Origin of the sequence: Pedobacter panaciterrae, from assembly GCF_013204795.1 — a bacterium.
Taxonomy (GTDB): domain Bacteria; phylum Bacteroidota; class Bacteroidia; order Sphingobacteriales; family Sphingobacteriaceae; genus Pedobacter; species Pedobacter panaciterrae.
In genome coordinates, this window is the sequence record NZ_JABMKW010000017.1 from 115,343 (window position 1) to 173,013 (window position 57,671).

At 37.4% G+C, this 57,671-nt stretch carries 51 protein-coding genes (2 of these 51 running past the window's edge); 22 read left to right on the forward strand and 29 right to left on the reverse strand.

Going from position 1 to position 57,671, the window contains the following annotated elements:
* The 3 genes from HQN86_RS11705 to HQN86_RS11715 all read left to right on the forward strand — a co-directional run.
* On the forward strand, nucleotides 1-943 hold the 3' portion of the coding sequence (locus HQN86_RS11705; protein WP_216854390.1) for an efflux RND transporter periplasmic adaptor subunit. Its footprint begins 92 nt before the window's first position; only the last 943 of its 1,035 coding nucleotides appear in the window; its start codon lies beyond the left edge, outside the window; its stop codon occupies nucleotides 941-943.
* Between the two features lie 16 nt (nucleotides 944-959).
* Nucleotides 960-4,019: an efflux RND transporter permease subunit gene (locus HQN86_RS11710; RefSeq protein WP_172661172.1), complete on the forward strand. Its 3,060-nt coding sequence runs from the start codon at nucleotides 960-962 to the stop codon at nucleotides 4,017-4,019.
* Between the two features lie 101 nt (nucleotides 4,020-4,120).
* Nucleotides 4,121-4,792, forward strand: a complete 672-nt coding sequence (locus HQN86_RS11715) for a hypothetical protein (RefSeq protein WP_172661173.1) — start codon at nucleotides 4,121-4,123, stop codon at nucleotides 4,790-4,792.
* A gap of 78 nt (nucleotides 4,793-4,870) precedes the next feature.
* Here the strand turns inward: HQN86_RS11715 and HQN86_RS11720 are convergent, their stop codons facing one another.
* The gene (locus HQN86_RS11720) at nucleotides 4,871-6,322 is read right to left on the reverse strand and encodes an APC family permease (RefSeq protein WP_172661174.1); all 1,452 of its coding nucleotides are present in this window, start codon (nucleotides 6,320-6,322) and stop codon (nucleotides 4,871-4,873) included.
* Between the two features lie 465 nt (nucleotides 6,323-6,787).
* Here HQN86_RS11720 and HQN86_RS11725 point away from each other — a divergent pair, with 465 nt between their 5' ends.
* From HQN86_RS11725 to HQN86_RS11735, 3 genes are all read left to right on the forward strand, one after another.
* Nucleotides 6,788-9,154, forward strand: coding sequence for a sodium-translocating pyrophosphatase (locus HQN86_RS11725; RefSeq protein ID WP_172661175.1), 2,367 nt, complete (start codon nucleotides 6,788-6,790; stop codon nucleotides 9,152-9,154).
* 132 nt (nucleotides 9,155-9,286) lie between these two features.
* Nucleotides 9,287-10,984: an amino acid permease gene (locus HQN86_RS11730; protein WP_172661176.1), complete on the forward strand. Its 1,698-nt coding sequence runs from the start codon at nucleotides 9,287-9,289 to the stop codon at nucleotides 10,982-10,984.
* An 89-nt stretch (nucleotides 10,985-11,073) separates the two neighbouring features.
* Complete coding sequence (locus HQN86_RS11735; RefSeq protein ID WP_048907221.1) at nucleotides 11,074-11,643, forward strand: MarC family protein; 570 nt, start codon at nucleotides 11,074-11,076, stop codon at nucleotides 11,641-11,643.
* A 159-nt stretch (nucleotides 11,644-11,802) separates the two neighbouring features.
* On the opposite strand, the gene HQN86_RS11740 is transcribed toward HQN86_RS11735, so the two are convergent.
* The 5 genes from HQN86_RS11740 to HQN86_RS11760 form a co-directional block, all read right to left on the reverse strand.
* Nucleotides 11,803-12,966: an RsmB/NOP family class I SAM-dependent RNA methyltransferase gene (locus tag HQN86_RS11740; RefSeq protein ID WP_172661177.1), complete on the reverse strand. Its 1,164-nt coding sequence runs from the start codon at nucleotides 12,964-12,966 to the stop codon at nucleotides 11,803-11,805.
* Nucleotides 12,963-14,195: an ABC transporter substrate-binding protein gene (locus HQN86_RS11745; RefSeq protein WP_172661178.1), complete on the reverse strand. Its 1,233-nt coding sequence runs from the start codon at nucleotides 14,193-14,195 to the stop codon at nucleotides 12,963-12,965. Before HQN86_RS11745 ends, HQN86_RS11740 begins: the two co-directional genes overlap by 4 nt.
* On the reverse strand, nucleotides 14,152-15,681 hold the full coding sequence (gene guaA / locus HQN86_RS11750; RefSeq protein WP_172661179.1) for a glutamine-hydrolyzing GMP synthase: 1,530 nt from the start codon (nucleotides 15,679-15,681) through the stop codon (nucleotides 14,152-14,154). Before guaA ends, HQN86_RS11745 begins: the two co-directional genes overlap by 44 nt.
* An 8-nt stretch (nucleotides 15,682-15,689) precedes the next feature.
* Nucleotides 15,690-16,139 (reverse strand): deoxycytidylate deaminase, encoded by a 450-nt coding sequence (locus HQN86_RS11755; RefSeq protein WP_246269571.1) that lies wholly within the window; start codon nucleotides 16,137-16,139, stop codon nucleotides 15,690-15,692.
* A gap of 98 nt (nucleotides 16,140-16,237) precedes the next feature.
* The gene (locus HQN86_RS11760; protein ID WP_172661180.1) at nucleotides 16,238-17,671 is read right to left on the reverse strand and encodes an MFS transporter; all 1,434 of its coding nucleotides are present in this window, start codon (nucleotides 17,669-17,671) and stop codon (nucleotides 16,238-16,240) included.
* A 167-nt stretch (nucleotides 17,672-17,838) separates the two neighbouring features.
* Between HQN86_RS11760 and HQN86_RS11765 the strand changes: the two genes are divergently transcribed.
* Nucleotides 17,839-18,465, forward strand: a complete 627-nt coding sequence (locus HQN86_RS11765) for a LysE family translocator (protein WP_048907226.1) — start codon at nucleotides 17,839-17,841, stop codon at nucleotides 18,463-18,465.
* A 66-nt stretch (nucleotides 18,466-18,531) separates the two neighbouring features.
* On the opposite strand, the gene HQN86_RS11770 is transcribed toward HQN86_RS11765, so the two are convergent.
* The 14 genes from HQN86_RS11770 to ubiE form a co-directional block, all read right to left on the reverse strand.
* Complete coding sequence (locus HQN86_RS11770) at nucleotides 18,532-20,433, reverse strand: amidophosphoribosyltransferase (protein ID WP_172661181.1); 1,902 nt, start codon at nucleotides 20,431-20,433, stop codon at nucleotides 18,532-18,534.
* A 75-nt stretch (nucleotides 20,434-20,508) separates the two neighbouring features.
* Nucleotides 20,509-21,348 (reverse strand): glutamate racemase, encoded by an 840-nt coding sequence (gene murI, locus HQN86_RS11775; protein ID WP_172661182.1) that lies wholly within the window; start codon nucleotides 21,346-21,348, stop codon nucleotides 20,509-20,511.
* Nucleotides 21,349-21,455: 107 nt separating this feature from the next.
* The gene (locus tag HQN86_RS11780; RefSeq protein ID WP_172661183.1) at nucleotides 21,456-22,019 is read right to left on the reverse strand and encodes an OmpH family outer membrane protein; all 564 of its coding nucleotides are present in this window, start codon (nucleotides 22,017-22,019) and stop codon (nucleotides 21,456-21,458) included.
* A gap of 45 nt (nucleotides 22,020-22,064) precedes the next feature.
* Complete coding sequence (locus tag HQN86_RS11785; protein ID WP_172661184.1) at nucleotides 22,065-22,595, reverse strand: OmpH family outer membrane protein; 531 nt, start codon at nucleotides 22,593-22,595, stop codon at nucleotides 22,065-22,067.
* Between the two features lie 19 nt (nucleotides 22,596-22,614).
* Nucleotides 22,615-25,155 carry an outer membrane protein assembly factor BamA gene (gene bamA, locus HQN86_RS11790; protein ID WP_048907230.1) on the reverse strand — a complete coding sequence of 847 codons (2,541 nt, stop codon included), beginning with the start codon at nucleotides 25,153-25,155 and terminating at the stop codon, nucleotides 22,615-22,617.
* A 63-nt stretch (nucleotides 25,156-25,218) separates the two neighbouring features.
* Nucleotides 25,219-25,959: an isoprenyl transferase gene (locus tag HQN86_RS11795; protein WP_172661185.1), complete on the reverse strand. Its 741-nt coding sequence runs from the start codon at nucleotides 25,957-25,959 to the stop codon at nucleotides 25,219-25,221.
* Nucleotides 25,960-25,978: 19 nt separating this feature from the next.
* Nucleotides 25,979-26,794, reverse strand: coding sequence for a type IX secretion system protein PorG (gene porG / locus HQN86_RS11800; RefSeq protein WP_172661186.1), 816 nt, complete (start codon nucleotides 26,792-26,794; stop codon nucleotides 25,979-25,981).
* A gap of 1 nt (nucleotide 26,795) precedes the next feature.
* Complete coding sequence (locus HQN86_RS11805; RefSeq protein ID WP_172661187.1) at nucleotides 26,796-27,677, reverse strand: NAD kinase; 882 nt, start codon at nucleotides 27,675-27,677, stop codon at nucleotides 26,796-26,798.
* 45 nt (nucleotides 27,678-27,722) lie between these two features.
* A complete protein-coding gene (locus tag HQN86_RS11810; RefSeq protein WP_172661188.1) occupies nucleotides 27,723-28,385 on the reverse strand; it encodes a CBS domain-containing protein in 663 nt (220 codons plus the stop codon).
* Nucleotides 28,385-29,149, reverse strand: coding sequence for an alpha/beta fold hydrolase (locus tag HQN86_RS11815; RefSeq protein ID WP_172661189.1), 765 nt, complete (start codon nucleotides 29,147-29,149; stop codon nucleotides 28,385-28,387). Before HQN86_RS11815 ends, HQN86_RS11810 begins: the two co-directional genes overlap by 1 nt.
* A gap of 110 nt (nucleotides 29,150-29,259) precedes the next feature.
* The gene (locus tag HQN86_RS11820) at nucleotides 29,260-29,706 is read right to left on the reverse strand and encodes a GatB/YqeY domain-containing protein (RefSeq protein WP_172661190.1); all 447 of its coding nucleotides are present in this window, start codon (nucleotides 29,704-29,706) and stop codon (nucleotides 29,260-29,262) included.
* A gap of 19 nt (nucleotides 29,707-29,725) precedes the next feature.
* Nucleotides 29,726-30,484: an SDR family NAD(P)-dependent oxidoreductase gene (locus tag HQN86_RS11825; RefSeq protein WP_172661191.1), complete on the reverse strand. Its 759-nt coding sequence runs from the start codon at nucleotides 30,482-30,484 to the stop codon at nucleotides 29,726-29,728.
* 51 nt (nucleotides 30,485-30,535) lie between these two features.
* The gene (gene porT / locus HQN86_RS11830) at nucleotides 30,536-31,264 is read right to left on the reverse strand and encodes a type IX secretion/gliding motility protein PorT/SprT (RefSeq protein ID WP_172661192.1); all 729 of its coding nucleotides are present in this window, start codon (nucleotides 31,262-31,264) and stop codon (nucleotides 30,536-30,538) included.
* A complete protein-coding gene (ubiE, locus tag HQN86_RS11835; protein ID WP_172661193.1) occupies nucleotides 31,261-31,992 on the reverse strand; it encodes a bifunctional demethylmenaquinone methyltransferase/2-methoxy-6-polyprenyl-1,4-benzoquinol methylase UbiE in 732 nt (243 codons plus the stop codon). The genes porT and ubiE overlap by 4 nt, the downstream gene beginning before the upstream one ends.
* 52 nt (nucleotides 31,993-32,044) lie before the next feature.
* Between ubiE and yihA the strand changes: the two genes are divergently transcribed.
* Genes yihA through HQN86_RS11855 form a run of 4 tightly spaced genes read left to right on the forward strand, consistent with a single transcriptional unit; the run spans nucleotide 32,045 to nucleotide 37,279 of the window.
* Nucleotides 32,045-32,674 carry a ribosome biogenesis GTP-binding protein YihA/YsxC gene (yihA, locus tag HQN86_RS11840; RefSeq protein ID WP_048907239.1) on the forward strand — a complete coding sequence of 210 codons (630 nt, stop codon included), beginning with the start codon at nucleotides 32,045-32,047 and terminating at the stop codon, nucleotides 32,672-32,674.
* Nucleotides 32,675-32,683: 9 nt separating this feature from the next.
* Nucleotides 32,684-33,550 carry a UbiA-like polyprenyltransferase gene (locus tag HQN86_RS11845; RefSeq protein WP_172661194.1) on the forward strand — a complete coding sequence of 289 codons (867 nt, stop codon included), beginning with the start codon at nucleotides 32,684-32,686 and terminating at the stop codon, nucleotides 33,548-33,550.
* 2 nt (nucleotides 33,551-33,552) lie between these two features.
* Nucleotides 33,553-35,268, forward strand: coding sequence for a M3 family oligoendopeptidase (locus HQN86_RS11850; RefSeq protein ID WP_172661195.1), 1,716 nt, complete (start codon nucleotides 33,553-33,555; stop codon nucleotides 35,266-35,268).
* Between the two features lie 55 nt (nucleotides 35,269-35,323).
* Entirely contained in the window at nucleotides 35,324-37,279 is a 1,956-nt protein-coding gene (locus HQN86_RS11855) for an amino acid permease (protein WP_172661196.1), read from the forward strand.
* A 272-nt stretch (nucleotides 37,280-37,551) separates the two neighbouring features.
* On the opposite strand, the gene HQN86_RS11860 is transcribed toward HQN86_RS11855, so the two are convergent.
* The gene (locus tag HQN86_RS11860) at nucleotides 37,552-39,504 is read right to left on the reverse strand and encodes a KUP/HAK/KT family potassium transporter (RefSeq protein ID WP_172661197.1); all 1,953 of its coding nucleotides are present in this window, start codon (nucleotides 39,502-39,504) and stop codon (nucleotides 37,552-37,554) included.
* A gap of 211 nt (nucleotides 39,505-39,715) precedes the next feature.
* Between HQN86_RS11860 and HQN86_RS11865 the strand changes: the two genes are divergently transcribed.
* The 4 genes from HQN86_RS11865 (at nucleotide 39,716) to bcp (ending at nucleotide 43,128) form a co-directional block, all read left to right on the forward strand.
* Entirely contained in the window at nucleotides 39,716-40,237 is a 522-nt protein-coding gene (locus HQN86_RS11865; protein ID WP_246269574.1) for a T9SS type A sorting domain-containing protein, read from the forward strand.
* A gap of 89 nt (nucleotides 40,238-40,326) precedes the next feature.
* Nucleotides 40,327-40,938, forward strand: a complete 612-nt coding sequence (locus HQN86_RS11870; protein WP_172661198.1) for a fumarylacetoacetate hydrolase family protein — start codon at nucleotides 40,327-40,329, stop codon at nucleotides 40,936-40,938.
* A 5-nt stretch (nucleotides 40,939-40,943) separates the two neighbouring features.
* Entirely contained in the window at nucleotides 40,944-42,665 is a 1,722-nt protein-coding gene (locus HQN86_RS11875) for a M23 family metallopeptidase (protein WP_172661199.1), read from the forward strand.
* Nucleotides 42,666-42,669: 4 nt separating this feature from the next.
* Entirely contained in the window at nucleotides 42,670-43,128 is a 459-nt protein-coding gene (gene bcp, locus HQN86_RS11880; protein ID WP_172661200.1) for a thioredoxin-dependent thiol peroxidase, read from the forward strand.
* On the opposite strand, the gene HQN86_RS11885 is transcribed toward bcp, so the two are convergent.
* The 4 genes from HQN86_RS11885 to HQN86_RS11900 all read right to left on the reverse strand — a co-directional run bounded on the left by HQN86_RS11885 (nucleotide 43,120) and on the right by HQN86_RS11900 (nucleotide 49,613).
* The gene (locus HQN86_RS11885) at nucleotides 43,120-45,204 is read right to left on the reverse strand and encodes a response regulator (protein ID WP_172661201.1); all 2,085 of its coding nucleotides are present in this window, start codon (nucleotides 45,202-45,204) and stop codon (nucleotides 43,120-43,122) included. The genes bcp and HQN86_RS11885 overlap by 9 nt on opposite strands.
* A gap of 197 nt (nucleotides 45,205-45,401) precedes the next feature.
* Nucleotides 45,402-46,679, reverse strand: a complete 1,278-nt coding sequence (locus HQN86_RS11890; RefSeq protein WP_172661202.1) for a sugar MFS transporter — start codon at nucleotides 46,677-46,679, stop codon at nucleotides 45,402-45,404.
* Between the two features lie 250 nt (nucleotides 46,680-46,929).
* The gene (locus HQN86_RS11895) at nucleotides 46,930-47,709 is read right to left on the reverse strand and encodes a FecR domain-containing protein (RefSeq protein ID WP_172661203.1); all 780 of its coding nucleotides are present in this window, start codon (nucleotides 47,707-47,709) and stop codon (nucleotides 46,930-46,932) included.
* Between the two features lie 62 nt (nucleotides 47,710-47,771).
* Entirely contained in the window at nucleotides 47,772-49,613 is a 1,842-nt protein-coding gene (locus HQN86_RS11900) for an ABC transporter ATP-binding protein (RefSeq protein ID WP_172661204.1), read from the reverse strand.
* A gap of 290 nt (nucleotides 49,614-49,903) precedes the next feature.
* Here HQN86_RS11900 and HQN86_RS26975 point away from each other — a divergent pair, with 290 nt between their 5' ends.
* Entirely contained in the window at nucleotides 49,904-50,086 is a 183-nt protein-coding gene (locus tag HQN86_RS26975; RefSeq protein ID WP_262889297.1) for a pirin family protein, read from the forward strand.
* A gap of 11 nt (nucleotides 50,087-50,097) precedes the next feature.
* Here the strand turns inward: HQN86_RS26975 and HQN86_RS11910 are convergent, their stop codons facing one another.
* Nucleotides 50,098-50,649: an RNA polymerase sigma factor gene (locus tag HQN86_RS11910; RefSeq protein WP_172661206.1), complete on the reverse strand. Its 552-nt coding sequence runs from the start codon at nucleotides 50,647-50,649 to the stop codon at nucleotides 50,098-50,100.
* A gap of 297 nt (nucleotides 50,650-50,946) precedes the next feature.
* On the opposite strand from HQN86_RS11910, the gene HQN86_RS11915 reads away from it, so the two are divergent.
* The 6 genes from HQN86_RS11915 (at nucleotide 50,947) to HQN86_RS11940 (ending at nucleotide 55,725) form a co-directional block, all read left to right on the forward strand.
* Nucleotides 50,947-51,813, forward strand: a complete 867-nt coding sequence (locus tag HQN86_RS11915) for a transketolase (RefSeq protein ID WP_317171712.1) — start codon at nucleotides 50,947-50,949, stop codon at nucleotides 51,811-51,813.
* Nucleotides 51,814-51,927: 114 nt separating this feature from the next.
* Entirely contained in the window at nucleotides 51,928-52,887 is a 960-nt protein-coding gene (locus HQN86_RS11920) for a transketolase family protein (RefSeq protein ID WP_048903308.1), read from the forward strand.
* 27 nt (nucleotides 52,888-52,914) lie between these two features.
* Nucleotides 52,915-53,475: an RNA polymerase sigma factor gene (locus HQN86_RS11925; protein WP_172661208.1), complete on the forward strand. Its 561-nt coding sequence runs from the start codon at nucleotides 52,915-52,917 to the stop codon at nucleotides 53,473-53,475.
* Nucleotides 53,476-53,509: 34 nt separating this feature from the next.
* Entirely contained in the window at nucleotides 53,510-54,037 is a 528-nt protein-coding gene (locus HQN86_RS11930) for a hypothetical protein (RefSeq protein WP_172661209.1), read from the forward strand.
* Between the two features lie 12 nt (nucleotides 54,038-54,049).
* Nucleotides 54,050-54,496, forward strand: a complete 447-nt coding sequence (locus HQN86_RS11935; RefSeq protein WP_172661210.1) for a hypothetical protein — start codon at nucleotides 54,050-54,052, stop codon at nucleotides 54,494-54,496.
* Between the two features lie 35 nt (nucleotides 54,497-54,531).
* Nucleotides 54,532-55,725: an aspartate aminotransferase family protein gene (locus HQN86_RS11940; RefSeq protein WP_172661211.1), complete on the forward strand. Its 1,194-nt coding sequence runs from the start codon at nucleotides 54,532-54,534 to the stop codon at nucleotides 55,723-55,725.
* On the opposite strand, the gene HQN86_RS11945 is transcribed toward HQN86_RS11940, so the two are convergent.
* The 3 genes from HQN86_RS11945 to dnaE form a co-directional block, all read right to left on the reverse strand.
* Complete coding sequence (locus HQN86_RS11945) at nucleotides 55,722-56,642, reverse strand: DUF58 domain-containing protein (RefSeq protein ID WP_172661212.1); 921 nt, start codon at nucleotides 56,640-56,642, stop codon at nucleotides 55,722-55,724. The genes HQN86_RS11940 and HQN86_RS11945 overlap by 4 nt on opposite strands.
* A gap of 62 nt (nucleotides 56,643-56,704) precedes the next feature.
* Nucleotides 56,705-57,025, reverse strand: coding sequence for a thioredoxin (gene trxA / locus HQN86_RS11950; RefSeq protein ID WP_048907690.1), 321 nt, complete (start codon nucleotides 57,023-57,025; stop codon nucleotides 56,705-56,707).
* A 150-nt stretch (nucleotides 57,026-57,175) separates the two neighbouring features.
* Nucleotides 57,176-57,671 carry the 3' portion of a DNA polymerase III subunit alpha gene (gene dnaE / locus HQN86_RS11955; RefSeq protein ID WP_172661213.1) on the reverse strand. The gene runs 3,932 nt beyond the window's last position, so only the last 496 of its 4,428 coding nucleotides appear in the window; its start codon lies off the right edge, out of view; its stop codon occupies nucleotides 57,176-57,178.

Sequence of the window (57,671 nt, forward strand, 5' to 3'; positions counted from 1 at the left end):
CTCAATTCCGGTAAAGGTAATTTCCTCAAATGCCCTTAATGAAAATGAACCGGTGGAAACTTCTGGTTTACTATCGTCAGAACAACAGAGTAATCTTTCTTTTAAAACCAGTGGAATCATAAACCGCATCCTTGTTAAGGAAGGTGATCATGTAAGCAATGGGCAAGTACTTGCCTCGCTAAACATGACAGAGGTAAATGCTCAGCTTAACCAGGCCGAAGAGGGATTTAATAAAGCAAAGCGGGATGCCCAAAGGACTGCCAATTTATTTAAGGACAGTGTTAGTACCAGGGAGCAATTGGAAAATACGCAAACGGCTTTGGCAATTGCCAAAAAAAGTTTGGACATAGCGCGGTTCAACGCTGTTCAATCGACCATAAGGGCAAATACAACTGGCGTTGTTCTTAAAAAACTCGCAAATGAAGGAGAACAGGTAGCCGGAGGAACCCCCATACTTTACATAGGTGGCGTTTCAAATAAAGATTGGATAGTTAAATGTGGTATTACCGATAAAGACAGATCAAGAATTAACGGAAAGGAGAAAGTTGAGTTAAACTTTGATGTCTTTCCTCAAACATTAACAGGAGTAGTAAAGTCCCTTGCCCAGGGCAGTGATGAAAGTTCCGGTTTATATCAGGCCGAAATAAGGCTCAATCCTACCGATGCCAAATTGATCTCAGGACTCTTTGCCAAAGTAAAGATCTATCCTTTTGGCAAAACAGACCTTTTGTCTGTTCCGGTAGATGCTTTAGTGGAAGGCAAAAACGACAGTGCTTACGTATTTACTTCTGTGAACAACAGAGCTGTAAAGAAAGCGGTGAAGGTTGCCTACTTAAAAGGCGACAAGGCATTTATCTCCTCTGGTTTATTAGCCACTGATCAGATAATAAGAGAAGGATCAGCCTATCTTACTAATGGTTCTTCAATTAAAATAATCAGATAGCCTAAATTATTTCAAAATGAAATTACCTGAATTTGCAGTAAAAAATTATCAGTTCACACTGATTGTTTTCGTGGCGGTGCTAGCTCTGGGAATATATTCCTTGTTCACCATGCCAAGAAGTGAAGATCCTGAAACCCATCCTCCGCAATTTACGGTAGTTGTAGTATATCCGGGAACTAATCCTAAGGATATGGAGCAACTGGTTGTTGACCCAATGGAAAAAAAGATCCACGAACTTGACGATATAAAACACATAACCACAGATATAAGCGATGGTCTTGCAGTTATGCAAATAATATATAAATATAGCTCTAACCCCGATGATAAGTATCAGGAGGTGGTGAGAGAAATTAACAGCTTAAGAAGTGAGCTACCTTCTGATATAGCAGATATACGGATCAACAAACAGATTCCATCGGATGTTAGTGTGTATCAGTTTGCTTTAGTGAGTGAAAACACCTCCAATGCCACGCTTAAAAAATATTCAAAAGAGCTAAAGGAACGACTCGAAAAAATACAGGCATTAAAAAGAGTTACCTACGCCGGCGTTCCTGAACATCAGGTAAATGTAAGGCTTAACATTCAAAAAATAGCTCAGGAAAAACTTACCCAGAATAATGTTATTGCTGCATTACAAAGTGAGAATGTTAACATTCCAGGTGGTAACATCAGTATGGGAAACAGAAAGCTTAATATTAAAACCAGCGGTAATTTTTCGAGCATAGATGAGGTTAAGAATACGGTAATCTTTAGTGCCCAGGGAAAAGTAGTTTACCTGAAAGACATAGCCGATGTTTCATTAGGCTATGAAGATGAAACACATATTACCCGCTTGAACGGCTACAGAAGCAGTTTTATAAATGCCAGCTTAAAAGATGGAGAGAACATTATATCTGTGCAGGAAAAAGTTGTCCCCTTATTAGCAGCATTTAAAAAGGATTTACCACCGGGTATTGACCTTGTAAAGGTTTTTGATCAGGCTAAAAGCGTAGATGTAAGGCTTTCGCATTTTACCAGAGATTTTGGTATCGCAATTTTATTGGTGTTGGTTACCTTACTGCCTCTGGGTACAAGGGCATCGGTTGTTGTGATGATCTCGATCCCGTTATCTCTTGCCATCGGGCTTACCCTGATGAATGCATTGGGTTATAACATCAATCAGCTAAGCATTGTAGGTATGATTGTAGCGCTGGGTATTCTGGTTGATGATAGTATTGTAGTGGTTGAAAATATTGAACGGTATCTGCGTATGGGCTACAGCAGAATAGAGGCTTCTATAAAGGCTACTTCTCAAATCGGCATTGCCGTTGTTGGCTGTACCATACTGCTTATATTTGCCTTTTTACCAATCGTTTTCTTACCCGAAGGAGCCGGGGATTTTATTAGAAGTTTACCGCTTTCTGTAATCACTACAATTTTTGCTTCTATGTTGGTATCGCTAACAGTAGTCCCTTTTTTAGCAAGCATCATTTTGAAACCGCACATGAGTGAGGAGGGAAATTTTCTGCTCAGGGCAATGAAAAAAGGAATTCATACAACTTATGGAGCGGTACTTAACAAAGCGCTGAAGAGACCATTAGTTACACTTATCATTATCGGAGGGATCTTTATTGCCTCACTTGGATTAGTTCCGGTTATAGGAAGCAGCCTGTTTCCAAAATCTGAGAAACCTATGTTTCTGGTGGATATAGAAACCCCGGAGGGAACCAATATAAATACCACAAATAAAGTAACAAGGTATGTGGAATCTGTATTGAAAAAAGTACCTGAAATAAGTTCATTTTCCAGTAATGTTGGTAAAGGAAATCCAAGAATCTATTACAATGTGATCCCACATAATGAAAGCGAAAATTATGCACAGATCTTTGTCCAGGTAGAGGGACTGGAAACCCGCGAAAAAGTTGCGGTAATTGAAAGGGTAAGAAAAGAGCTGAATGGTTACCCTGGTGCAAACATTAAGGTTAAAGATTTTGAACAGGGACCACCAGTTGATGCCCCCCTTGCCTACCGCATTTATGCCGATGATCTTAACGGCCTGCGCAAAACAGCATTCGATATTGCCTCGCTGATCAGTAAAGTAGATGGCACTATTTACGTAAACAATCCTTTACTGGTAAAACCTACAGACCTTAAGGTTACAATAAATAAAGAAAAGGCGGCTTTGCTGGGTGTTGCTTCTGCGGATATTGACCGTACAGTTCGATTGGGATCTGCCGGACTGAATGTAGCAACGTACAGGGAAGACTCGGGAAAAGCAGACAATTATAATGTGAATGTTTCTATTCCAAGAAATAACGATATTCAGGATATCAGTATGTTCGACAGGCTATATGTTCCGTCTTCCTCTGGGGTAAATATCCCTCTGAAAAACGTGGCATCTATTGGTTTCGAGAGTTCGCCAAACCAGATCAGACATTATGATAAAGACAGATATGTAACCATTTCTGCATTTGTAAAACCAGGCTATAACGTGCAGCGCCTGGATGAGGAGATCACTGAAAAACTGAACAAATTTAAATTCCCTGAAGGCTTCTCTTTTAAAGTTGCAGGCGAGAAAGAGAGTAAAGAAGAAAGCTTTGGTAATCTTGGTCTTATCCTTATTGTTACTGTTTTTGGTTTTCTGGGGGTGTTGATACTTGAGTTCAAAACCTTTAAAAGTATACTGATTGTATTGTCGGTTATTCCACTTGGAATAGTTGGAGGATTGATCATGCTGTTCTTTGCAGGTGAAACGCTTTCCTTTACAGCCACAATAGGTTTTATTGCATTAGTAGGTATAGAAGTGAAAAACTCTCTGTTGGTTGTAGATTTTACAAATCAATTAAGGGCGCAGGGAAAAAGCATTGAGGAAGCGATTATTGAAGCCGGGGAAATTAGATTTGTACCCATACTTTTGACCTCGTTAACAGCCATTGGCGGATTGCTGCCACTTGTAATTGAATATAGTGAATTGTATTCTCCACTTGCTTTGGTGCTTATTGGTGGTTTAATTAGCTCGACATTATTATCAAGACTAGTAACACCGGTGATGTATAAACTTTTACCACCAAAAATTGCAGTTGACCAAACAATATAAGAAACAGTAAACCCTTAAAAAAATACCCATTAATGGGTATTTTTTTAAGGGTTTTATAGGGTTTAATTTGTGGCGGATAATCTTCACAAATTAACTTTATTATGAAATTAAAATCTTTATTAACAGCCTCACTGTTTTTAATTGCACCTTTTGCAATTAAAGCTCAAACCGTCCAAATCTCAGCTTCAGAAGCTGATGCAAAAATTGTTGTAGACGGACAAATTTTAGGTACAGGTAATGCAAAGATCAAAGTCCCAAAAAACTCTTGCGTAAATGTAAAAGTTCAGAAAGCCGGGTTCTTAAAGTATGAGCAAACTTTCTGCAATAAGAAGGGAATGGCCGAGCCACCAAAGAAGCAGTTTTTTGACATGAAGAAGGATGATGCCGAGGAAGCTTCAATAAAAACGGACCAGGCCAACATCGATTTCTCTATTGAAATCAATAAAAAACAAGATGTGGCAGAGGTGTGGAAACGCGCAAATCAAATTGTGACTGATTACTTTGATGCAATTGAAGTTGCCGACAAAGAAACATCTTATTTAAGAACTTCATGGAGCATTCAAAGTTTCCAGCAAAACACTATCAGAACGCGTTTAATTATTAAGCTATCTAAAAGCGAACCGCTTACTTATAAGGTTAAACTTGTAAGTGAATTTTCTGGTGCTCCTTTAACAAGCGTAAAAGCCGATGAACAGTTTCATGATTGGGATCGGGTATTGAGAAAATACCAAAATGTTATTTCTGACTTCACCACACGTTTAGGAAACCAGTAGTTTAATACGCTCGGTAACGCTATCGTTTGCCTCGTCATCTCCTTTGGTTAATCAAAGGAGATGACGATTACCTTTTTATTACTCGGTTGCTTCAACTTTTTTAGTCAGATAATAAACTGGTATCCCTATCAGCATAATTAACACACCCCATCCGCAAGTGTCTGTCTTGTAGATTAAAAGTGCAACACTAAGTGCTGATGCTACTATGATGTATAACATTGGCAGAACCGGATAACCAAAAGCCCGGTATGGACGCTCTGCATCAGGCATTTTTCTTCTTAAAATGAATATCCCATAGATAGTAAGGATATAGAATATCAAAACAATAATCACTACAAAATCCAGAAGAGCACCATATCTACCCGTTAAACACAACGCAGAAGCCCATGCTCCTTGTACCCATAAAGCCCAGCCCGGTACATCTGCTTTATTTAAAGTGGCCGCCTTTTTAAAGAACAACCCATCCTTTGCCATTGTGTAGTATACCCTGGCCCCCGCCATAATCAAACCATTATTACAGGCAAACGTAGAGATCATAATCATTACAGCAATAATTATGGTACCCGCTTGTCCAAAAATATACTGTGCCGCAACTACTGCTACCCTATCAGATTTTGCAGTGGTAATCTGGTCGAGAGGCAATACTGCAACATACATCAGATTAGCAAGAATATAAATTATGCTTACAATTAGCGTTCCCAGGAACAAGCTTAGACCAACATTGCGCTGAGGATTTTTAATCTCTCCGGCAATGAAGGTAACCCCTGCCCATGCATCACTTGAAAACAATGAACCAACCATTGCTGCCGAAATTCCCGATAGTAATAAGCTTCCACTAATAGGCGCCCAGGTCATTGTTTCTAAACTAAAAGAACGTGTTTCCCAGGCATTGGCCCAGTTTGCATCCCAGACCTCAGCTTTCGCTGCAAGGGTAAATCCGAAAATGATTAAACCAAAAAGTGATAGGATTTTTATAATCGTTAAAACAGTTTGCAGAATTTTACTATCCTTAACACCACGGCTATTTACAAAGGTCAGAAAAACGATGGTGACAATAGAAACCAACTGAGCCGCGCTGATTGCGTAATGCTCCGGAATACCTTTGTCGCTAACTCCTGTTTGAATTTGCCATAGGATATTATTTTCACTAAAAGGTTCATAAAGGTAGGCGGCAAACTTAGAAAACGCGACCCCTACGGCCGCAATAGTCCCTGTTTGTATTACGGCAAACAGACTCCAGCCATATAAAAATGCAATCAGTTTATTATAAGCCTCTTTTAAATAAACGTATTGTCCTCCTGCTTTTGGGAACATTGCGCTCAACTCACCGTAACTAACTGCGGCAATAATGGTAATTATTGCGGTAACCACCCAAATGAGAATAAGCCAACCGGCAGAACCGACTTGTCGGGCTATATCAGCACTTACAATGAATATCCCCGACCCAATCATTGAGCCGACTACGAGCATGGTACCATCTAACAGTCCTAGTTCTCTTTTAAAAGAACCGTCTTGATTTTCTTTATCCATATGGTTTGTTTGGTTGGTTTTAGCATAAATCCAATACAAGAGCTTTATAAGTTATGTATCAACTGCCCTGCTAATATATTAAAAATACAGAACGTTCGTACATTCTTCACACCTCGTTCACACCAAACCCACAAACAGGTACTTTTTTGTGAAGAATGTATGTAGAATGTGCGAATTATGTGAGGACTTCGTCTTTCTGACTAATAAACCCGATTAAAAGCAACCAATGGCATAAATTCCCGGTTCATAAAAAAGGTTAGTAATCAATTCATTAAAAATTTGGTAATTTCAGAAACACGCTTATTTTTGTAAAGCCCGGTCTTGCCAATTAAATGACTTAAGTGCTTTAAGGTAATGGCGAAAAAGGGCAGTCTGCCAGCTACAAACAATTGGCTTTGGCCTTTTTTGGAGGCAGCTAAAGTCGACAACTAACAACCAAAAATAAACTAAACAAGAGATCAAAGTATGGAGTTTTTACAGAACAATTTAATCTATTTTATTCCCGCATTGGGTTTAATTGGCATCATTGTGATGGCTATTAAAAGTGCATGGGTAAACAAACAGGATGCAGGGGATAAAAACATGCAGGAACTGGCCGGCTATATTGCTGATGGTGCAATGGCCTTTTTAAAAGCTGAATGGAAAGTACTTAGCATTTTTGTTGTGTTTACGGCTGCATTACTTGCCTATTCAGGAACGGTACATGAAGTTAACGGCGTACAATTACACTCCAGCTGGATCATATCTATTGCCTTTATTATTGGAGCTGTGTTTTCTGCTACCGCAGGATACATTGGAATGAAAGCAGCAACAAAAGCGAATGTTCGTACTACTCAGGCTGCAAGAACAAGTTTAAAACAAGCGCTAAAGGTTTCTTTTACCGGCGGTACGGTAATGGGATTGGGTGTAGCAGGTTTAGCTATTTTAGGTTTAGGCGGTTTATTTATTGTTTTCCTAAACGTTTTTAATGTTGTTCAACCAAACAGCGCAGAAATGAAAACAGCGATAGAGGTACTAACCGGATTTTCATTAGGAGCCGAATCTATTGCGCTTTTTGCGCGTGTGGGAGGTGGTATTTACACCAAAGCTGCCGATGTAGGCGCCGACTTAGTTGGTAAAGTTGAAGCTGGAATTCCTGAAGATGATGTGCGTAACCCGGCAACCATTGCAGATAACGTTGGCGACAATGTTGGTGATGTGGCCGGTATGGGAGCGGATTTATTTGGTTCTTATGTGGCAACTATTCTTGCTACAATGGTATTAGGACAGGAAATTGTTGCGACAGATAATTTTGGAGGTATGTCTCCGATACTATTACCTATGGTGATCTGCGGATTGGGTATCTTGTTTTCGATAATAGGCACCTGGTTTGTGCGCATCAAAGGTGAAGATTCTAATGTACAAACAGCGTTAAACCTGGGCAACTGGGGATCAATTGTAATTACTGCCATTGCATCTTATTTCATTGTGATGTGGATGCTGCCTTCAAACCTGCATTTGCGCGGCGTTGATTTTACCAGTATTGACGTATTTTTTGCGATCATAGTAGGATTGGTTGTAGGTACCTTAATGAGTATTATAACTGAATATTATACGGCAATGGGGAAAGGCCCTGTTAATTCAATTATCCAGCAATCTGGCACAGGTCATGCTACAAACATTATTGGGGGGTTATCGGTAGGTATGAAATCTACTGTTGCTCCTATCCTGGTTTTAGCAGGAGGCATCATTTTCTCTTATGCTTTTGCAGGATTATACGGTGTAGCAATTGCCGCTGCAGGTATGATGGCTACTACAGCAATGCAGTTGGCAATTGATGCATTCGGCCCTATTGCTGATAATGCTGGTGGTATTGCTGAAATGAGTCAATTACCTCCTGAAGTACGTGAACGTACTGACAATCTGGACGCCGTTGGGAACACAACTGCAGCTACCGGTAAAGGATTTGCAATTGCTTCGGCAGCATTAACCTCACTTGCTTTATTTGCGGCATTTGTTGGTGTAGCGGGTATATCTGCTATCGACATCTATAAAGCTCCTGTTTTGGCCGGGCTATTTGTAGGTGCGATGATTCCTTTTATATTTTCTGCATTATGTATTGCAGCGGTTGGCAAAGCAGCAATGGATATGGTACAGGAAGTTCGTCGCCAGTTCCGCGAAATTCCAGGAATTATGGAATATAAAGCAAAGCCGGAATACGAAAAATGTGTTGCCATTTCGACTAAGGCCTCGATTCGCGAAATGATGTTGCCAGGTGCTATTGCACTTTTAGTTCCAATTATAGTGGGTTTTGGTTTCAAAGGTGTTTTCCCATCGGTAAGTTCTGCTGAAATATTAGGTGGTCTATTAGCAGGTGTTACCGTATCCGGAGTACTTATGGGAATTTTCCAGAGTAATGCGGGTGGTGCATGGGACAACGCTAAAAAATCATTTGAAAAGGGTGTTGAGATCAATGGCGAGATGCATTACAAAAAATCTGAGCCTCATAAAGCATCTGTTACAGGTGATACGGTTGGCGATCCTTTTAAAGATACTTCCGGACCGTCAATGAACATCCTTATTAAACTAATGTCGATTGTCTCTTTGGTTATTGCCCCATATATAGCTGTTAGTCCAGGCGAGAATACCGCCTCAAAAAAAGAAATCACGAATTCGATTCAGGTTTCCGCTAAAATGTCGGCATTAACACAAGAAATAGCTAAAAACGTAAAATATTTACTTGAGGAAAGACCTAAAAATACTCAATTCGCTCAAAACAAAGTGAGCAACACACTAAAAGTGGAGGGGAAACAGTCAAGAAGATCGATTGACAACATTAAAGCTCAACCTTAAACTTCATTAGGATAAAAATAAAAGGGATTTCGTAAAAGAATCCCTTTTATTTTTAGATATATTTTATTTAGGTTTGGCACTTATAATATAAACTAGACGAGTTATAGATACACTTTAACTAAACTTTAAACTATGAATTTTAGAAAGTCAATTGACTTACTTACACAAGAAGCTGCTGAAAGTGGTGAAGGAACCCTGAAACGGACCCTTGGCCCCGTCAATTTGGTGGCTTTGGGTATTGGTGCAATTATTGGAGCCGGACTGTTTTCCATAACCGGATCTGCTGCCGCCAATAACGCAGGACCAGCCATTACCATCTCATTTGTTATTGCAGCTTTGGGTTGCGCTTTTGCAGGCTTATGTTATGCCGAATTTGCTTCAATGATCCCGGTAGCAGGTAGTGCTTATACTTATTCGTATGCTACAATGGGTGAATTTATAGCCTGGATAATTGGCTGGGATTTGGTATTGGAATATGCTTTAGGTGCCGCAACGGTATCCATTAGCTGGAGTAGGTATCTGGTCAAGTTTCTGGCGTATTACGATGTCCATCTACCCGCGCAGGTAACCATGTCGCCTTTTGAAACGGCAACCCTTTTAGATGGCACCGTAGTTTCTGGTATGTTTAACTTACCTGCTGTATTTATTATCGTCTTAATGTCCTTTGTTTTGATCAGAGGCACCAGCGAATCTGCATTTATTAATGGGCTCATTGTAGCTATTAAGGTTGTAATTGTATTCATTTTTATCCTTTTAGGATGGAAATATATTAACGCCGACAACTATTCACCTTATTTTATTCCTGCTGACAAACCAGGTCACGAAAGTATGTTTACACACGGATGGGGGGGCGTAATACGAGCGGCCGGAATTGTTTTCTTTGCCTATATAGGTTTTGATGCCGTTTCTACAGCTGCCCAGGAGGCAAAAAATCCTAAGAAAGATATGCCCATCGGTATCCTTGTTTCTTTGTTTATTTGTACAATTCTATATATTCTTTTTGCACACGTAATGACCGGGGTAGCTAATTTTGACATGTTTAAAGGTCAGGATGGTATTGCTCCTGTTGCTGTTGCAATTGACAATATGGGTGTAAAAAATGCAGCAGGTGTTGTTGTTCCATCTTATCCGTGGTTAAATAAGTTGATTATTCTTGCCATTCTGGGTGGTTATGCTTCAGTTATCCTAGTGATGCTATTGGGCCAATCGAGGGTATTCTTCTCGATGAGTAAAGATGGTTTATTACCAAAGGTGTTCTCGAAAGTTCACCCTAAATATAGTACACCTGCAAAAAGCAACTTATTATTTATGTTTTTTGTAAGCTTATTCGCAGCATTTGTTCCGGCCACTGTAGTGGGCGAAATGACAAGCATAGGTACTCTTTTGGCATTTATTCTTGTTTGCATCGGAATAGTTATCTTAAGAAATAGAATGCCTGATTTGCCTCGTGCATTTAAAGTGCCTTTGGTACCGCTTATTCCAATATTGGGTGTAGCGGTTTGCTTAGGTATGATGGTGTTCCTGCCTCTTGATACATGGGTTCGTTTATTGGTATGGATGATTATTGGTATTAACGTGTACCTGTTCTATGGTATGAAAAACAGTTTATTATCTGATAACTTACAAGCTACATTAGCAAAAAGCACTAAAACTGTGTCTTATGTAGGTTTTGGCCTTGCTATTTTGTTGATCATAGTGGCGTTAATTCACCACAATATTACTGACGGCAAAGACACAGGCTTATACTACTTCTCCTTAGTGTTTGCTGTTGCGCATATCATTTTATACTTATACCGGGCTTCAACATCTAATCGGGTTCAGGCAAAGTAATCAAGCATAATTAGCAATAAAAAAGCCGCTCAGTTTGAGTGGCTTTTTTATTGCTAATTAATTTACCTTTGTAGCATAAATTAACTGCTATGGAATTCAATTTTCGACAAATTCTATCTACTTCAATGGTACTATTCGCTATCATTGATATTCTGGGAGCTATACCTGTAGTAATTGAGCTTAGAAAGAAAGCCGGACATATTCAATCTGAAAAGGCAGCTATAGTTGCAACCGTACTTATGGTTATCTTTTTGTTTGCCGGCGAGACCTTGTTAAAGGTTATCGGACTGGATGTTGAATCATTTGCCATTGCGGGCTCATTTGTGATCTTCTTTATTGCCATGGAAATGGTACTTGGTCTAACCATATTTAAAGAAGGTGATGCGCCTGAAACGGTATCAATTGTGCCTCTTGCATTTCCATTAATAGCAGGTGCTGGAACCATGACCACTTTACTTTCGTTAAAAACTGAATATGCAACTCAAAACATCATTATTGGAATCATCATCAATATGCTATTCGTTTATTTTGTATTAAAGAATACAGAGCGTTTAGAGAAGCTTTTTGGCAAATCCGGCTTAAATGTTTTAAGAAAAGCTTTTGGAATTATCCTTCTTGCTATTGCTATCAAATTATTCAGAAACAATACTGGCTTGTAACAAAACCATCTTTTGATCGTCTAAAATAAAAAAGGCTATGAACAGCTTCGAGCAATTCACGTTGATTATTGGTGTGCTGGCCATATTGTTTGAGACCATAAGTCACATTAAGAGTAAAATTAAGCAGTGGTTTGGTACCCATGGGCACTAAAAGAGTGACTATTTTTTAATAAAGCGAGCAATAAACATGGTATCTGCTTTATCCTTATAGCCCTTAATCACTTCCATTTTTTCGAGTTGTAGGGGTAGGTTTTCGACTATCCATGCTACAACATCTTCATTTTCCTGTTTAAATACAGAACAGGTAATGTATACCAATGGCTTCTCTGTTTTCAGATATTTAACAACATTACCTGCGATTGCTGTTTGAAGTTTCGAAAAATAACTGATTTTATGAGCGTCAAAATAATAAAGCATTTCAGGAGTACGACCCCAGGTACCCGACCCTGAACAAGGTGCATCCAGAATAATTCCGTCAAATTCATAATGATGCAGATCCTGATCGTTATTCTGAAGCAGATCTAACACTTTTTTCTGATACTTTTTTAATCCCGCTTCACGGAAACGCTCCTCCAGATTGTTTAAGCTGTTTTCTCTTACGTCGCTAACCAATAACTGTACACTAGGCTCAAGATCGTGCAGAAGCAGGGATTTGCCTCCTGAGGCGGCACAACAATCCCACCAATAGTCCCAGGTCTGAGGTTCAAAAAAATCTCCTGTTTTCTGTGATGATAAATCCTGTACCTGATAATACTGTTGTGAGGGTACAATTTTTTCCAGTTTGGTTCCATTTGGCAAGGCCAAAGTAGTTTTACTTATCTCTTCAACTGCTATTTCTGCCTCTTTTAGCGTTTTAATAAGTTGGTTTATATAGCTCGGTTTAACTCGCAAAAATAAATCCGGCTGTATAAAAAATGACTCATAAAAGTCTTGCTTTTCAATATCTTCACTCAGGTTTTCATTGAATATGAATACCTCAGAAAGTTTAAAGGAAGGGTACTGATCTGTTATTAAAGCTATTTTTTCTTGAACGGAAAGATTGATCTGCTCTTTAAACTGAGGCAACTTAGTTTCAATTACCAGACTTAGTGTTTGATTGCAAAGGAAGTCGGAAATAGCCAAACGAAGTATCGTATCTTCTTTTAGGAGTGCCTTACCTAATCTGAAAAAACTATAAATATATCTGGTAGCCCAACGCCGGTCGGACGAGCCCATTTGTTTATGCTGCTTAAAATAAGTAAACAAGAAACGATGTAGCGGCTGTGTGCCGTCATAACTTTTAAATACCTGTTCAAATGCCCTGATCTGGTGTTCTACCCTCATTCAATAAGATTTAAAGAAAAATCCTGGTAACGTAACAACATTAAACTGGTATTAATATAACCTAATTTTTCATCATGGTAGAATGAAAAGTTATTATGCAGCCCTTTATATTTTTCCTCTGTAATGTATTTCAGATAATCTTTTCCATGTTTGGAAATAAGCTGAGCAAAATAAAAGCCGATATCGAATCCCTTAAACGAATATTCACCGGGTTCAAAGCTATACGCAGCTCTATATTTCTTAATAAATGAGATCACATGATTATTCTTATAATCGACCTTATAAGACGACGTTACAGCAGTATTTAGCGCCTGAAGCTTGTCTATATTATAATTTTGTTTTATCCAGTCAGGGTGACCATACAAATCTATATCCAGACCAGCATTTTTTAATTTTACTAGCTTATCAATTGTTGGTATTACAAACTTTCTATCCGGGGAAGTTACAATAATGACATATTTCTTATTCTTGATCAGGTTCAGCTCCATAGTAAAAACAGAAGCAAATTCCTGAAAAGTGAACTTTTTCTTGCTGCTTTCAAAATATGCTTTTACAGGTGCTGACAGTAATTTACTGCCTGCATCTTTTGAATCTATCAGTACTAAAACTGTGTTTTCTGGATTGTAATGTTTAGTAATATAAAACCCTAATTTTTCGACGTGTAAATCTATATTATTTACAATAGAGATCAGATTTGGGTTATTAAATTCCTCTGGATGTGTAGCCGCGAGCGGATTAACAACGGGAATGCCTTGCGCTACAGAGTAATCTTTAATGTATTTTAATCCTGCGGGGTAAACCGGCCCAACAATTAAATTACTGTTGCTTAATCCTCCGTTTTTAATTAATCCTTCAATTTGACTGTTATTGTCGCGGGAATCATAAACATTTAATTTAAAACTGAGTCCTTGTTCTGCTGCCGAATCTATACCAAGCTTAAATCCCTGATAAAAATCGATTGCCATAGCTGATTTTTCGACTTCAGCTTTGGTGGCCGTTTTAAGTCTTAAATCATTTAATCTGAACGGAACCAGCAGAGAAATATCAGCCTGCGTAAATTTAGACGCAGGCTTTTCTTTTTTCTCTTCTACCTTTTTAGGAACATCGGGCTTTTTAGTAGTGGTCTTTTGAATTTTAGGTGAACATGCAGCTAAAAAAAGTCCAATAAAAGCTATTACCCAATATTTACTCCCACTCAATTGTAGCTGGTGGTTTTGAGCTGATATCATATACGACGCGATTAATTCCTTTTACTTTGTTAATTATTTCGTTAGAAATTTTTGCGAGTACGTTATATGGCAGATGGCACCAATCGGCAGTCATACCATCAACAGATTCAACTGCACGAAGGCAAATTACGTTTTCGTAAGTACGCTCATCGCCCATTACACCAACAGATTGAACCGGAAGGAAAATGGCTCCCGCCTGCCAAACTTTATCGTAAAGGCCGGCTTCCTTTAAGTTATCAATATAGATAGCATCTGCTTCTTGTAGAATGGCAACTTTCTCTGCAGTTACTTCACCAAGAATTCTGATAGCCAATCCCGGACCAGGGAAAGGGTGACGCCCAATAATAAAGTGTTCAAGTCCTAATGATCTGCCCACTCTTCTTACCTCGTCCTTAAACAATGTATTAAGAGGTTCTACAACCTTTAACTTCATGAAATCAGGTAATCCACCAACATTATGGTGTGATTTGATAGTTGCTGATGGTCCTTTAACAGACACAGATTCAATAACATCTGGGTAAATGGTTCCTTGTGCTAACCATTTCACATCCTGAACTTCATGTGCTTCATCATCAAATACCTCTATGAATACGCGTCCAATTGCCTTGCGCTTTAATTCTGGGTCTTTAACTTTTGCAAGCTGGCTAAGGAAACGTTCTTTAGCATCAACTCCCTTTATGTTTAAACCAAGGTGTTTGTACTGTTCTAAAACTGATTCGTACTCTCCTTTGCGTAACAAACCATTATCTACAAAGATGCAGTGTAGGTTTTTACCAATTGCTTTATGCAATAAGATTGCTGCAACACTTGAATCAACACCACCTGAAAGGGCAAGAACAACTTTATCGTTACCTAATTTAGCCTGAAGCTCAGCAATGGTGGTTTCAACAAATGCATCTGGAGTCCACTCCTGTTTACATCCGCAGATGTCTACAAGAAAGTTTTCTAACAATTGTTTACCATCAGTACTGTGTGTTACTTCTGGATGAAACTGGATTGCATAGGTTTCTGAATCTTTAACCTGATAAGCGGCAACTTTTACACTATCTGTACTGGCTATAAGTTCTGCATTTGCAGGCATTGCTGTAATGGTATCACCATGTGACATCCACACTTGTGAACCTGCACTAATATTTTTAAATAACTTATTATTATCTGCTACAAAGTTTAGGTTGGCTCTGCCGTATTCGCGTGTTGATGAAGCCTTAACCTCTCCACCTGTGTGCTGGGCAATATACTGAGCACCGTAACAAACTGCTAAAACAGGATAATGTTTATGGAATTTTTCAAGATCTATTTGAGGTGCGTCTTCCTGACGAACTGAATATGGACTACCTGAAAATATGATGCCTTTAACGTCAGATGAGATTTCAGGAATATGATTGAAGGGATGAATTTCGCAATAAACATTTAACTCGCGTACCCTACGGGCAATTAATTGTGTGTATTGGGAACCAAAATCGAGAATTATGATTTTTTCTAGCATGGCCAAAGTTAAGAATATTTAATTACCTCCACACCAAATCTTCGCAGAAAATCAACACCTTCATCGCTCGCCAAGCCCTTGTACTCTGCATAGGAATCTTTATAGTAAACTAATTTAATACCTGACGATAATATTAACCTGGCGCAAGCAATACACGGCGAAAGTGTGGTATACAAAGTTGACCCTGATATTCTAGAACCATTTTTTACCGCATACAATATGGCATTCTCTTCTGCATGTAATGCAAGTGAACAACTACCGCGCGAATCTCTGTCGCATCCTGTTTCAGGCCACTCTTCATCGCAGTTATGTGTACCTGAAGGCGGCCCGTTATAGCCTATAGAAATAATTCGGGTATCTTTTGTTAATACAGCTCCAACATGGGCACGCACGCAGTGTGAGCGGTGCGACAGATCGGTAGCTAAGTTCATAAATATATCTTTAAATCCTTTCTTCATCTGATGCGTTTTAATTCAAAAAACCGGCTGGCAAATATAGGGTAAAAAAAAACTTCCCTCCTTTAAGCAAAGAGGGAAGTTTTTATGCGAAGGCTATTTTAGTGGCCGCCGGCTATTTTTTTATCGAAATCAATTCCTTGTTTTCTAAGGATGCCGCTTACTTTCCAGGCATAATATGCCAGATAGGCGAAGCATAGCACACCTACTATATAACTGTATTGGATACCAGTGAACTCAGATACGTATCCTTGTACCCAACTAATAATTCCTCCACCCATGATCATCATGATTAAGAAGCTACTTCCCTGACTTGTATTTTTACCCAGACCACTCACAGCCAATGTAAAGATACAAGGCCACAATGTACTGCAGAACAGCCCCACACTTGTAAGTGCATAAACACTTACCATACCTTTTGTAAACATACCGATTAAGAGTGCACTAATACCTATGATAGAGAATATCAGCAACATTCTGGCTGGATTTCCTTTACTCGCCATATCAGCAATAATCAACACTAAGATAATTAGACCATAAACATAAAATGGAGCTAAATCATGGTGAAATATTGCATTAACACCTAAGAAGATCCCGAAAGCTAAATATGGAGCCACAAACCTTAATATTTTTTGTGTACTTACATTGTCGGTGAAAGCCTCAACAGCTCCAGTCCATCTACCAATCATCATACTGGCCCAGTATAAAGATACATATGGTGCAATATCCTTAATTGCAAATCCCAGGTCCTTTTCCATGTAAGCAGGCAGGTTACTTGCAGTAGATACTTCAACACCTACATAAACAAATATGGCAATCATACCCAATACCAACTGAGGGTATTTTAAAGCAGAACCCTTATGGCTTGGATCCTCAATTACCGACTCAACCAAGGTTGGTCTATCTGGCAGAGAAGACAGCTTTAAAAATATTGCAACCGCAATAAACGCAACTCCTAAAATTAAGTATGGTATTTTAACACTTTCAATACTTACATCTTCACTTGCTGTAGATAATGAACCAAAAATGGCAAAACTAACAATTAGGGGTCCTATTGTAGTACCAAAGTTATTAATACCACCTGCTAATGTTAATCGTTGGGAACCTGTTTTAATTGGTCCTAATGCAATGGCCAATGGATTTGCTACCGTCTGTTGCAAAGAAAATCCTAATGCCACGATAAACAACCCAGATAACATTAAGGGGAATGAGCCCAGATTTGCAGCCGGATAAAACAACAACGTTCCTACAGCCGAAATAACCAAACCTAAAGCTAATGAATTCTTGTAGCCCAGCTTATTTACAAGATCCTGTTTCATTAAAACTGAAATGGCATTATAAATTAATGCTCCAACCGTATAGGCAATATAAAATGCAAGTGATACCCATTGGCTTTGGCTTTGAGTTAAGTCAAATGCTTTTTTAAATACCGGTATTAATATGTCATTACTGGCAGCTACAAAGCCCCAAAAAAAGAACACTGTGACTAAGGGAATAAATTGGCCCCATTTGGTTTGAGAATTTTCTGAACTCATTTTAAACTTGGTTTTTTAGAACGCTAAACATAAATAAAAAAAACTATAAGCTAAAGTGTAATGTTTACACATTACAGGACGTTAGATATCTGCATGAAAACTAGTAAAAAAATAAGGTCACTTTATGTTTAAAATTGCATATTAGCGTATTATATATGTTTAGCTGAATGTTTGAAGCAATATTACAAGGGATAGGTGCGGGGATTTTATTTTCGTTTTTAACGGGTCCCGTATTTTTTTCCATGATAAAAACCAGCATAGAAAAGGGCTTTAAAGCTGGGTTCTCTTTAGCTATAGGTGTAGTTTTCAGCGACATAATCTTTATCTCGCTTACCATATTCAGTTCACAATTTGTAGACTATAATTCTGAATACAATCAATACATAGGTATTATTGGTGGATTGTTCCTTTTTGGAATTGGCCTCTACTATCTTTTTAATAAAGTAAAAGTAAGCTACGACATTTCAGAAACTGTAAAAATCAAAAAAAGAGGTTATATATTAAAAGGGTTTTTAATGTGCCTCTTATCTCCGTCTACTTTGATGTTTTGGATTATGGTTGGGGGTATTATCTCGGTACAGCTTCATTATGATATGGCCGAAAAGGTGGTATTCTTTGTGATTGCGATGACAACCCAGCTATCAGTTGATTGTGTTAAAACGTATTATGCAGCAAAATTAAGATACCGGATTAAAGAAAAAAGCATTCAGAACCTCAATAAAATAGCTGGGGCAGTGATTTTAATATTTGCAATCAGGTTATTTATTCAGGTATTTATAAAGTATCACATGTAAACAACGGCAATAAAAAAGTCCCGTTGCATTTTACAACGAGACTTTTTATATCTGCTAATTAGGCTTCTAGTAAGCTCTTTGATTGTTTCCTTCTTTCCAGTTTACAAAGGCTTTATTAACAACCTTATTTCCTCCTGGAGTTGGGTAGTTACCCGAGAAGTACCAATCGCCGGTATGATTTGGACAAGCCACATGTAAATTATCTAATGTCTGATAAATTACCTCTACCTCTGCATTGATATTGTCAGGAGTAATGATTTTAGTAATTTGTGCAGAGATTTCCTCTTGTTTAAATGGTCTGTAAATGTCTTTTACATGATTTACAATTTCCTCTTTTGGAAGTAATAATGAAGCCTTACACTTTTGGTATACCTCTTCAATGACATGCTCCATTCCACGAGCTTTCAAAAGTTGAATTGCTGCTTCAAAAGCAACAAATTGACCCATCTTCGACATATCAATACCGTAACAGTCAGGATAACGTATCTGAGGTGCCGACGAAACGATAATAATCTTTTTAGGGTGCAGTCTATCAATAATTTTGATAATACTCTGTTTAAGAGTTGTACCTCTAACAATTGAATCATCTACCGCCACTAAAGTATCTGTATGATTTTTTATTACACCGTATGTGGTATCATAAACATGGGCAACCATATCACCCCTATCTGCGTCTTGTGTAATAAATGTTCTTAACTTAACATCTTTAATCGCTAATTTCTCTACCCTCGGAGACATGGACAATAACTCATCCAATTGTTCATCATTCAAAGAATCTTTACGATGCAATAAAGTATCTTTTTGTACATTTCTGATGTAACTATGTAACCCTTCAACCATTCCATAAAATGAAACTTCGGCAGTATTAGGGATAAAAGAGAATACTGTGTTTTTTAAATCCGATTTTACTGCACTAAGTATTTGCTTACAAAGTAACGCCCCTAAATGCTTTCTTTCTTTATAGATTTCGGCATCGCTACCTCTCGAAAAATAGATGCGTTCAAAAGAGCATGCTCTTTTTTCTTCAGGCTCTCTAAAAATCTCCTGAGTTACAGTGCCATTTTTCTTAACAATTAGCGCATGACCTGGTTCAATTTCTTTAACGTCTTTGAATGGGATATTAAATGCAGTTTGAATTGCTGGTCTCTCTGAAGCAGCTACAACAATTTCATCATCCTGATAATAATAAGCCGGGCGGATACCTGAAGGATCACGAAGAATAAATGCATCTCCATTTCCAACAATACCAGAGATCGCATAACCACCATCCCAGTTTTTTGCAGAGCGTTTTAAGATTTTTGCTATGTCTAAATTTTCTGAGATTTTATGAGTGATCTGAACATTATCAAGTCCTTCTTTTTTGTACTCGTCAAAAAGTTCCTGATTTTCATCATCAAGGAAATGGCCTATTTTTTCTAAAACGGTAACCGTATCAGCTTGTTCTTTTGGATGCTGACCAAGCTCATAAAGTTGTTCGAGTAATTCATCTACATTGGTCATGTTAAAATTACCGGCAATAACAAGGTTCCGGGTCATCCAGTTGTTCTGACGTAAAAATGGATGGCAATTTTCTATGCTATTTTTACCGTGTGTACCATAACGTAAATGTCCCAGTAAAACTTCTCCAATAAAACTTACATTATTTTTTAGCCACTCAGCATCCTGCATCAATTCAGGAGTTTCGTTTTGAATGTCAACAAATTTGTTCTGAACGTAACCAAAGATATCCGCAACAGCGTTTTGTGCCATTGAGCGATATCTGCTAATGTAGCGATGACCTGGTTTTACGTCTAGTTTAATTGTTGCAATCCCTGCTCCATCCTGCCCACGGTTGTGCTGCTTTTCCATTAAGAGGTAAAGCTTATTAAGTCCGTAAAGTGCAGTCCCGTATTTTTGCTGGTAGTATGAGAGAGGTTTTAAAAGGCGAATAAAGGCTATTCCGCATTCATGTTTTATCGAGTCACTCATTATGTGTTATTTGAGCGGCAAATTTACCGTTAATAATAATTAGAACCTAGAAAGAAATACAATCTTTCGGTCAGATTATAATGACTGGGTTTTCAGGCTTATACGATACGAAATAACATCAGATCCAAAAAAAATGGAGGCGTGCCTGTTGAATACCTTCTCATCTCCGGAAGTAAAAAATGATTTGCTACCCTGTGTTGCAATCTTTGACTCAATCTCAGGATGATTTTTCAGATACAACACCAGACTGTCTGCTACGATATCACCCTGACCTAATAAACTTACATTCGCTGGAAGCTTTTCTTTTATTTTAGGAATAAGCAAGGGATAATGTGTACAGGCTAAAAGAATACAATCTATTTTGCGGTCCTTCTCCAGCAATTCATTAATGTACTTTTCTACAAAATAGTCAGCCCCGCGATCCAAATGCTCATTGTTCTCTACTAATGGCACCCACATTGGGCAACTTTGTTGAAGAACCTTTACCTCCGGAAAAAACTTATTAATCTCTATTAGATAAGACTCGGAATTAATTGTTCCGCGAGTCCCCATGACTCCAATAGTTTTCGAAGAAGTAAACTCCCCTACTATTTCTGCCGTTGGCCTGATCACTCCAAGAACTCTATTATTAGGATATTTAAAAGGTAATACGTTCTGCTGTATCGAGCGAAGAGCCTTTGCTGAGGCCGTGTTGCAAGCCAGAATAACCAATTGACATCCCTGGGCAAATAACCATTCCACACACTCTAAGGTATACTGATATACGGTATCAAATGAATGATCTCCATAAGGTGAACGGGCATTGTCACCAAAATAGATATAGTTATATTGAGGTAGTTTTTGGGCTATTGATTTAAAAACAGTTAAACCACCATAACCTGAATCAAAAACACCAATGGAATGCTTAGTATTCATTGCAAAAAGAAACGGGATTGAGTTTTATCACTCAATCCCGCAATTTAAATATTTTTTCCTCTACTAACTGTTTTCTTTCGAATGTTGTGACAGAGGTTTGATCTTCACTATTTTTTAGGAGCAGGAGTTGTTGCAGTGGCAGCAATACCTAACTTAGTTTTAACAAGAGGTGTAATGTCTTCGCCACCATCCCAGTACACTAATCCCTGGTTTGCAGTATCAAATACATATGTAAAACCTTTTTCTTTTGAGACAGCCTTAATAGCAGCATCAGCTTTTACCTGAATAGGGTTAAAAAGTTCTGCATTTTTTGTTTCTAATTCTTGTTGAGCTTTTGTTCTTGCATCAGTGATACGTTTCTCTAAATCCTGCAATTCAGCTCCCATTGTTTGTAATTCTTTACCAACAGTTTCTTTGTTAGCTTCGCTCATAGTTTTTTCTTTGTCCTGAGCCGCTTTAAGTTTAGTCTGGTATTCAGAAATCATTTTATCAATATCAGCAGTTTTCGTTTTTTGAAAGGCCTCCAATGTGGTTCTGGCAGTTTTAACTTCAGGCATTGCTTCAATAATAGCCGCTGAATTCAAGTGTGCCAATTTTTGTTGTGCATTTGCGATGTTGACAGTGAACAATAAGCCAGCTGTTACAAAAAATGCGTTCATTAACTTTCTCATCTTTATTTTTCTTAATAATTGTTTTTAATTTATCTATTTGTGTGTTTATTTCAGCATCGTTCCAGGTTTGAAACCCAATCTTACAATAACGTCGTTACTTACATCATAAGTACTGCTTGCGTATATCATCATTGTGGCTTCACTACTCTTATCAAATATGAAATCAAGGAGTTTAACTTTCGCTATTTCAGAAATGGCTTTTGTAACCTTATCCTGAATAGGACTCAACAATTTTGAACGGGTTTGGAAAAGATCTCCATCCGGACCAAATATCTTGCGCTGAAAATCTTTAGCCGCTTTTTCCTTTTCAATGATTTCATTCTCTCTTCTTTTGCGCATATCTTCAGTTAACAATACCTGATCTGCCTGGTAAGCCTTATACATCTTATCTATCTCAGTAAAGTTAGCATCAACCTTCTCTTGCCATTGCTGAGACAACACATTCATTTGATCCAGCGCAGATTTATACTCAGGTAAATGTTTAAGTATATATTCAGTATCTACGTAAGCAAACTTTTGTGCAAATGCTCCAAAGCCGGTAAAGAGCAAAAAGCAAATTAAAAAGTATTTTTTCATTTCTAAAAGCATTAATTAATTAAAGTCCTCCCAACTGTTGTGCAATACTGAAGGTGAAATTTTGTTTTCCACCATCAACAATTCCTGGAATTTTATCAAAGGCATGCCCATAATCAATTCCCAACATTCCAAATATCGGTAAAAATATTCTAGCACCAACACCTGCAGTCCTTCTAATGTTAAAAGGATTAAAATCTCCAAACTTGTTCCAGGTATTACCACCTTCGGCAAATGCTACAATAAACGCAGTTGCTTGTTGACTTGCAATCACTGGATATCTTAATTCCATAACATATTTAGTAAATATAGGACTTCCTGAATTTTGCGCAATAGTTGCATCAGATCCTTGTGGAATTACTGCATTATTTGCATATCCACGCATCTTAATTACTTCTGAACCTTGCAAGAAATCAAATCCCTGCATACCATCACCCCCCAATTTAAAACGTTCGAACGCCGATTCTCCAACTGCCGAGTTATACGTTCCTAAGAAACCAAACTGAGCTTGTGCCATCACAACAAATTTGCCGGCCAATCTTTGAAACCACTGAGACTCAAATTTCCATTTGTGATACTCTGTAAACTTATAACGTTGTTTATCAGATGCCGTTGCATAATTAATGTTATTTAAAAGAGAGTATGGAGGAGTTGCCTGAATAGTGAACTTAAAGTACGAACCCTCTGTTGGGAAAATCTGATGATTTCTTGAGTCCCTGCTTAACTCTTGAGTTAAGTTAAGGTTGTAAGAAGTTCCTGTACTAAACAAATATCCTGGGTAGTTATTTAAGATATATTGCTGAACATTAATAGCATGTGTTAGCTGGAAATAGTTATCAGGGAAATTCAGCCTTCTACCCAAACTAACAGTCACACCATTTAAACGAATCTTTTGGAACCTGCTATCAGCAGCTTTCAAACCATTTGATTGTAATGATGTAAATGCACTTACGCCAAAACTGATTGGTTTCTTACCACCAAGCCAAGGCTCAGAGAAAGAGAAACTGTAAGATTGATAATACTTACCATTTGTTTGTCCACGAAGACTTAATTTCTGACCATCACCTTTAGGCAGAGGTTTGTAAGCATCCAGATTAAATATGTTTTTTAATGAGAAGTTGTTAAAGGTAAGTCCTAATGTTCCAATAATGTTACCACCACCAAAACCACCAGATAACTCAATCTGATCAGAAGGTTTTTCTTCAACAGCATATTCGATATCTACTGTACCATCAGCCGGATTCGGTTTAGGAGTTGGAACCGTTTTAGATTCATCAAAGTTACCCAATTGACCAATCTCACGAACAGTACGGATCAATAAATCCTTAGAGAATTTTTCTCCTGGCTTTGTACGAATCTCCCTTAATACTACCCTATCATTTGTTATGGTATTTCCTTTTAAAGTAATACGATTATTGGTATACTGAGGTCCTTCATAAATACGCATTTCAACATCTACAGTATCACCGTGAATTTTGGTTTGTACAGGATCAACATTAAAAGTCAAATAACCATCGTTAAGATAAATACTTGAAACATCATCCCCATTTGCACTACCTCTTAATTTCTTTTCAAGCTTTTCTTCACTAAACACCTCTCCTTTTTCAATGCCAAAGGTCTTTTCCAGGATCTCAGTTGTATACTTAGCATTCCCTGCCCAGGTAATATCACCAAAGTAATATTTAGGACCTTCATACACATCGATATTGATACCAATTGCTTTATCACTATACTGGAAAATACTATCCTTAAGAATAACAGCGTCACGATAGCCTTTATCCTGCATCTTGGCAATAAGCGTTACTTTATCTTCATCGTATTTTTCCTTGTTGAATTTTCCGGAGCCAAATACTTTATAGAATGCCTGTTGCTTTGTTTTCTTTAAAAACTTACGCAGTTTAGCAGATGAAAAATCCTTATTTCCGGTAAAGTTTATCTCATGAACTTTTACTTTTCGACCCTTATCGACAAACACCTGCAGAATCATTCCATTCTCCAAGCTTGGATCAGGTTTTGTTTTATACTCTACTGTTGTAAAAAAGTAGCCCTTACCTAAAAGGAACTTCTTTATTGTTGCAGTTGTTGAATTGTATAAATTATCATTGATAATAGATTTTCCGCTTTTCTCATTTAATTTCTCCATGATGTCAGTCTTTTGGGACTTACTCACGCCATTAATTTCAAATGAACTTAAACGCGGTCGTTCAACCACCTCAATGTCAAAATAAACAGTGTCCTCTACAATTTTAGCAATATCTAACTGCACATCATCAAATAAGCCTTGAGCCCACAAGGTCTTAATTGCATTGGCTGTTGCCTCACCTGGCAATACAATACGTTCTCCCTTTATCAATTTAGATAAAGTAATGATTACATCCTTGTCAATGAAATGAGTTCCGGTAAGGGTAGTACCTCCAATTATGTACTCTTTTGGATTAAAATAATCCAAGTCCAGGCCCTTAACTTTAAGGGTAGGTGGTGCAGTATTGGACGGTCGGGTAATCTGTGCCATTGTTGGTAAACCAATCAATAACAATAATATGAGTTGATATATTCTTTTCATTTACAATCTAAAAATCGATGCTAAGTTAATTTAAACACATGTTAAAAAGTGTTAAAAGTAAAATTAGTTCAATTGTTCACTAATTTTACCAAAGCGGCGTTCGCGTTTTTGATAGTCTACAATAGCCTCAAAAAGGTCTTCTCGCCTGAAGTCGGGCCATAGTGTTTCAGTAAAATAAAGTTCCGTATAAGCCATTTGCCATAACAGAAAATTACTCACTCTATGCTCGCCGCTTGTTCTGATCATGAGTTCAGGATCAGGGATGTTTACTGTTGTTAACTCAGCTGCAAAATTTTCTTCATTAATGTCTTCAATATTTAATTTCTGGTCTTTAACCTTCTGTGCCAGTTTCTTAGCGGCATCAATGATCTCCCATTTAGCACTATAGCTTAATGCCAATGTTAAAGTACAACGGGTATTTTTCGCTGTCTTTTCCATAGCACTGCGTAAGTCATCAATACATTTTTGGGGTAACGACGCAATGTCACCTATTGCATTTAACCGGATGTTATTTTTGTTAAGAGTAGCCGTTTCCTGATTGATTGTTGATATCAACAACTCCATCAAGGCATTAACTTCTTCAATAGGCCTTTTCCAGTTTTCTGTCGAAAAGGCGTAAACAGTTAAATATTTTATTCCTATATCAGCGCAACCCTCTACAATATCTTTTACAGACAGCACACCACTTTCATGACCGAAGTGTCTGAATTTACCCTGATTTTTTGCCCATCGCCCATTTCCATCCATGATGATGGCGATATGCTCTGGTAAGCGTGTTACGTCGATTTGTTCTTTAAATCCCATTAATTTCCTGCAAATATGCCTAAAATGTATAACATTTTTGGGACACAAAGGTATAAGATATGCCAATACCTACAAACATATATGTATCTCTTTTTCTAAAATCTCCTCTTTGAGTGTATTGAAAATCAGTAGAAGTAGGATTTGAAGGGTTTGAAAGCAGTTTACTTATATCTCCATTTGGCTCGTTATTCCAATGCGCAATATTTGGATATAAGCCACTAACATCATCAAGATAATCAGTATATGCTGTTCTATAACCGATCTGACTAAATAACCCCCAGTTTTCTTTCAATTTTACTTTTACTCCTACTCCATAAGGAACCGTTAGTGCATAATTTCTGTAAGATACATTCTGTCCTTCTGTGTGATAATCTCTCAAATTATATTTTTTATCTTCCAATCCAACAACACCTGAGTATCTGGCGGTAGGATTATACAATACTCCTCCAATTCCTGTAAAAATATATGGCGAGAATCTTTTGGTGCCTCCTCCCGCAAAGTATTCAAAAAAATTGAAGTCTACCTGCAGACTCACCTCATTTAATGCGGTGCTGAAGTTAAGTCCCCTATTTCTGAAATGTTCATTATCCGATTTTGTATCATCCGCCTTTATCTTTCCATATGTATAATGGAGCCCAACTGCCCAATATGGATCTATATTTACTTTCACAAAAGCTCCTGCCGAGATTCCACTTATTTTTAGCGGCTTGTTTTGATTCAAATCTCCTAAATAACCTGCTCCACCAGCAACTGCACCCACCTCAAAAACCTGGGCTTTTGCACTGATTCCACAAAGAAACATTGCAAGAAAATAAACAAGTTGTTTCTTATCCATTCTAATAATTCCGGGTATCTATGCCCCAAAGCAATTTATTCCTTAAAGTTGTTAAATAGGTTTCGTTATTAAGCCTGATTAAATTTACATGAAAGCTGGCTTTATTCAGTATTATTTTGACAGACTTGTCCACTGTTTCTGTTCTTGAATCACAGGAAACTAAAAATTTGGAGCTTCTTGCCTCAATTTCAAAAGTTAACGACACATCGTCAGGAATAATCACCGGTCTTACATTCAAATTATGAGGTGCAATTGGCGTAATAACAAAGTTTTGTGAACTTGGATAAATAATCGGACCACCGCAGCTCAATGAATAAGCTGTGGAACCTGTTGGTGTAGCAATGATTAATCCATCTGCCCAATAAGAGTTAACGAACTCATTGTTCATATAAGCGTGAATAATCATCATGGCCGAGTTATCTCTTCTGTGAATCGTAATGTCATTCAATGCAAAGTTTTCATCACCAAACAATCCATGCTTAGAAGTTAGGCTCAACAAACTCCTTTTATCCAAGGTAAATTCTCGGTTGTGCAGTGCCTCAAAGGCTTTCTTTATTTCATCTTTATTAATACTTGCCAGAAAACCCAAACGGCCAAAATTAATTCCTATTACAGGAATTCCTGAGTCGCGGATTAATGATAAGGTATCCAACAGCGTTCCATCACCACCTAAGCTCAACAATACATCTGTTTCTCCCAGAAGATCGTCGTGACAGGTAAAAACCTGCATATTGGCTGGTAATTTGATTTTATCTTTTACAAAATCAAGGTATTTATCGTAAACCAGAATCGGGCTTTTATAACTGTCGAGAACATTAAATACTTCCTGCACATAAGGCAATACACTATTATTGAACTCTCTACCGTAAATTGCAATCTTCATTAATGTATTTTCATTTTGCGGTTATGGAATCTGTATAAACCCTGGTTATACATTTAAATAATTCATAAATGAATTAAATCTATCTTCTGTACCATTGTCAGATATGGTACTGTTAAATACTGCCTTCACCTGGTAATCGTAGCGTTCAAAAGAAGCTATTATTCCTGAAAGGTCAGTTTTATTAATTTTCAAAGTAACTTCTAATCTGGTAGAATCTGGGAAGGATTGCACATAAGATGAGAGGATCTGAGCATTATCTGCTTCAACAATCTGCGCCATATGTGACAACGAATTGTTCCTATTACTTATTTCCAAAACAATTATACCGCCGTATTCCTTTACCGCAAAGATATTTGAGGTGTACTCTAAAAGACTGTTTATTGATATCAGGCCTAAATAATTCTTTTTATAATCCAATACCGGAACTACCGATAAGTGTAGCTGATTAAACAACCTTATGATGTCATAAACGTGAACATCTTCAAATACAAATGGATTTAAGATGGAAAGTGATAAACTACCAATAGGCTGTTGAACATCTCTAACTTCAATTAACTCTTCCTCAGCAACTAATCCAAGAAACTGGGTTTCGTTAACAATTGGTAAATGATATAATTTGAACTCAGCCATTCTGTCCAAAGCTTTCTGAACCGAATCAGACGTCTTTAGCGGTGGTATTGAATTAGATATGAGTTCAGATGCAAACATTATTTAAGTAAAATTCTATTTAAAAACTTATCAAGATAATCATTAAAAACCTCTGGTCGCTCCATCATTGGTGCATGGCCACATAAATCTACCCAATTCAATTCTGAATTCGGCAAAAGTTGATGAAATTCTTCTGCAACTTCCGGTGGTGTTACTTTATCTTGCTTACCCCAGATTAAAGAAACAGGTATAGTTATACGGGAAAGGTCTTTAGACATATTATGACGAATAGCAGATTTTGCCAATGCCAGAATTCTAATTACTCTTGAACGATCGTTAACACTTTTATAAACTTCATCAACCAGTTCTTTTGTTGCGGTTGCCGGATCGAAGAAAGTAAATTCTACTTTTTCCTTAATGTAATCGTAACTCTCTCTTCTTGGGAATGATCCTCCAAAAGCATTTTCATATAATCCAGAACTGCCGGTCAATACAAGTGCCTTTACATGTTCCTGATGAGAAACTGTAAACACAAGACCAACATGGCCACCAAGTGAATTCCCTATCAAAACAACCTGCCCGAGTTTTTTGAATTTTATAAATCTGTGAATGTATTTAGATAAACTTTTTACCCCGAGTGTGAGTATTGGGAGCTCATAAATGGGCAAAATTGGCACAATGACATGATAATTTTCTTTAAAATGATCAATCACATCCTCCCAATTGCTTAGTTCTCCCATCAAACCATGAAGTAATACCAGGGTCTCACCTTTTCCAGCTTCTATATATTTAAACCCATCTTCTTCTATTACTTCGTATCTCATATTGAATATTTTGTAAGGTATGCTACTAAGTTAGTAGACTAAAATTAAATTAATGTAATTTTAAAACATTATTTTAAGAAAAAGGCTTAATGTGCTTAATGCAACACAATTTATGCCAATTGTGTTTTTACAATCTCTGCAATTAACTTACCATCGGCTTTACCTGCCAGTTCCTTATTGGCTAACCCCATTACCTTACCCATCTCCTTTACAGAATTCGCACCGGAGTTCTTAATAATTTGTGAAATCACCGCTTCAATTTCAGCTCTGTCTAGTTGTTTAGGCATAAAATTGCTGATTACCTCAATTTCTTCTTCTTCTACAGTACTCAAATCTTCTCTGCCTTGTTGTTTATAAATATCAGCCGACTCTTTACGCTGTTTAATTAATCTTTGTAAAATCTTAAGTTCAGCTTCTTCGGTAATTTCCTCTGATGATCCCTTCTCAGTTTTCGCCAATAACAAAGCTGCCTTTATTGCCCTTAAACCTCTAAGCCTTGCCTGGTCTTTTGCAAGCATTGCCTGTTTTATTTCCTGATCTATTGTATTAGCTATCATATGATTTTCTGTTAGTATTCTATTTTCTATTAATTATAGTACCTGTTGCCTGTGCTGTTGGCATTATCAACATGTCATTTATATTTACATGAGCAGGTCTGCTCACTACAAACCATATTGCTTCAGCTATATCCTTTGCGACAAGAGGTTCCAATCCATCATAAACCTTTTTTGCTCTACCCTCATCTCCTTTAAACCGAACCTTAGAGAATTCCGTTTCAACCATTCCGGGATTAATAGCGGTAACTTTTATGCCATGGGGCAACAAGTCGATTCTCATACTTTTATTTAAAGCATCTACTGCATGTTTAGTGGCACAATATACATTTCCGTTAGGGTAAACTTCTTTACCCGCGATAGAGCCAATATTTATAATATGACCAGATTTCCGGGCAATCATCCAGTTAGAAACTATACGTGTTGTATATAGCAAACCTTTAACATTAGTGTCGATCATAGTGTCCCAATCATCAATATTACCTTTATCTATTGGATCAAGCCCCTGACTTAAGCCGGCGTTATTAATTAATACATCTACTTTCTTCCATTGTTGTGGTAAAGTTTCTAAACGATAAGATAAATCTTCATTATCCCTTACATCTGCAACTATCTTTTTAACTTCAACGGCATATTTATCTTCCAGATGTTTAGATACCTCTGTTAAAAGCTGTTCTCTTCTGCCTAGTAAAATTAAGTTATAACCTTGAGCCGCAAACAAATGCGCACAAGCAGCCCCAATACCTGAAGTTGCTCCTGTAATTAATGCAATTTTTGACATCCCTGATTTTATTGATTATTAAGCAAAGCTATAATTTTTTTAGCAGTAGCATTACTCAAAAAATAAACTGAATGTCACATGACGCAGCATTAATTTATCAATTGGATAAGAATAGCGATTAGGTTCATCCTTTAAAACACTGTTGAAGGAGTAGGATAATTTAATCTCTGGCGACATTTTAAAATATTCGAAATAGAGGTCGAAACCCAATCCGGCTTCATATGAGAGATAGTTCCGTACATTATTTACCATCTTCTCTCCGGGGTCAGTTATATTCGCATTATTTGTCTTTTTCTTTGAAGAAATATCCATTGAATATTTAGCTCCTCCGATCATATAAGCTCTAAAATTATTCCTCCTATCTGATTTCAGCTTTATTCCAAGTGGGAACTCCACTAGCGTTGAGGATATCTTCCGTTCAACGTTATCTTTAAGTTCGTCATGGTGAAAAGTTAACACCCTATCATTAAACACCAGTATTGGTGTAAATCTTAGATCGGCATTTTCGATCAGTCGTTTATTTACGACAAATCCAATTCCAAAGCCCGGAGAGGAATCAGAGGATATTCCGGTTAATTTAGGCGGATCCAAATCTTCGGGAAGTATATTTTTAAATTCTCTCCAATCCGGTCTCTTTAGAATCTTATACTCTGATGAAAGATACTGAAATGTAAATCCGAAATGGAGATTGGAATCATCTACCCCACCTCCCCAATTTTGGGCTCTGGCTGACACACATGCGAATAAGCATAAAATAAGTAAGCCTGATTTTATTTTCATTTGGTCCCAGTATAAATTGCACTTATACCAAACGTAAGGCGTCTATCCCTGGTGTTTGTAAAACCAACCTTATTCATTAAACGTGTAAACTCCTCGCCATCCGGAAATGCTGCTACAGATTCCGGCAAATAGCAGTAAGCTCTATTGTCTTTAGAAAATAGCTTACCCAGCATTGGTGTCACATGTTTAAAGTAAAAATTATACCCCTGTTTAATCGGAAATTTTCTGGGTTTAGAAAACTCCAGTATAACAATTTTACCTCCTGGTTTCAAAACCCTGTACATATCTGCAAGTCCTTTCTCGAGATTTTCGTAATTCCTTACACCAAAAGCTACAGTTATTGCATCAAAATGATCATCGCCAAAGTGTAATCCTTCCGAATCCCCTGTCTGAACAGAAAAAACGTGCTGTAAATTTCTATCCTGAATTTTCTTACGCGCAACATCAAGCATGCCTTCAGAAATATCTACTCCAATTATTTTCTCAGGTGCTAAAATTTTTATTGCCTCAAAAGCAAAGTCACCTGTACCAGTTGCCACATCAAGCATGATGCGTGGTTTGATAGACTTAAGTTCCCTTATTGCCTTTTTACGCCATATAATATCAATACCTAAGGACATAAAGTGATTTAAAAAATCATAAGTTCCTGATATATTATTAAACATGCTGGCAACTTGTTCCTTCTTTGTTGCCGTTTCAGATTGGTATGGTGTGATGTTTTCGTTCATGGTACGCAGCAAAGATAAGTATTGTTGAAAACTAATTTTCTACCTTTGTCAAATGATTATAAAATCAGCAACATTTATTTGTAGTAATACAAAGGTTTCAGCGCTGCCTGTTGCCAATATGCCAGAGTATGCATTTATTGGACGTTCAAACGTTGGAAAATCCTCGTTAATCAACATGCTTGTTAATCAACATGGATTAGCAAAAACCTCACAAAGGCCAGGTAAAACCCAATTAATAAACCATTTCCTGATTAATGAGAAGTGGTATATTGTCGATTTACCAGGTTATGGCTACGCCAAAGTATCTAAAAGCAGTCGCGAGAATTGGGAAAAATTTATACGAAATTACATCACAAAGCGTGAGAGCTTACAATGTGTTTTTGTATTAATAGATAGCAGGCTTGAACCACAAAAAATAGATCTTGAATTTTGCTGCTGGATGGGAGAGATCCAAATTCCTTTTGCACTTGTGTTTACCAAAGCAGATAAACAAAGCGCGGTAAAGACCGATCAGAATGTTTCGGCATTTAAAAAAGCACTAAAAGGATGGTTTGAAGAAATCCCCCCATACTTTGTAACTTCTGCAGAGAAAAGCACCGGTAGAGATCAGGTTTTAGATTTTATCGATCAGGTTAACCTAGATTTTGTAATGCCCATTTTAACCCCTAAAGAAGATTTTTAATAAAAGTTAATGAAAAAGTATTTTTCACTGGTATTATTTGCCCACTCTATTTTTGCTTTGCCTTTTGCACTGATAGGCTTTTTTCTTGGGGTAACTACTACTCCAAATCCATTTAACTGGCTATTGCTGGCATTGGTATTACTGTGCATGGTTTTTGCTCGAAATGCAGCCATGGCCTTTAATAGGTACCTCGACAGAAACATAGATGCAAAAAATCCCCGCACTCAAATGAGGGACATTCCTGCAGGTAAAATATCTGCTAATGAAGCATTAATATTCGTAATTATTAACTGCGTTCTTTTTATTACCACTACCGCCTTCATTAACAGCCTTTGCTTTTATCTTTCGCCTGTGGCCCTCTTTGTAGTACTATTTTACAGTTACACAAAAAGATTTACAGCATTGTGCCATATGGTATTGGGCCTGGGGCTTTCACTTGCTCCCATTGGCGCCTACATTGCAGTAACAGGGGTATTCAACATTGTTCCTGTTCTTTATTCATTTGCCGTATTGTTTTGGGTTAGTGGATTTGATATCATATATGCTTTACAGGATGAAGATTTTGACAGAAATGAAAAACTACATTCTATCCCGGCAGCAATGGGAATCAAAAATGCCTTAAATCTTTCGGTAGTATTGCATGTCTTTTCCGCACTTTGCGTAATCCTACCGGTAATGTTTACTACATTCAGCTGGGTTTATTATGTAGGCGTAGCATTCTTTTGCTTTATGCTAACTTATCAGCACTTACTCGTAAAACCTAACGACATCAGTAAAGTAAATAAAGCATTCGCCACCACAAATGGTTTTGCTTCAGTGATATTTGCCATTTGTTTTTTAATTGATGCCTTCTTAAGAACCAATTTTAATTTCTAATTATGATTAACCTTACCATACCTAAAAAGAAAAGAATCTATATCCCTCAAAATCTGGAAATGAAATGGGACAATCTTGAACCCATACTTAATGAGCTATTGGCTCGTCCAATAGACAATGTAAATGATTTAGAACAATGGTTAAAGGACAAAAGTGAATTAGAAGCTGCTCTTGAAGAGGATTTTGCATGGCGATATATTAAAATGAGCTGTGATACTGGTAATGAGACCTTAGTAAAAGATTTCCAATATTTTGCTACCGAAATTGAACCTAAAATTTCGCCAATAGCGAATCAGCTTAACCAAAAATTTAACGATAGTCCGTTTATTGATGAACTGGACCATGATAAATATTTTGTCTACATCAGAGCAATCAGAAAAGCTTTAGAGATTTATCGCGAAGAAAATGTAGAACTCTTAACTAAACTTCAGGTAACTCAGCAAAAGTATCAGGCAATAACCGGGGCAATGAGCGTGATGATCAACGACAAGGAATATACACTGGAACAAGCAGCCAACTTTGTTAAAGATACGGATAGAAGTGTAAGACAACAGGCATGGGAAACCATACAACAACGTCGCCTCGTAAATAAGGATGAATTAAACATTTTGTTTGATGAGTTGATAGTTATGCGCCATCAGGTAGCAGTAAATGCTGGTTTCGAGAACTATCGAGATTATATGTTCCAGGCGCTTGGCCGTTTTGATTATACGCCGCAGGATTGTTACCATTTTCATGAAGCTATTGAAAAGCAAATTGTTCCCATCCTAAAGGAACAGGCGGAAAAAAGAGCTGAACTACTTGGAATTGATGAATTAAAGCCATGGGATATGGAGGTAAGCCCCACTGGAAAACCAGCTTTAAAACCATTTAAAAATGGAAAAGAGTTAATTGATAAAAGTATCGACTGCTTTAATGCCATTAACCCTAAATTGGGCCAGATGCTTTCCATTATGAAAGCTAACAACCTTTTTGATGTAGAAAGCAGAAAAGGAAAAGCACCAGGTGGTTATAACTATCCTCTTGCAGAAACCGGCGCACCTTTTATTTTCATGAACTCTGCCAATTCGCTAAGAGACCTAACTACTATGGTCCATGAAGGCGGCCATGCCATACATACCTTCCTTACTGCAAATCTGGAATTAAATGACTTTAAACACTGTCCTTCGGAGGTCGCAGAACTTGCTTCAATGAGCATGGAACTCATTTCAATGGATAACTGGAACATCTATTTTGATAATGAAGAGGATCTCATCAGGGCAAAAAAAGAGCAGCTTGCCGATGTGCTAAAAACTTTGCCATGGGTTGCTGTTATAGATCAGTTCCAACATTGGATCTATACCAATTCTGGTCATAATGCCGCTGACAGAGAGGAAGCCTTTAAGCAAATATATACGCGTTTTGGTAGCGGATTTGCTAGCTGGGATGGCCTGGAACAAGAGTTCGGGAATATTTGGCAAAAACAACTGCATCTTTTCGAAGTCCCTTTTTATTATATTGAATATGCTATTGCACAATTAGGAGCAATAGCGATCTGGAAAAATTACAAGGAAAATCCTGAACAAGCATTGGAGCAATACCTTGCAGCACTATCATTAGGATATACCAAACCCATCAATGAAATTTACGAAACTGCGGGAATTAAATTTGATTTCAGCTTAAACTACATTGAGGAGCTGGCATCATTTGTAAAAGATGAATTGCATAAATTAGGCTAAGTTTACCACATAATATCTAAGTTTGAATATCAAAACCGAACCTAACCACTAATGTATGTTTGAAAAACTTTTCAGAAAAAAGTCAATAGCCAAAATATTGGAAGATGCAGAAAAAGGCTATGGTGATCACGGAGCTTCGCTCCATAAAACACTTGGTGTACGGGATTTAACGGCTTTCGGTATCGCCGCTATAATTGGGGCGGGCATTTTCAGTACAATTGGCAAAGCAAGTGCCGACGGTGGCCCTGCGGTAATATTCCTTTTTATATTTACTGCCATTGCTTGTAGTTTTGCTGCTTTTGCATATGCAGAATTTGCCTCAATGGTTCCTGTATCTGGAAGCGCATATACCTATTCATATGTTGCGTTTGGTGAACTGGTAGCCTGGATCATTGGATGGTCGCTCATTATGGAGTATGCTATTGGAAACATAACTGTTGCTATATCCTGGTCCGATTATTTTACCGGACTCCTCTCCTCCATACGAATACCTGCATTTGGCATAAATGGCATTCACCTGCCTGATTGGACTACAATGGACTATCTGACCGCATATAATGGTCATGCACATGCTGAAGCACTTGTGAACGCAGGAAAAAACTACGCAAATCTGGATGACGCAACAAGAATAGCAAACAATGCCTGGATAACAGCCCCACAAATTGGGGGCTTTCATCTTGTAGCGGACTTACCCGCTCTGGGTATTATCATTTTTATTACCTGGCTGGTATACAGAGGAATGAAAGAATCTAGAAATGCAAGTAATGCAATGGTTATTGTAAAACTAGCAGTTATTTTACTAGTACTTGCAGTAGGTGTTTTTTATGTTGACACTGGTAATTGGGATCCCTTTGCTCCCAATGGAGTATCAGGAGTATTAAAGGGAGTATCAGCAGTTTTTTTTGCATACATAGGCTTTGACGCCATTTCTACGACTGCCGAGGAATGCAGAAATCCCCAAAGAGACTTACCAAGGGGAATGATGTGGGCGATTATCATTTGTACAATTCTATATGTAGCAATTGCACTTGTGCTTACAGGGATCGTTAACTTCAAATTACTTGCCGTTGGCGACCCACTTGCATTTGTCTTTGACCAGATAGATTTGAAGCTAATGAGTGGAATAATAGCCGTAAGCGCAGTATTTGCTATGGCAAGCGTACTTTTGGTGTTTCAAATGGGTCAGCCAAGAATATGGATGAGCATGAGCCGCGATGGCCTGCTTCCGAAATCATTTTCAAAGATCCACCCTAAATACCACACCCCATCTTTTGCTACCATCGTAGTGGGCTTTGTGGTGGCAATTCCTTCACTTTTCATGAACCTTACCATTGTAACAGACCTTTGCTCTATTGGTACATTGTTTGCATTTGTGCTGGTATGTGCGGGAGTTCTTGTTTTACAAAACAAGCCAGATATTCAAAGAGGGAAATTCAGAATTCCATATATGAATTCTAAATTCATTGTTCCTCTCTTATTCATCGGTACATTATTTTTTGGTTTTAGCTTTTACAAAAAAGAAACTATCTCGTTTATTTTCAATACCCCAAGAATATATGATCCTGTAAGTTTTATTACCGCTTTAAATGAAAATGAGCTCGGCATAGTTAAAAAAGAAATAGCAATTGCTCAAACTAAAGCTAATCTTATTGAGAAGAACACAGATTCAGAAGCGTATTTAAATCAGCTATCCTCCGAACAGTATGAGCAGTTCATAAACAATTCACAGCTAGCCCTGGAAAAGAAGTATGAAAGTGGGTGGAAACTCTTTAAACACAAAATCCCTATGTGGATTTTCTTTTTTATCTGCCTCGTAATTATTTACTACTGCATTACTAAAAATCTTTCTCTTATTCCTGTTTTGGGCTTAATAAGTTGTCTCTATATGATGTGTGAATTGGGTATATCCAATTGGATAGGATTCGGGATCTGGTTGATTGTCGGTCTATTTGTCTATTTCTTATATGGCTTTAAGCACAGCAAACTCAGACTTAAAGAAAACAACATATAAATAAAAAAGGCTGCAATTGGAGCCTTTTTTAATACCCTTACTCTCTTAAACTGTAGAAAATATTGCCCAACGATACAATATTTTCAAAATAAAAAAATATTTATTAAAAATAATTCCACAATTTGAGAATATATCTCTACATTTATAATTGTAAAAAACAAATGGTATTCAAGGACTTGATTACCATTTAAATTGCCCTCCTAATTATCCCTATAATTGTCTGGTTGGAAGGCCGACAATAGAGGCTCCTCCCCGGAGCCTTTTTTGTACAATTAAACCGGAAGCCTGTTAAGCTCTATATCATCAGGAGTTACAAAGATTAATGGAACTTTCTCTACATCCACGTAACTTGAGTCAAGGCCAAAACTTCGCTCTTCGGATAAGCTCAAACGCTTCAACACAAAGTAGTAGTCCATTATTGAGCGCTCATAGAAACTCAGTTTAGAAAACTTAGATAGATGTTTTTCTAAGAGTACAAATCTAAAGTCACCAGCAATCTTATGTTTATTTAAAGACGTATACTGGCTTGTAATATCAACCTCACCATTTTTCACCAGATCTTCAATCACTTTTCGGTATAAAAGATTAACTCTTTGTTCCACCCTAAATCCGAGCTTAAAATCAATACGGATAAGCTTTCCCGGAATCAGGAATTCTACTTTATAATCCCGGGTAAATGGTTCATCAACAACGTCAACATGCACGAGCCAATAAACATCAGCTCGCTTGGGTTCTTTCTGGATAATTGAGTAAATAATCTTTGATTCTATTTCTGTTTTAAAATTGGCACTGGTAAGGTATACCAATTGGGAAGAATATTTTGGAACGGAAATATCACTACTTAGTTCACTTATTATCTCAAAATAATCCTCTATTTCAACATATTTAACAAACCGGTTTTTTATCTTCCTGGCAACATACCAACTCCACATTACAGTAAACAACGCAGATCCAATCAATACCGTTACCCAACCTCCATGGAAAAACTTCGCCATATTTCCTATCAGGAAGGTAAGTTCGAGTAAAATATAAATTACTAAAAAAGTTCCAATTACATATATCGGAACCTTTTTACGCTTCATATAAGCTGCAATCAATATCGTAGTAGAAAGAAAGGTTAGGTTTATAGCCAAACCATAAGCGCCTTCCATTGCCCCTGAGCTTTTAAATATCAATACAATTCCGATACAGCCCGCCCAAAGAATCCAGTTAATAGAAGGAACATAAATCTGTCCCTTTTGATTACTTGGATAATTGATTCTAACTTTTGGCCAAAGATTTAACCTTACTGCTTCAGATATTAAAGTAAAAGAACCAGTAATCATCGCCTGACTGGCAATCACCGCTGCGCAAGTTGCAAGTGCAACCATAAACAACAGATATTCGGATGGTACTATTTCAAAGAAGGGATTCAAAGTGGTGTTGTAATTGCCATGTTGCAACACCCAAACACCTTGTCCAAGGTAATTAAAAATCAAGGTTGCTTTTACAAAAACCCAACTAACGCGAATGTTTTTTCTTCCGCAATGCCCCATGTCTGAATACAATGCCTCGGCTCCTGTAGTACATAAAAACACCCCTCCTAATATTAATAAAGCCATCGGATTATTCACCAACAGTTCATAAGCGTAATATGGATTTAATGCTCTTAGAATACTTAAATCCTGCACAACATAAAGAAGACCTAATAATCCAAGTGTGCTAAACCACAGAAACATAACTGGACCAAATAGCTTTCCTACCAAATCAGTCCCGAATTGTTGTATTACAAACAATGCAGTAATGATAGCAAGAACTATAGGAATTACCGATACAGAAGGAAATTTCAATTGCAAGCCTTCAACAGCAGAGGTAACTGTTATACTTGGCGTAATGATACCATCAGCCAACAAAGCACAACCACCTATGATTGCAGGAATAACAAGCCACTTTGCATTTTTACGAACAAGGGAGTATAAAGAAAAAATACCACCCTCACCCTTATTATCCGCTTTTAATGTAATAACAACATACTTTACAGTAGTCTGCAAGGTTAAAGTCCATATGATACAAGACAAAGCACCAAGCACAAGATTTACATCAACATTTTGCCCACCATTAACCACTGAATTAAAAATGGCTTTTAAGGTATAGAGAGGAGAAGTTCCAATATCACCGTATACGATCCCTAAACTTACAAGTAAACCTCCTGCGGTGAGCGCACTTAAATTCTTTTGACTCGACACTTATCTTATTTTGTTTTGGTGGGTAAAATTACAGTAATTCTTATGTAAATGCATTGTTTTCTGACTTTTTTGAACCCCAACATGTGGTATTTACGCCACAACTTTAGGGTCTCCAAACGTTAATACTTGTTAAATATTGTTAAATATTTTTTTATTGAACAAAATGATTGATTTTTTTGTTTTATTATTTATATTTTTGGCAATACCAAACATGAGCAAGAAACACAGAATAGCGCTTCTCTTTCATATCTCCTGCATAATTTGCATGGGTGTCTTTGGCAGCGTTAATGTTTTTGCGCAAAAGTCTGACAGTACAATAAACAGTGCCAGGGCAAAGAGAATTAACAAAACACCACAAATCAAGGTCAACATACCAACGTACAAGCCCAAATACAACTTAGGATTTATACAATATAATGATGTGATCTCTAATGCAAAAGTTGTTCCAACCACTCAAACTAAACAAGATAAAATCCTTACTGTTTTAAAAGTTTATCCTAATCCTGTTGACGATCAGGTAAATTTAATGCTAAGACTTGATCGTGAGTCAAATCTTTCTGTTAAAATTATGGATTTGCTGGGCAATGAAGTTGTAACGCTTTCAAATGAGCGCATTTCCTCTGGGGAACAAACCAAAAGCTATACTATCCCCAATCGTTTAAATCCAGGTATCTATTTTTTAAAAATAGTAGCAGGGTCTGAAACAGTAGTAAAACGCATTTCAGTTTTATAGTCAACATTTAATCAATCTTCCTAATTGTTTCGTCTGTATAGAATGTATAATTTAGCAGCGGTTAGTGTTATTCACAAAACATAATACAAATGAAGGTAATCGCTATAGGCCGTAATTACGCCGCGCATATTAAAGAGCTAAATAACCCAACGCCGGAAAATCCGGTTATATTTCTAAAACCAGATACCGCAGTATTAAAAGACAACAAACCTTTTTATATACCAGATTTTTCTTCAGACATACACTACGAACTTGAAGTGGTTTTGAAAATTTGTAAAGAAGGCAAATATATTTCTGAAAAGTTCGCTCCCAATTATTATGAGGAAATGGGCCTCGGCATAGATTTTACTGCGCGAGATATCCAGACGCTACATAAAGAGAAAGGTTTACCCTGGGAGTTAGCCAAAGCTTTCGACAATTCTGCTGTCATAAGTACTTTTGTTCCTAAAACCCAATTCACAAACATATATGACCTCGACTTCGAGCTAAAAATCAACAATGAGACCAGGCAAATTGGCAATACTAAAAATATGCTCTTCCCGTTTGAGAGAATAATTGCCTTTGTATCTAAATACATTACATTAAAAAAAGGTGATCTTATTTTTACCGGTACGCCGGAAGGCGTTGGTAAAGTTCTGCCAGGTGATAAATTAGAGGCGTGGTTAGCGGGTCAGCAACTACTTAATTTCGATATAAAATAGCATTGATGATTAAACTGAACTTAACACTAATACTTGTTGCTCTTTCAGTAGTATGCTTAAAAGGACAACAAGTATTCAGCGGCAACAAATACCCACTAGTGGATTTCAGGGCTCCTCTAGACATTACACCACCGGCTCTGGCCGGCTCATTTGGAGAATTAAGGGCTAACCACTTTCATTCTGGCATGGACTATCGGACCAATCAACGAGAAGGCTACCCCGTATATGCCATTGCAGATGGATATATCTCCAGGCTTCGGGTACAGAACAGCGGCTTCGGCCTTGCCCTTTACATTAATCATCCAAATGGTTACACTTCTGTTTATGGCCATCTTCAACGCTTTAGCCCTAAAATAGCACAACAAGTAAAAACCATTCAATATCAAAAGAAGAGTTATGAAGTCGACTCCTTTCCTAACTCACTGCTTATACCAGTGCACAAGGGAGATGTTATTGCTTATTCTGGCAATACAGGAAGCTCGGGTGGCCCTCACCTTCATTTTGAGATCAGAGACACTAAAACAGAAGCTACAATCAATCCGCAGCTATTTGGTCTAGAAATACCAGACAACATCCCCCCTGTGCTTTATTCCATGTATGTTTATCGTTTAAATAAGAAACCATTTAACGAATTTACACCTAAACAATACTTTCAGATTAGTGGAGCCCCCGGCAATTACCACCTTAACAAAGTAACCACAATCAATTTAAGCGGTGAGGTTGGCTTTGGTATTGTTGCCACCGACAAACACAACGGTGCTTCGGGAACAAATGGTGTTTATTCTATTCAGCTCGAGATAGATGGCAAACCTGTTTATACTTCGGCTCTTGAAAAATTTCAGTTTGATAATAGCAGGGGAATCAACTCGCATATAGATTATCCAACGTTTATAAACACTAAAAGAAATATTCAGAAAAGTTTTGTTGATCCAGGCAATCCTTTAAATATCTACAGCAATCTGATAAATAATGGCCGGGTAGAATTCACTGACGGCAAGCTACATCAGGTAAAGTATATTATATCAGACGCAACGGGCAATAAAAGTGTTCTGTCATTCAATGTGCAGGCCGATGAAAAAGCTATAATAAACAGCCCTGAGCCCTCTGCAGGTACTCATTATTCATATGCTACGCTCAATGAATTTAACAACCCAGATGTAAAGGTAATCCTTCCAAAGGGCACGCTCTATAATGATCTTAACCTTATATACAAGACCTTACCAAAACCGTTAACAAATGCATTCTCGAATATACATCAGATTCATAACCCTTTAACTCCATTGCATTCGGGATTTGAAATATGGATTAAAGCAGACAGTTCAATTAACAAGTACAAAGAAAAGGCCCTTATCGTAAGTACTTCAAGATCGTCACAAGGCGGATATTATGAAAATGGATATGTAAAAGCCAAACCACGCACCTTTGGAAGCTTCTTTATAGCCATAGACACTATTCCACCAAGCATAATCCCCTTAAATATATCAGATGGGAAAAGCATGGCTGGAATAAGTAAAATGTCATTCAAAATCAGAGATAACTTATCCGGAATTAAGAGCTTTAATGGCTATATTGACGGAAGATGGGTATTAATGGAGTTTGACACCAAAACAGCTTCTTTATGGCATACATTTGATGACACTACGCCTCCGGGCAAACATATGCTGGAGGTGATTGTTTCAGATATGAAAGACAACATCAAAAATTATTCAATTTCTTTTTATAAATAGCATTATGAGTGAATTAAAAGAAGGCCAAAAGGCCCCGAATTTTACTGCGAAAGACCAAGATGGCAACAATGTTTCCTTATCACAATTTATCGGAAAAAAAGTAGTACTCTACTTTTATCCTAAAGATGACACCCCAGGTTGTACTGCAGAAGCGTGTGATTTCAGAGACAATTATCAGGGACTAACAGCCAAAGGAATTGTAGTATTGGGCGTAAGTGTTGATGACGAAAAATCACACCAAAAATTTGTTACAAAACACAGCTTGCCATTTACACTCCTTGCTGATACTGATCAAAAAATTGTTGAAGCTTACGGTGTTTGGGGCGAAAAAAACATGTATGGAAAGAAATATATGGGAACCCATAGAACTACTTTCCTTATTGATGAAACTGGCCTCATCTCGCACATCATAAAAAAGGTAGATACTAAGAATTCAACTGCACAGGTTTTAGAGTTACTTTAGTACAGACTTTTCATCTTTATGCTTACTTCCAACAAGATGCTGAATCTTTAAATTTAGTTCATCCGAACTAAAAGGTTTAGAAACATAGTCATTCATTCCAATTGCCAGGCACTTCTCGAGCTCTCCCTGTATGGTATGGGCCGTCATAGCCACAATTGGAATACCTGCTTTTTCTGTGCCCATCCGGCGTATGTATTTAGTGGCCTCATATCCGTCCATTTCCGGCATTTGCAGATCCATTAAAATAATATCAAAATCCTCGCTCTTATATTTTTCTATACCTATTTTCCCATTTTGAGCAATTGTGGTTTCGTATCCTCTCTTTTGCAATACCTTGATAACCAAAAGCTGATTAATTGGATTATCTTCAACAATCAGCACTTTGATTCCCCTTCCAGGCTCTTCTCCAGTATCAGGTCCGGCAGGAATATGGTTATCCTTTTCACGATCATTTATTTTCACAAAAGGCATTCTGAAATAAAACACAGACCCGTCTCCCGGGGTACTTTCCAAGAATATTTTTCCATTCTGTAGTTCAACCAGTCGTTTAACCATACTCAATCCTAAACCAACCCCCCCAAACTTACGTGAAGTTCCACTTGTACCCTGCTCAAACAACTCAAATATTTTCTGTTGCTTTTCGATTGGGATTCCAATCCCTGTATCTTTAATCCTGAACTCAATAATCACATTCTCCTTGGTTTCTTCTATAAGATCTGCAGAAATAACCACCTCGCCTTTTTCTGTAAATTTTATGGCATTGGATACCAGGTTCACAAAAATTTGAGAGAGCCGGATAGAATCCCCAATAAAAATATTTGGTACTCTTGTTCCTATAGAATAGCTTAAACCAATTTTCTTAAACTTGGCATTAGATTCCACATAAAGACAAGCATCTTTAATTACATCCCTAACTTTTAACGGTTGTTTAATAAAATCAACATCCTCATTACCAAGCCCGGAAAAATCCAAAATGTCATTTAATATCCTCATTAAATGATCGGCAGATTTTATAATCATCTCAATTGCCTCAAGATGTTCTTTATCAACCAGGGACTCTCTAATATAGCTCGCAAACCCTTGAATACCGTTCATAGGAGTCCTTATTTCATGGCTCATATTTACAAGGAAAACGTGCTTGGCTTTCTCAGAAGATTGAGCTCTATGCCGCTCAGTTACAAGTTTAGCTTCCGTAACCTTTGATTCTGCTACTTTATGTTCCAAGGTCTCAATCATTTCATTAAATGCATTAGCTACCCTTCCAATTTCATCATTTGCAAAAATCTTTACGCGGGTGTCAAGTTGCCCTTTCTTTACAAGTTCGGCCCCCTCTACGATAACATCCAGGCCTTTTTTAATACTTTTGTTTATAGATATGGCAATAACAATGCTAGTTGTACCAATGGTTATCGAAAGCGCCAGAACCAATTTAAGCACCATACTTTCTAACCATCTTGCGCCTTCTCCAAGTGTATAAGAAAACCCATCTTCTAAAATGGTAAGCTCAGTATTAAGTCTTTCAATTTCGTTTAGCAAAATTTTTATCTTTTCCTTATCTATCTTTGGAGCCGTAATCAACGCATGAAGTTCCTCACCAATCGTAAGAAGCTCATCTAAAACCGGCTCAGCTTTTTGCCATGCAACAAAGGCTTTATTCAAGTAATACACCTTACTAAATCTCTTGGTGAGGCCAATCATATTATCAATATCGGCTGGATGATTTCTGCCTTGCAAAAAAACCGCTCTTACTGCCTCCAGATCAGGATTTGCCTTTCCCATTTCTATTCTGGCAATTTTATCACCAAAAGGAACCTTTAGAAATTCTTTAAAAGCGTGATAATTCTTTTCATCATAAGTGTAGCCATACTCCCTGAGGTTCAGAATAGCATTCTTCTGCGATTTGGACCATAGTCCTTCCCCACCGACGTAAGATCTAACTGCCGACAGTGTCGTAATTGAGAACCATAAAGTGCACAACTCTACTATAACCAAAAAAGTGATTATACCAATGGTAAAATATAGTTTTCTGGATATAGATATATCATTGAGCTTCTTTCGTAACAAGGAAATAAGCATAACTAGAATTTTAATCAAATGTAAAACCCTAATTTTTTACATTTTTTTTTTAAAAATAATCCTTTTAACCTGAACAAGGCACCTATTTGCCTCATTCATTTTGTTCAAAAAACAGCCTATTTCCATTGTCATAAATGAATAAACACAAAAAAAAGGCTATCTTTTCGGACAGCCTTTTTCTTCTTTATACTTTATTCTTAAGATTTAATCTTATGTCCGTATACGGCAAAGAACCATATATATAAATAACAAGGTAGCACACTCACAAAGAAGGCAAGCTGGAAATGCATATGTGCATAATCCTTAAGGTAGCCATAAATCAATGGCCAGATCGCTCCACCTGCAATACCCATAATCATGATTGCCGATCCGGTTTTAGTAAACTTTCCTAATCCTTTAATGCCCAAAGGGAAAATAGCAGGCCACATTAATGAATTTGCCAGCCCCAAAAGTCCAACAAAAATTACTGAATAGTAACCGGTGGTTACATAAGCGGCACAGATAAATATTACACCCAAAATTGCACAGATTTTTAATGCAGCCTGTTGACTGATGTATTTAGGAATAGCGATAATCCCTATCACATAGCCAACCAGCATACTGGTTAATGTAAGTGTTGTAAAGTACTTGCTAATGTCGGCACTGATCCCTAAAGCTTTACCATACACTCCAATTATATCGCCAGCCATAACCTCCGCAGCCACGTAAACAAAAATACAGAAGGCTCCTAAAAATAAATGTGGAAATTGGAAAATTGAAGTCTTTGTCGATTTTACATCATCACCTTCAATTACCTCTTCCTTATCTACATCCACTTCAGGCAGGTGAGAGTATTTAATGAACAATGCAAAAGCAGTAAATACAATTGCTAAAACAATGTAAGGTGTATAAACGCGACCTAAAACCTCGGCTAAAAGGGCTTCTTTTTCAGCAAGGGTAGTTGCTGCATCATTAATTTTGGCTTCAATACCAGACGCATTTTTAAGAAACAAGGTACCCATAATAATAGGTACAATAATGCCGGCAAATTTATTACATAACCCCATTATACTTATGCGTTTCGCCGCACTTTCTATCGGACCTATAATACTAATATATGGATTTGAAGCAGTTTGCAACAAAGATAGAGCAGCACCTTGGATAAATATACCTGTGAGGAACAGACCAAAACTTCTTGAACTTGCAGCCGGGATAAAGATTAAAGAACCGAAAGCCAAAATAAGCAATCCAATAATGATACCATTTCTAAAGCCCAGTTTTTTAAGAATCCATGATGATGGCAATGCTAAAAAGAAATAAGCAATATAAGAAGCAAATGTTACCAGAAAGGCTTCAAAGTCAGTTTTCAAACCACAAGCCAGTTTCAGAAAGGGTATTAATGTGCTGTTGGCCCATGTTACAAAGCCAAAAATGAAAAACAGAGCCCCAATAGTTACAATGGGCGAAATTACAGTCGATTTTGTTTGGTTGGTCATAATTAGGTTAAGGTTGTTTAGGTTTTGTTTACTGTTTTTGTTTTTTTGTTAAAAAATTTTTGACTTTACTCTCTAAAAGTATAAAAATATACAACAAGTTACTAGCATAGCCATTCATTAAACCAAAGTATGCTATTTACACTTAATATTTGCTCATTTTGTTTGCGCAAACGTTTGTGTATCCTATCAATTACCATGTTATTAAAAAGTTGTGGTGCTATTTGGGCAGGACAGCCAAATTGGGGAAAAACTATCGATACCGAAGTTCAACCATGATCCTTCTGCCTTCAATCTTAAATTTAGCGGGACCGGTTCTTTCGAGCTTATTGAGTAATGAATAGATATTACTGAACCTGTAGGTGGAGCCGGTGTATAAGGTTTTACCAATATTGCAATCGGCATATATTACATCTACATCATACCAGCTTTCAATCCTTTTCATGAGAGATTCAAGAGTTTCATTCTTGATGGTAAAGAAACCTTGTTTCCAGGTTATCGCTTCTTTTATATTTATATTATAAACATGGGTATTCTTATCAACAAGGGCTGAATGCGGGCTTGGTTTTAAAATCAAGGATTGATCGTTGGCTCTTAATATTTTAGATCGGGGCAATAAATTGGCTTGCGAATCATTACTTTCAATTACGCTTTTATTATTAAGGTAAATAAAAAAGCCTGTAGAAAGTGCTAAAAGAATAATGGCGGTGGCTCCATATTTTAAGAATTCATAATCCCATTTCTTTGTCAATTCAGGTTTTGGAGAAATATATACTTGATCTTCAGTAGGTATACGATCGCCATATTTTTCCATAAAGTTTGCAAATGCCGCAGGTGCGCTTGTAAAACTTCGCATCTCCATTAGTTCAGCTTGTCTATAAGACGGATCCGTCAGCTGATCAAACAAAATCTTGTTTGTCTTGCTTTCAGATATCCATATCTCCAAATCACGCTCATCAATTGCGTTCAGCTCCCCTCTGATCTGCTTACCTATGATGGACACTATTCTTTTAATTTGCTCTTCTGATTGCATCCTTTTTCGATTGATGCTATTATTACGATGCGAAAACTCAATCGTACTAATCAAATCTTTTTTTACCTATATCCCATTGCCTGCAGATCAAACAATTCAGCATACCTTCCTTTCTTAAGGATCAATTCTTCATGACTGCCGATTTCTATCAATTGACCCTTCTCTAGTACAAGTATTCTATCGGCCATGCGCACAGTAGAAAATCGGTGAGAGATCAGTACAGCAGATTTCCCTTTTGTTAATTCCGCAAAACGTTGAAAAACCTCATATTCAGCCCTCGCATCAAGGGCCGCTGTTGGCTCATCAAGAATTAAGAGCTGTGCATCCTTCATATACGCTCTGGCCAGAGCTACTTTTTGCCACTCACCACCAGACAACTCTACTCCTTGAGAAAAGCGTTTACCAAGCATCTGATCGTAATGAAAAGGGAGCTTTTCTGCCAGTACATCTGCTAAGCTTTGTTTTGCTGAATTTTCTACCAGAGCTCTATTATCCTGTTCTTGTATATTTCCAACTGCAATATTTTGCGCAAACGTCATTTGGTAACGGAGATAATCCTGAAATATAATACCAACGTTCATCCGCAATTCGTCCAGGTCATATTCTTTTAAATTCACCCCATCTAGCAATATCCTACCCTCTGTTGGGTCATAAAGCCTTGCCAGTAACTTAACCAATGTAGTTTTGCCAGAGCCGTTCTCTCCTACCAATGCAAGCTTCTCATCAGGATGAAGTGTAAAGCTTAAATGGCGGTTAGCCCAACGTTCTGAATGTGCATATTGAAACCCGACATCTTCAAACTTAAAACCTTGTCTAATGGGATTCGGGAAGGGCTTAGCCTGTGGCAAATTTCGGATTTTAGGCTGGATTTCAAAAAACTCAAAGAAATCACTAAGATAAATAGCTCCCTGAGAAACTGCTGTAAAACGTAACAACACGCCTTCAATTAACGAGCGCATCTGTCTGAACGAGCCTGCCAGAAATGTAAGTTCACCAATAGTAATACTTCCACTAATGGTTCTATATATAATATATATATAAGCAAGATAATATCCTGTACTTCCTAAAAAGGCAAAAAAGGTGCCCCACACAGACCGCTGTAAAGACAATTGCTTATTCTCTGTATAAAATCTTTCTGAGAGGGTTTTAAAACGGCTAATGATAAAACCGGAAAGATTAAATACCTTAACTTCTTTTGCCGTTTCGTCGCTAGCACCCAGATAGCGAACATAATCAAGTTCTCTTCGTTCAGGTGTTCTCTTTCTTGAAAGGGCATAACTCTGATCATTAAAATATGATTCACCCAAAAATGCAGGGAGAATAGTAACCAATAATACAACTATGAGCCATGGATTAAAGGCAACTAATCCTACTGCAAGAAATCCCATGGTAATCAGGTCCTGGATCTGACTCATTACCTGCGATAATAGCACAGTACGGCCCACCGTTTGCTGCCTTGCCCGCTCCAGTTTATCATAAAAGATCGAATCTTCAAACTGGTCTAAATCTAAAGTTGCGGCGTGGTTCATGATCCTTACTGACGTATAATTGGAAAACAAATCACCCAATAAACCATCCATCAAATTAATAGCACGGCTCAGAATATCAGTTAGTATAGCTAATCCAAACTCCAACGCCACCAGTTTCCACAGATATTCTTGTGAATGGCTGGTTCCGTCATTGCTTAAGTGCACTACTTCATCAATGATATGCTTACCTACCCAAAGGATAGCGAGAGGCATAATTGATCTTGCCATTCGCAGGGCAAAATTGCCTATCGTCATCCATCTGCTGGTTTGCCATACCAGTTCAAAAAACTCTGGCAAATTCCTGAACGCGGCTATCCGCTCTTTAAAAGTTAAAGATTTGATGTTTAAATCTGCAGTCGCTTTTTTAGGATTCAAATGGCATTAAATTTTCACTAAATTAGAAAAAGGAAGTCAATTAAGGTCTTTTATAACAGGAAATCCTCATAATAGTTTAGTTCTAAGCCACCCCTTTTAACCTGCTCCGCATAACTTTCTCCGATTGGGAGTATAATATGACTCAGTTGTATCTTTCTATTTTGAACAGATCTGAGCCGAAATAAAGGAATAATATAACTTCTGTGAATTCGCCTAAATTACTGTTCTGGGATGAACTCTAGTATCTTTTTTAAAGACATTAATGTTAAAACAGGTTTATCATTAGTCAAATGAATCTTTATGTAATCCTCCATACTCTCAATATATCTGGGGCTTTTGAAATTAATGGTCGGTTAATGCACGCGAGAGATGGATTGGCTCTTTGGGATGTAAATTCAATTGAAATAGAAGCTTTAAGTGCCGAAGCGACCTATTCTGCCTTGAATTATTTAATTAGACGCTTCCAAAAGTAACATAAAAAGTACTATACAAGCCTGCCTCTTAGAATGGAGACACCCCTGGTTTTCTGATTTTTAACCGTTTGAACAGAAAGTCCAAGCTTTTCTGCAATCTCTTCGTTACGAAGCCCCTCAATATAACTCATAGAAACAATTCTACTACATTGTTCTGGCAAACCATTAATTTCGAGGTAAATATCCCTTAAAACCTCGGAACGAATCATTTCATAAATAAAATCTGGTTCCTGATCTCCAATCCGCATCGCAAAATTCAATTGCCTTTCTTTAGCATGATTATTCTTGCTAAGATGGTCCATACAGGTACGCTTGGTAACCATATACAAATACGATCTCAAATGCTCTGAACAACTGATATGATGATTGCATTTCCAAAGTTTCTCAAAAACCTCTTCAACGATGTCCTCGGCTTCCTGCACATCAAACACATACTTGTTCGCAAAATAACATAGAGAAGAAAAATATTTCTTAAATACGTGGCCAAAGGCCCGCTCGTTCCCCTCACTGAGTTTAACGAAAAGATCTGATTCACTCCAATATTTTAATTGGTTGGCATGCATCTATTTCTTTGTTTGGTATGCAACTAACATAAATATAAACAAATATTTTCTAAATGTTAAAAAATTATTTTTCAATTGTCGGCATAGTTTAATATTACACCCTTTCAGTTTAGATCAACAAAAAACAATTTAGTAGTAGCTAAAACAAGTATTTTCTGACCTGCGTTTTTTTGCCATGTCTTTTAATATTCCTTTTTATTATTATCTGAGTATTTTTTAAAATATAAGCCCTATAATTGGAATATTTATTTTAACTGTGCGCATGAATGCTTGCGCAGTTTTAGTTAAGTTTGTCATATTAATCAACAACCCCAATTAATGAAACATACAATCAAAGAATTAGAAGATATTGCTTCTCAGGTAAGAAGGGATATTGTTAGAATGGTACACGGCTGCCAATCTGGTCACCCGGGAGGGTCTCTAGGCTGTGCAGATTTCTTTACCGCACTGTATTTCGAGGTAATGAACCACTCTACTGATTTTACAATGGATGGAAAAGGCGAAGATTTGTTTTTCCTTTCTAACGGACACATTTCGCCTGTTTTCTATAGTGTTCTGGCCAGGTCAGGATATTTCGACATTAGTGAACTGGCAACTTTCAGAAAATTAAATTCAAGGTTACAAGGTCACCCCACAACTCACGAAGGACTTCCAGGCATTAGAATTGCCTCTGGATCTTTAGGTCAGGGAATGTCTGTTGCTATCGGAGCAGCCCTTGCAAAAAAATTAAATAAAGATCACTCGGTTGTATATTCTTTACATGGTGATGGAGAGTTACAGGAAGGTCAAAATTGGGAAGCGATTATGTATGCTCCTTTTAATAAAGTAGATAACCTGATCTCTTCGGTTGATTATAACGGACAGCAAATTGATGGTCCTACTGAAAAAGTATTATCTCTTGAAAATCTACAGGCAAAATTTGAAGCTTTTGGATGGCATGTGATCAATTCTGATGGCAACGACATGGATTCTATAGTTAAGGCATTGCATTATGCTAAATCACTATTAGGAAAAGGTAAGCCAATCTTGAATTTAATGAGCACCCAAATGGGTGCAGGTGTTGATTTCATGATGGGATCGCATAAATGGCATGGTGTTGCGCCAAACGACGAGCAACTTGCACTAGCTCTTGCCCAATTACCAAGTACGCTAAAAGATTATTAAATAGCTTTTAATGAAACCCTGCGTAGCAAGCTTGAACACCATTAACTAAAAATAGAAAACTCGTGAAAACCTGCGCAGCAAGCTTGAACACAGTTAAACAAAAATAGAAAACTCGTGAAAAAATATACATACACTGAAAAAAAAGATACCCGCTCTGGTTTTGGAGCAGGATTACTTGAAGCAGGTAAAAAAAATCCTGAAGTAGTAGCACTATGCGCAGACTTAGTGGGCTCTTTAAAAATGGATGCCTTTATTAAAGAATTCCCTGAACGCTTTTTCCAGATCGGCATTGCTGAGGCAAACATGATTGGTATTGCAGCCGGTTTAACCATTGGCGGTAAAATTCCTTTTACAGGAACTTTTGCCAATTTTTCTACAGGCAGGGTTTATGATCAGATCCGCCAATCGGTAGCTTATTCTGACAAAAACGTAAAAATATGTGCTTCCCATGCTGGCTTAACCCTTGGAGAGGACGGCGCAACTCACCAGATTCTTGAAGACATAGGTTTAATGAAAATGCTTCCTGGCATGACTGTAATTAACCCTTGTGATTATAATCAAACAAAAGCTGCTACTATTGCTATAGCTGAGCATCATGGACCAGTTTATCTGCGTTTTGGTCGCCCTGTAATCCCTGTATTCACCGATCCTGATCAAAAATTCGAAATCGGTAAAGCATGGATGGTAAATGAAGGTACTGATGTAACCATTATTGCTACCGGACACATGGTTTGGAAAGCCATTGAAGCTGGTGAAAAATTAGCAGAAATGGGAATTGATGCTGAAATCATCAATATCCACACCATTAAACCTTTAGATGAAGCAGCAGTTCTGAAATCTGTAAAGAAAACAGGATGTGTGGTTACTTGCGAAGAGCACAATAAGTTTGGCGGATTAGGAGAAAGCATTGCAAGATTACTTTCAACTGAGCTTCCGTCTCCTCAGGAATTTGTTGCTGTTAACGACAGCTTCGGGGAAAGTGGTACTCCTGATCAGTTAATGACTAAATACGGATTAGATTCAATTAATATTATTGAAGCAGCTCAAAAAGTAATTAAAAGAGCAAAAAAATAAATTACCTATCCAACCAAAATAGAATAAATGAAGCAGGTTGAAGATTCAGAGATTTTAGAGAAGTTCTCAAACACAAAAACTCGAGATGAAGCCTTTAACCTGCTTTTAAATAAATATCAACAAAAAATTTACTGGCACATCCGACGCCTGGTAATTGATCATGACGATGCGGATGATCTGGTACAGGATGTGTTCATTAAGGTTTGGAAAAATCTCGATTCTTTCCGCAGCGACTCGCAGCTTTATACCTGGATATACAGGATTGCTACCAACGAATCTATCACCTTTCTCAATAAAAAGAAACAAAGAAACAATACTCCTTTAGACGAGGTATCTGATGAACTGGCAGAGACCCTGATAGCTTCATCTTATTTTAATGGGGATAAAATACAGCTAAAACTACAGCAAGCATTATTAACTTTACCTGAAAAACAAAGACTTATATTTAATATGAAATATTTTGATGAACTTAAATATGAGGAAATTTCGGAGATCACTGGCACCAGTGTAGGTGCTTTAAAAGCCTCTTTTCACATAGCTGTAAAAAAAATTGAAGTTTTTATGCTAAATGAAGACATTACCTTTTAAACCTTTTGGCGATTAATGCATCAATACATTTGTAATGAAACAAGATTTTGAAAACGATGAATGGATGAAGGGAGTTCGGGAAACCGGGTTTACTACTCCTGCGCATTATTTTAATGAATTGAGCGAAAGTATCAATGCCAGAATTAGTACTGAAAAATTAAAATCTGTTATTCAAAATGATGGGCATACTGTACCAGATCATTACTTTGAAAAATTGCAAGCCAATATTTTAGCAAAAACAGTAGGTGAAACAAAACCAATTGCAAAACCTAAAGTTATACGCTTATGGAATTCCAATCTCGTTAAGTACGCTTCGGCAGCCTGCTTTTTATTAATAACTGGCGTAGGTTTGTATTTCAACCAACAGCAAAGTCCTGCGCAACAAACAGTTTCTTCAGATTTGGCCACAGAGCAAATGTTATACGACATAGATGAGCAAGTAATTATAGATCACATTAGCAGTACCGATATTACACAGCCTAAGTCCACAGTAGCAGATACTGATTTAGAAAATTATATACTAACTAATTATTCGCAGAATGAGCTTGCAACAAGTTTATAATTTATAGAAGAAATGAAAAATTTAACCATTATAGCATTCCTTTTCGCATTTCCATTTCTTGCAATGGCACAAAAGCCAGATGACAAGAAACGCGAAGAAATTGAATCTTATAAGATTACTTATTTAACGCAAAAACTTGAGCTTTCAGCTGAAGAAGCTAAGATCTTCTGGCCAATCTACAATGATTACCAAAAAGAACAATCCCAACTGCGTAAAGAACGTGGACAAAAGATGATCAGTTTCAGAAAAATGCCCGAAATTGATGAACTTTCTGATAGCGAAGTGCAAACACTTATTGTTAATGATTTTAGCTTTAAACAAAGAGAACTAAACCTCGACAAGAAATATTACGCAAAACTAAAAGCGAGCTTACCCATTAAGGTTATAGGAAAATACTATAGAGCACAGGAAACCTTTAAACGCGAACTACTATCAAGATACCGTAATAAAAGGCCTTAAAAAGGTGTGTAGCAAAATAATTCTTAACTTTGTGTATGCTTACACAACGTCAGTTATTTCTTCAACATAACGCTCAAACCACATTAGAACCTCTTCTTTTAGAATTCAATAAAGCCAGCGGAATGTATCTTTATGATACTGAGGGCAAAAAATACCTCGACTTAATTGCCGGCATTGGCGTTAGCAATGTTGGCCATTGTCATCCTGCCGTTGTGGAAGCAGTAAAAAATCAGGCCGAAAGTTACATGCATATCATGGTATATGGCGAGTTTGTTCAAAGTCCACAAGTCAATTTTGCCAAAGCCCTTGCAGATGTTCTTCCTGCCAATTTAAATTGTACTTATTTTGTAAATTCCGGAGCAGAAGCCGTGGAAGGCGCAATGAAGCTTGCAAAACGCTATACAAATCGTACAGAGATTATTTCCTGCAACAATTCCTATCATGGCAGTACTCAAGGTGCGTTAAGCTTAATGGGCAATGAGGAGTTTAAACAAGCCTACCGCCCTTTATTACCTCATATTAAATTTATTGAATACAACTCCCTAACTGATCTGGATCTCATCACTACAAATACCGCAGCAGTATTTATTGAAACCATACAGGGTGAAGCAGGAATTAGAATTGCCGATAAAGCCTATTTTAAAGCGCTTAGAGAGAAATGCACTGCTACCGGTACATTATTAGTGCTTGACGAAATACAATGCGGTTTTGGACGAACTGGTAAACTATTTGGCTTTGAACATTTTGACATTGTACCTGATATTCTTTTACTGGCCAAAGGTATTGGTGGCGGCATGCCTATCGGCGCCTTTATCAGTTCAAAAGAGATCATGATGACTCTGGCAACCAACCCGATACTTGGCCACATTACAACCTTCGGCGGTCATCCTGTTAGCTGCGCCGCTGGCCTGGCAACATTACAGACCATTCTTCACGAAAATATTGTTGACGGGGTAACTGAAAAAGGTGAGCTATTTAAGAAATTACTGGTACATCCGGCAGTAAAGGAAGTGCGTGGTAAGGGTTTAATGATTGCCATCGAGTTTGAGAATTTCGAAACAAACAAAAAGATCATTGATGCTTGCATTGCTGATGGCGTAATAAGCGACTGGTTTTTACATTGCAGCAACTCTATGCGTGTAGCCCCTCCACTAATTATCAGCAACGAGGAAATTGAATACGCCTGTTCTGTTATTTTAAAGAATACCGAACTGGCAACAAATCCTTAGCTCATCTTTTGTCTTTTAATGAGGTAGGCCTGCAATATGGGATAAAACCCGGCAGAAATATCGGCATCAATCATATCGATCTTATATTGAGTGCACTTAAGCTGAATAGCTTGTCTATAACTGTTCATTTTTAACAGATACGATTCTTTTACTTTGGATGTATGCGCCTTAAGAGTGGCACCGGTTTCCATGTCTACAAACTCATAGGGTCTGTTCTCAAAGCCGAAATCTACTTCCTTTGATTTATCGGTAACATTAAAAATAATTACTTCGTGCTTGTTAAACTTTAAATGTTGCAGTGCAGAAAACAACGCTTCAGTTTCGTTCTCATCCTGCATGGTATTCAGCATATCACTAAAAACTACCACTAATGAGCGTTTATGAATCAATTCCGCTATCTGATGCAATGCCTGATCTACATTAGTTTTTACATCCATCTTTTGAGATTTTAATATCCCTTCCAGATGTGTAAATAAATATTTTTGATGTGTCGTAGTAGATTTCGCCGGAGTATTTAATAATAAATGATCTGTAAAAAGACTAAGACCAAAGGCATCACGCTGCCGTTTTAATAAGTAAATTAATGCTGCAGTGGCTTGTATCGAAAAATTGAGCTTATTGTATTCGTTTACCGGAAAATACATAGAAGATGATACATCTATGATAAACTGGCAACGAAGGTTGGTTTCCTCTTCGTACCTTTTACTGAACAGTTTATCTGTTCTGGCAAACAGTTTCCAGTCAATATTCTTTACACTATCACCCACATTGTAAAGCCTGTGCTCTGCAAATTCAACCGAAAAGCCATGAAATGGACTCTTATGAAGACCGGTAATAAAGCCTTCTACCACCTGTCGGGCAAGAAGTTCTAAATTACTGTTAAAGTGTAAGGATTGTTCATCAAACGGCGATTGCATATTGTAAATATAAAAAAAGCGTTCATAAGTTATGAACGCTTTTTAAACTAGTATATGTTGAGTTATAATAACTGCTTATCTAATTTCTGTGCTAATACAGATTTCGGAACTGCACCAACTTGCTTATCTACAACCTGACCGTCTTTAAAGTACAACAATGCAGGAATGTTGCGGATTCCGAACTGAGTTGAGATCTGAGGGTTGTTGTCTACATTCACTTTACCCACGATTGCCTTTCCTTCGTATTCTTTTGAGATCTCATCCACTGATGGTCCAACCATGCGACATGGACCACACCATTCTGCCCAAAAATCAACCAAAACGGGTTTATCTGATTTTAATACAACTTCCTCGAAGTTTGCATCTGTAATTTCCAAAGCCATAATTCTTATTTTTATTTTATTTTTTTCTATTGAAATCAGCGGTTAAAAGCCTGTGGCATAAACTCTGTGAGTATAAACTTATCAGGCTATTGCTGATGCAAATATATAATCAATTGTAGTGCCATCTACTTTACTAATGCCAAAATGACATTAGTTCAACTTAGGATGAACATCCAAACTCTGCAATTGTTCTAAAAGTTGATTACTAGGATTGATTTTAACCGACTTAGAAGGCATTTTAATGTTCACATTCTGTTCCCTATCATAAACCTCAAAAAGTAGCTGGCAATTTTGTTGATCAGTATTGGCCTTATTGTCTTCTAATATCGCATTAATTTGAGTCATAAAGTCATCGTCTATCCTTTCAAGCGGTACCTGAATTGTTACAGACTTGGCTAACTTATCCCTTAATTCCGAAAGCAGGTTAATCGAAGTGATCTTAAACTCCCAATCGCCCTCTTTTCTAAACCGTTCTCCAACCCTTCCGCGAATCTGCAGAAAATAACCATCAGTAAGAAACTGCTTAAATTTAATGAAATCATCACCAAACAAAGCAAGCTCACAGCTGTCATCATAGTCTTCAAAAACCATAGTTCCAAAAGGCTTTCCGGTTTTGGTCATCCTTTGAGCTGCCACCACTACCAAT

Excerpts from the sequence above, each read along its gene's own strand:
- HQN86_RS11710 (WP_172661172.1), top strand. The coding sequence starts at position 960 with ATGAAATTACCTGAATTTGCAGTAAAAAATTATCAGTTCACACTGATT.
- HQN86_RS11715 (WP_172661173.1), top strand. The coding sequence starts at position 4,121 with ATGAAATTAAAATCTTTATTAACAGCCTCACTGTTTTTAATTGCACCT.
- HQN86_RS11720 (WP_172661174.1), bottom strand. The coding sequence starts at position 6,322 with ATGGATAAAGAAAATCAAGACGGTTCTTTTAAAAGAGAACTAGGACTG.
- HQN86_RS11725 (WP_172661175.1), top strand. The coding sequence starts at position 6,788 with ATGGAGTTTTTACAGAACAATTTAATCTATTTTATTCCCGCATTGGGT.
- HQN86_RS11730 (WP_172661176.1), top strand. The coding sequence starts at position 9,287 with ATGAATTTTAGAAAGTCAATTGACTTACTTACACAAGAAGCTGCTGAA.
- HQN86_RS11735 (WP_048907221.1), top strand. The coding sequence starts at position 11,074 with ATGGAATTCAATTTTCGACAAATTCTATCTACTTCAATGGTACTATTC.
- HQN86_RS11740 (WP_172661177.1), bottom strand. The coding sequence starts at position 12,966 with ATGAGGGTAGAACACCAGATCAGGGCATTTGAACAGGTATTTAAAAGT.
- HQN86_RS11745 (WP_172661178.1), bottom strand. The coding sequence starts at position 14,195 with ATGATATCAGCTCAAAACCACCAGCTACAATTGAGTGGGAGTAAATAT.
- guaA (WP_172661179.1), bottom strand. The coding sequence starts at position 15,681 with ATGCTAGAAAAAATCATAATTCTCGATTTTGGTTCCCAATACACACAA.
- HQN86_RS11755 (WP_246269571.1), bottom strand. The coding sequence starts at position 16,139 with ATGAAGAAAGGATTTAAAGATATATTTATGAACTTAGCTACCGATCTG.
- HQN86_RS11760 (WP_172661180.1), bottom strand. The coding sequence starts at position 17,671 with ATGAGTTCAGAAAATTCTCAAACCAAATGGGGCCAATTTATTCCCTTA.
- HQN86_RS11765 (WP_048907226.1), top strand. The coding sequence starts at position 17,839 with ATGTTTGAAGCAATATTACAAGGGATAGGTGCGGGGATTTTATTTTCG.
- HQN86_RS11770 (WP_172661181.1), bottom strand. The coding sequence starts at position 20,433 with ATGAGTGACTCGATAAAACATGAATGCGGAATAGCCTTTATTCGCCTT.
- murI (WP_172661182.1), bottom strand. The coding sequence starts at position 21,348 with ATGAATACTAAGCATTCCATTGGTGTTTTTGATTCAGGTTATGGTGGT.
- HQN86_RS11780 (WP_172661183.1), bottom strand. The coding sequence starts at position 22,019 with ATGAGAAAGTTAATGAACGCATTTTTTGTAACAGCTGGCTTATTGTTC.
- HQN86_RS11785 (WP_172661184.1), bottom strand. The coding sequence starts at position 22,595 with ATGAAAAAATACTTTTTAATTTGCTTTTTGCTCTTTACCGGCTTTGGA.
- bamA (WP_048907230.1), bottom strand. The coding sequence starts at position 25,155 with ATGAAAAGAATATATCAACTCATATTATTGTTATTGATTGGTTTACCA.
- HQN86_RS11795 (WP_172661185.1), bottom strand. The coding sequence starts at position 25,959 with ATGGGATTTAAAGAACAAATCGACGTAACACGCTTACCAGAGCATATC.
- porG (WP_172661186.1), bottom strand. The coding sequence starts at position 26,794 with ATGGATAAGAAACAACTTGTTTATTTTCTTGCAATGTTTCTTTGTGGA.
- HQN86_RS11805 (WP_172661187.1), bottom strand. The coding sequence starts at position 27,677 with ATGAAGATTGCAATTTACGGTAGAGAGTTCAATAATAGTGTATTGCCT.
- HQN86_RS11810 (WP_172661188.1), bottom strand. The coding sequence starts at position 28,385 with ATGTTTGCATCTGAACTCATATCTAATTCAATACCACCGCTAAAGACG.
- HQN86_RS11815 (WP_172661189.1), bottom strand. The coding sequence starts at position 29,149 with ATGAGATACGAAGTAATAGAAGAAGATGGGTTTAAATATATAGAAGCT.
- HQN86_RS11820 (WP_172661190.1), bottom strand. The coding sequence starts at position 29,706 with ATGATAGCTAATACAATAGATCAGGAAATAAAACAGGCAATGCTTGCA.
- HQN86_RS11825 (WP_172661191.1), bottom strand. The coding sequence starts at position 30,484 with ATGTCAAAAATTGCATTAATTACAGGAGCAACTTCAGGTATTGGGGCT.
- porT (WP_172661192.1), bottom strand. The coding sequence starts at position 31,264 with ATGAAAATAAAATCAGGCTTACTTATTTTATGCTTATTCGCATGTGTG.
- ubiE (WP_172661193.1), bottom strand. The coding sequence starts at position 31,992 with ATGAACGAAAACATCACACCATACCAATCTGAAACGGCAACAAAGAAG.
- yihA (WP_048907239.1), top strand. The coding sequence starts at position 32,045 with ATGATTATAAAATCAGCAACATTTATTTGTAGTAATACAAAGGTTTCA.
- HQN86_RS11845 (WP_172661194.1), top strand. The coding sequence starts at position 32,684 with ATGAAAAAGTATTTTTCACTGGTATTATTTGCCCACTCTATTTTTGCT.
- HQN86_RS11850 (WP_172661195.1), top strand. The coding sequence starts at position 33,553 with ATGATTAACCTTACCATACCTAAAAAGAAAAGAATCTATATCCCTCAA.
- HQN86_RS11855 (WP_172661196.1), top strand. The coding sequence starts at position 35,324 with ATGTTTGAAAAACTTTTCAGAAAAAAGTCAATAGCCAAAATATTGGAA.
- HQN86_RS11865 (WP_246269574.1), top strand. The coding sequence starts at position 39,716 with ATGAGCAAGAAACACAGAATAGCGCTTCTCTTTCATATCTCCTGCATA.
- HQN86_RS11870 (WP_172661198.1), top strand. The coding sequence starts at position 40,327 with ATGAAGGTAATCGCTATAGGCCGTAATTACGCCGCGCATATTAAAGAG.
- HQN86_RS11875 (WP_172661199.1), top strand. The coding sequence starts at position 40,944 with ATGATTAAACTGAACTTAACACTAATACTTGTTGCTCTTTCAGTAGTA.
- bcp (WP_172661200.1), top strand. The coding sequence starts at position 42,670 with ATGAGTGAATTAAAAGAAGGCCAAAAGGCCCCGAATTTTACTGCGAAA.
- HQN86_RS11885 (WP_172661201.1), bottom strand. The coding sequence starts at position 45,204 with ATGCTTATTTCCTTGTTACGAAAGAAGCTCAATGATATATCTATATCC.
- HQN86_RS11890 (WP_172661202.1), bottom strand. The coding sequence starts at position 46,679 with ATGACCAACCAAACAAAATCGACTGTAATTTCGCCCATTGTAACTATT.
- HQN86_RS11895 (WP_172661203.1), bottom strand. The coding sequence starts at position 47,709 with ATGCAATCAGAAGAGCAAATTAAAAGAATAGTGTCCATCATAGGTAAG.
- HQN86_RS26975 (WP_262889297.1), top strand. The coding sequence starts at position 49,904 with ATGAATCTTTATGTAATCCTCCATACTCTCAATATATCTGGGGCTTTT.
- HQN86_RS11910 (WP_172661206.1), bottom strand. The coding sequence starts at position 50,649 with ATGCATGCCAACCAATTAAAATATTGGAGTGAATCAGATCTTTTCGTT.
- HQN86_RS11925 (WP_172661208.1), top strand. The coding sequence starts at position 52,915 with ATGAAGCAGGTTGAAGATTCAGAGATTTTAGAGAAGTTCTCAAACACA.
- HQN86_RS11930 (WP_172661209.1), top strand. The coding sequence starts at position 53,510 with ATGAAACAAGATTTTGAAAACGATGAATGGATGAAGGGAGTTCGGGAA.
- HQN86_RS11935 (WP_172661210.1), top strand. The coding sequence starts at position 54,050 with ATGAAAAATTTAACCATTATAGCATTCCTTTTCGCATTTCCATTTCTT.
- HQN86_RS11940 (WP_172661211.1), top strand. The coding sequence starts at position 54,532 with ATGCTTACACAACGTCAGTTATTTCTTCAACATAACGCTCAAACCACA.
- HQN86_RS11945 (WP_172661212.1), bottom strand. The coding sequence starts at position 56,642 with ATGCAATCGCCGTTTGATGAACAATCCTTACACTTTAACAGTAATTTA.
- trxA (WP_048907690.1), bottom strand. The coding sequence starts at position 57,025 with ATGGCTTTGGAAATTACAGATGCAAACTTCGAGGAAGTTGTATTAAAA.